This is a genomic window from Nocardia sp. NPDC051756, from assembly GCF_040681495.1.
Classification (GTDB): Bacteria; Actinomycetota; Actinomycetes; order Mycobacteriales; family Mycobacteriaceae; genus Nocardia.
In genome coordinates, this window is the sequence record NZ_JBFAYV010000001.1 from 1 (window position 1) to 56,879 (window position 56,879).

At 67.3% G+C, this 56,879-nt stretch carries 52 protein-coding genes (1 of these 52 running past the window's edge); 19 read left to right on the forward strand and 33 right to left on the reverse strand.

Annotated elements, in window-relative coordinates:
* Positions 1 to 125 precede the first annotated feature (125 nt).
* Positions 126 to 797 carry a class I SAM-dependent methyltransferase gene (locus tag AB0M22_RS00005; RefSeq protein WP_364718932.1) on the reverse strand — a complete coding sequence of 224 codons (672 nt, stop codon included), beginning with the start codon at positions 795 to 797 and terminating at the stop codon, positions 126 to 128.
* A 61-nt stretch (positions 798 to 858) separates the two neighbouring features.
* Positions 859 to 2,610, reverse strand: a complete 1,752-nt coding sequence (gene ctaD, locus AB0M22_RS00010) for a cytochrome c oxidase subunit I (protein WP_364721568.1) — start codon at positions 2,608 to 2,610, stop codon at positions 859 to 861.
* A 347-nt stretch (positions 2,611 to 2,957) separates the two neighbouring features.
* Here ctaD and AB0M22_RS00015 point away from each other — a divergent pair, with 347 nt between their 5' ends.
* Positions 2,958 to 4,256, forward strand: coding sequence for a cytochrome P450 (locus tag AB0M22_RS00015; protein ID WP_364718934.1), 1,299 nt, complete (start codon positions 2,958 to 2,960; stop codon positions 4,254 to 4,256).
* A 6-nt stretch (positions 4,257 to 4,262) separates the two neighbouring features.
* Here the strand turns inward: AB0M22_RS00015 and AB0M22_RS00020 are convergent, their stop codons facing one another.
* Entirely contained in the window at positions 4,263 to 4,496 is a 234-nt protein-coding gene (locus tag AB0M22_RS00020) for a hypothetical protein (protein WP_364718936.1), read from the reverse strand.
* Between the two features lie 187 nt (positions 4,497 to 4,683).
* Between AB0M22_RS00020 and AB0M22_RS00025 the strand changes: the two genes are divergently transcribed.
* Entirely contained in the window at positions 4,684 to 5,514 is an 831-nt protein-coding gene (locus tag AB0M22_RS00025; RefSeq protein WP_364718939.1) for a mycofactocin-coupled SDR family oxidoreductase, read from the forward strand.
* Between the two features lie 124 nt (positions 5,515 to 5,638).
* Positions 5,639 to 7,612, forward strand: coding sequence for a cytochrome c oxidase assembly protein (locus AB0M22_RS00030; RefSeq protein ID WP_364718942.1), 1,974 nt, complete (start codon positions 5,639 to 5,641; stop codon positions 7,610 to 7,612).
* Positions 7,613 to 7,618: 6 nt separating this feature from the next.
* Here AB0M22_RS00030 and AB0M22_RS00035 read toward each other — a convergent pair whose 3' ends face one another.
* A complete protein-coding gene (locus AB0M22_RS00035; protein WP_364718945.1) occupies positions 7,619 to 9,889 on the reverse strand; it encodes a heavy metal translocating P-type ATPase in 2,271 nt (756 codons plus the stop codon).
* A gap of 110 nt (positions 9,890 to 9,999) precedes the next feature.
* On the opposite strand from AB0M22_RS00035, the gene AB0M22_RS00040 reads away from it, so the two are divergent.
* Positions 10,000 to 11,151 (forward strand): transposase, encoded by a 1,152-nt coding sequence (locus tag AB0M22_RS00040; RefSeq protein ID WP_364718947.1) that lies wholly within the window; start codon positions 10,000 to 10,002, stop codon positions 11,149 to 11,151.
* Between the two features lie 34 nt (positions 11,152 to 11,185).
* Here AB0M22_RS00040 and AB0M22_RS00045 read toward each other — a convergent pair whose 3' ends face one another.
* Positions 11,186 to 11,929 (reverse strand): zf-HC2 domain-containing protein, encoded by a 744-nt coding sequence (locus tag AB0M22_RS00045; protein WP_364718949.1) that lies wholly within the window; start codon positions 11,927 to 11,929, stop codon positions 11,186 to 11,188.
* 141 nt (positions 11,930 to 12,070) lie between these two features.
* Between AB0M22_RS00045 and sigC the strand changes: the two genes are divergently transcribed.
* Positions 12,071 to 12,637: an RNA polymerase sigma factor SigC gene (sigC, locus tag AB0M22_RS00050; protein WP_364718951.1), complete on the forward strand. Its 567-nt coding sequence runs from the start codon at positions 12,071 to 12,073 to the stop codon at positions 12,635 to 12,637.
* Between the two features lie 4 nt (positions 12,638 to 12,641).
* On the opposite strand, the gene AB0M22_RS00055 is transcribed toward sigC, so the two are convergent.
* Positions 12,642 to 13,493 (reverse strand): helix-turn-helix transcriptional regulator, encoded by an 852-nt coding sequence (locus AB0M22_RS00055; RefSeq protein WP_364718953.1) that lies wholly within the window; start codon positions 13,491 to 13,493, stop codon positions 12,642 to 12,644.
* 87 nt (positions 13,494 to 13,580) lie between these two features.
* Here AB0M22_RS00055 and AB0M22_RS00060 point away from each other — a divergent pair, with 87 nt between their 5' ends.
* Positions 13,581 to 14,360 carry a glucose 1-dehydrogenase gene (locus AB0M22_RS00060; protein WP_364718955.1) on the forward strand — a complete coding sequence of 260 codons (780 nt, stop codon included), beginning with the start codon at positions 13,581 to 13,583 and terminating at the stop codon, positions 14,358 to 14,360.
* An 8-nt stretch (positions 14,361 to 14,368) separates the two neighbouring features.
* Here the strand turns inward: AB0M22_RS00060 and AB0M22_RS00065 are convergent, their stop codons facing one another.
* Genes AB0M22_RS00065 through AB0M22_RS00100 form a run of 8 tightly spaced genes read right to left on the reverse strand, consistent with a single transcriptional unit; the run spans position 14,369 to position 24,885 of the window.
* The gene (locus tag AB0M22_RS00065; RefSeq protein ID WP_364718957.1) at positions 14,369 to 15,157 is read right to left on the reverse strand and encodes an ABC transporter ATP-binding protein; all 789 of its coding nucleotides are present in this window, start codon (positions 15,155 to 15,157) and stop codon (positions 14,369 to 14,371) included.
* Positions 15,154 to 16,200, reverse strand: coding sequence for an iron ABC transporter permease (locus tag AB0M22_RS00070; RefSeq protein ID WP_364718960.1), 1,047 nt, complete (start codon positions 16,198 to 16,200; stop codon positions 15,154 to 15,156). Before AB0M22_RS00070 ends, AB0M22_RS00065 begins: the two co-directional genes overlap by 4 nt.
* Positions 16,197 to 17,246: an ABC transporter substrate-binding protein gene (locus AB0M22_RS00075; RefSeq protein WP_364718963.1), complete on the reverse strand. Its 1,050-nt coding sequence runs from the start codon at positions 17,244 to 17,246 to the stop codon at positions 16,197 to 16,199. Before AB0M22_RS00075 ends, AB0M22_RS00070 begins: the two co-directional genes overlap by 4 nt.
* Positions 17,240 to 21,733, reverse strand: coding sequence for an amino acid adenylation domain-containing protein (locus AB0M22_RS00080; protein WP_364718966.1), 4,494 nt, complete (start codon positions 21,731 to 21,733; stop codon positions 17,240 to 17,242). Before AB0M22_RS00080 ends, AB0M22_RS00075 begins: the two co-directional genes overlap by 7 nt.
* Positions 21,697 to 21,936: a phosphopantetheine-binding protein gene (locus AB0M22_RS00085; protein WP_364718969.1), complete on the reverse strand. Its 240-nt coding sequence runs from the start codon at positions 21,934 to 21,936 to the stop codon at positions 21,697 to 21,699. Before AB0M22_RS00085 ends, AB0M22_RS00080 begins: the two co-directional genes overlap by 37 nt.
* Positions 21,937 to 21,938: 2 nt before the next feature.
* On the reverse strand, positions 21,939 to 23,477 hold the full coding sequence (locus AB0M22_RS00090; protein ID WP_364718972.1) for a long-chain-fatty-acid--CoA ligase: 1,539 nt from the start codon (positions 23,475 to 23,477) through the stop codon (positions 21,939 to 21,941).
* Positions 23,474 to 24,013, reverse strand: coding sequence for an FcoT family thioesterase (locus tag AB0M22_RS00095; RefSeq protein ID WP_364718974.1), 540 nt, complete (start codon positions 24,011 to 24,013; stop codon positions 23,474 to 23,476). The genes AB0M22_RS00090 and AB0M22_RS00095 overlap by 4 nt, the downstream gene beginning before the upstream one ends.
* On the reverse strand, positions 24,010 to 24,885 hold the full coding sequence (locus AB0M22_RS00100; RefSeq protein WP_364718977.1) for a TauD/TfdA family dioxygenase: 876 nt from the start codon (positions 24,883 to 24,885) through the stop codon (positions 24,010 to 24,012). The genes AB0M22_RS00095 and AB0M22_RS00100 overlap by 4 nt, the downstream gene beginning before the upstream one ends.
* Positions 24,886 to 25,182: 297 nt before the next feature.
* Here AB0M22_RS00100 and AB0M22_RS00105 point away from each other — a divergent pair, with 297 nt between their 5' ends.
* Entirely contained in the window at positions 25,183 to 25,860 is a 678-nt protein-coding gene (locus AB0M22_RS00105) for a hypothetical protein (RefSeq protein WP_364718979.1), read from the forward strand.
* Positions 25,861 to 25,864: 4 nt separating this feature from the next.
* Here the strand turns inward: AB0M22_RS00105 and AB0M22_RS00110 are convergent, their stop codons facing one another.
* Positions 25,865 to 26,455: a helix-turn-helix domain-containing protein gene (locus AB0M22_RS00110; RefSeq protein ID WP_364718982.1), complete on the reverse strand. Its 591-nt coding sequence runs from the start codon at positions 26,453 to 26,455 to the stop codon at positions 25,865 to 25,867.
* Between the two features lie 92 nt (positions 26,456 to 26,547).
* On the opposite strand from AB0M22_RS00110, the gene AB0M22_RS00115 reads away from it, so the two are divergent.
* A complete protein-coding gene (locus tag AB0M22_RS00115; protein ID WP_364718985.1) occupies positions 26,548 to 26,979 on the forward strand; it encodes an STAS domain-containing protein in 432 nt (143 codons plus the stop codon).
* 8 nt (positions 26,980 to 26,987) lie between these two features.
* Here AB0M22_RS00115 and AB0M22_RS00120 read toward each other — a convergent pair whose 3' ends face one another.
* Entirely contained in the window at positions 26,988 to 28,019 is a 1,032-nt protein-coding gene (locus tag AB0M22_RS00120; protein ID WP_364718987.1) for a DoxX family protein, read from the reverse strand.
* Positions 28,020 to 28,222: 203 nt separating this feature from the next.
* Here AB0M22_RS00120 and AB0M22_RS00125 point away from each other — a divergent pair, with 203 nt between their 5' ends.
* A complete protein-coding gene (locus AB0M22_RS00125; RefSeq protein ID WP_364718990.1) occupies positions 28,223 to 28,507 on the forward strand; it encodes a hypothetical protein in 285 nt (94 codons plus the stop codon).
* Positions 28,508 to 28,516: 9 nt separating this feature from the next.
* On the opposite strand, the gene AB0M22_RS00130 is transcribed toward AB0M22_RS00125, so the two are convergent.
* From AB0M22_RS00130 to AB0M22_RS00150, 5 genes are all read right to left on the reverse strand, one after another.
* Positions 28,517 to 29,374, reverse strand: a complete 858-nt coding sequence (locus AB0M22_RS00130) for an alpha/beta fold hydrolase (protein WP_364718992.1) — start codon at positions 29,372 to 29,374, stop codon at positions 28,517 to 28,519.
* Between the two features lie 106 nt (positions 29,375 to 29,480).
* Positions 29,481 to 31,130: a class I adenylate-forming enzyme family protein gene (locus AB0M22_RS00135; RefSeq protein WP_364718995.1), complete on the reverse strand. Its 1,650-nt coding sequence runs from the start codon at positions 31,128 to 31,130 to the stop codon at positions 29,481 to 29,483.
* A 17-nt stretch (positions 31,131 to 31,147) separates the two neighbouring features.
* Complete coding sequence (locus AB0M22_RS00140; RefSeq protein WP_364721570.1) at positions 31,148 to 32,188, reverse strand: NAD(P)-dependent alcohol dehydrogenase; 1,041 nt, start codon at positions 32,186 to 32,188, stop codon at positions 31,148 to 31,150.
* Complete coding sequence (locus tag AB0M22_RS00145; protein ID WP_364721572.1) at positions 32,188 to 33,333, reverse strand: serine hydrolase domain-containing protein; 1,146 nt, start codon at positions 33,331 to 33,333, stop codon at positions 32,188 to 32,190. The genes AB0M22_RS00140 and AB0M22_RS00145 overlap by 1 nt, the downstream gene beginning before the upstream one ends.
* Positions 33,333 to 34,700, reverse strand: coding sequence for an NAD(P)-binding domain-containing protein (locus AB0M22_RS00150; RefSeq protein ID WP_364718998.1), 1,368 nt, complete (start codon positions 34,698 to 34,700; stop codon positions 33,333 to 33,335). Before AB0M22_RS00150 ends, AB0M22_RS00145 begins: the two co-directional genes overlap by 1 nt.
* Positions 34,701 to 34,938: 238 nt before the next feature.
* On the opposite strand from AB0M22_RS00150, the gene AB0M22_RS00155 reads away from it, so the two are divergent.
* A complete protein-coding gene (locus AB0M22_RS00155; RefSeq protein WP_364719001.1) occupies positions 34,939 to 35,568 on the forward strand; it encodes a TetR/AcrR family transcriptional regulator in 630 nt (209 codons plus the stop codon).
* Positions 35,569 to 35,729: 161 nt separating this feature from the next.
* Positions 35,730 to 36,509 (forward strand): DUF6319 family protein, encoded by a 780-nt coding sequence (locus tag AB0M22_RS00160; RefSeq protein WP_364719003.1) that lies wholly within the window; start codon positions 35,730 to 35,732, stop codon positions 36,507 to 36,509.
* A gap of 1 nt (position 36,510) precedes the next feature.
* Here AB0M22_RS00160 and AB0M22_RS00165 read toward each other — a convergent pair whose 3' ends face one another.
* The 3 genes from AB0M22_RS00165 to AB0M22_RS00175 all read right to left on the reverse strand — a co-directional run bounded on the left by AB0M22_RS00165 (position 36,511) and on the right by AB0M22_RS00175 (position 39,337).
* A complete protein-coding gene (locus AB0M22_RS00165; RefSeq protein ID WP_364719006.1) occupies positions 36,511 to 38,001 on the reverse strand; it encodes a GGDEF domain-containing protein in 1,491 nt (496 codons plus the stop codon).
* A gap of 83 nt (positions 38,002 to 38,084) precedes the next feature.
* Positions 38,085 to 38,744: a hypothetical protein gene (locus AB0M22_RS00170; RefSeq protein ID WP_364719009.1), complete on the reverse strand. Its 660-nt coding sequence runs from the start codon at positions 38,742 to 38,744 to the stop codon at positions 38,085 to 38,087.
* Positions 38,741 to 39,337: a pyruvoyl-dependent arginine decarboxylase gene (locus AB0M22_RS00175; RefSeq protein ID WP_364719011.1), complete on the reverse strand. Its 597-nt coding sequence runs from the start codon at positions 39,335 to 39,337 to the stop codon at positions 38,741 to 38,743. Before AB0M22_RS00175 ends, AB0M22_RS00170 begins: the two co-directional genes overlap by 4 nt.
* A 172-nt stretch (positions 39,338 to 39,509) precedes the next feature.
* Between AB0M22_RS00175 and galK the strand changes: the two genes are divergently transcribed.
* From galK to AB0M22_RS00195, 4 genes are all read left to right on the forward strand, one after another.
* Entirely contained in the window at positions 39,510 to 40,637 is a 1,128-nt protein-coding gene (galK, locus tag AB0M22_RS00180; protein WP_364721574.1) for a galactokinase, read from the forward strand.
* 216 nt (positions 40,638 to 40,853) lie between these two features.
* Positions 40,854 to 42,581, forward strand: a complete 1,728-nt coding sequence (locus AB0M22_RS00185) for a sodium:solute symporter family protein (RefSeq protein WP_364721576.1) — start codon at positions 40,854 to 40,856, stop codon at positions 42,579 to 42,581.
* Between the two features lie 9 nt (positions 42,582 to 42,590).
* Entirely contained in the window at positions 42,591 to 42,845 is a 255-nt protein-coding gene (locus AB0M22_RS00190; RefSeq protein WP_364719014.1) for a hypothetical protein, read from the forward strand.
* A gap of 223 nt (positions 42,846 to 43,068) precedes the next feature.
* Positions 43,069 to 43,560 carry an FBP domain-containing protein gene (locus AB0M22_RS00195; RefSeq protein WP_364719016.1) on the forward strand — a complete coding sequence of 164 codons (492 nt, stop codon included), beginning with the start codon at positions 43,069 to 43,071 and terminating at the stop codon, positions 43,558 to 43,560.
* Positions 43,561 to 43,770: 210 nt separating this feature from the next.
* On the opposite strand, the gene AB0M22_RS00200 is transcribed toward AB0M22_RS00195, so the two are convergent.
* The 6 genes from AB0M22_RS00200 to AB0M22_RS00225 all read right to left on the reverse strand — a co-directional run bounded on the left by AB0M22_RS00200 (position 43,771) and on the right by AB0M22_RS00225 (position 51,199).
* Positions 43,771 to 45,246: a PepSY-associated TM helix domain-containing protein gene (locus AB0M22_RS00200; protein ID WP_364719019.1), complete on the reverse strand. Its 1,476-nt coding sequence runs from the start codon at positions 45,244 to 45,246 to the stop codon at positions 43,771 to 43,773.
* Positions 45,247 to 45,475: 229 nt separating this feature from the next.
* Entirely contained in the window at positions 45,476 to 46,039 is a 564-nt protein-coding gene (locus AB0M22_RS00205) for a hypothetical protein (RefSeq protein ID WP_364719021.1), read from the reverse strand.
* A gap of 76 nt (positions 46,040 to 46,115) precedes the next feature.
* Positions 46,116 to 47,774: an acyl-CoA synthetase gene (locus AB0M22_RS00210; protein WP_364719024.1), complete on the reverse strand. Its 1,659-nt coding sequence runs from the start codon at positions 47,772 to 47,774 to the stop codon at positions 46,116 to 46,118.
* Between the two features lie 172 nt (positions 47,775 to 47,946).
* Entirely contained in the window at positions 47,947 to 49,572 is a 1,626-nt protein-coding gene (locus AB0M22_RS00215; RefSeq protein ID WP_364719027.1) for an acyl-CoA synthetase, read from the reverse strand.
* A gap of 384 nt (positions 49,573 to 49,956) precedes the next feature.
* Positions 49,957 to 50,460, reverse strand: coding sequence for a winged helix-turn-helix domain-containing protein (locus AB0M22_RS00220; protein ID WP_364719030.1), 504 nt, complete (start codon positions 50,458 to 50,460; stop codon positions 49,957 to 49,959).
* Between the two features lie 106 nt (positions 50,461 to 50,566).
* Positions 50,567 to 51,199: a hypothetical protein gene (locus AB0M22_RS00225; RefSeq protein ID WP_364719032.1), complete on the reverse strand. Its 633-nt coding sequence runs from the start codon at positions 51,197 to 51,199 to the stop codon at positions 50,567 to 50,569.
* Between the two features lie 638 nt (positions 51,200 to 51,837).
* Between AB0M22_RS00225 and AB0M22_RS00230 the strand changes: the two genes are divergently transcribed.
* Genes AB0M22_RS00230 through AB0M22_RS00240 form a run of 3 tightly spaced genes read left to right on the forward strand, consistent with a single transcriptional unit; the run spans position 51,838 to position 53,222 of the window.
* Positions 51,838 to 52,014 carry a CopG family transcriptional regulator gene (locus AB0M22_RS00230; protein WP_364719036.1) on the forward strand — a complete coding sequence of 59 codons (177 nt, stop codon included), beginning with the start codon at positions 51,838 to 51,840 and terminating at the stop codon, positions 52,012 to 52,014.
* The gene (locus AB0M22_RS00235) at positions 52,014 to 52,352 is read left to right on the forward strand and encodes a VOC family protein (protein ID WP_364719038.1); all 339 of its coding nucleotides are present in this window, start codon (positions 52,014 to 52,016) and stop codon (positions 52,350 to 52,352) included. Before AB0M22_RS00230 ends, AB0M22_RS00235 begins: the two co-directional genes overlap by 1 nt.
* Positions 52,353 to 52,370: 18 nt before the next feature.
* On the forward strand, positions 52,371 to 53,222 hold the full coding sequence (locus AB0M22_RS00240; protein ID WP_364719041.1) for a class I SAM-dependent methyltransferase: 852 nt from the start codon (positions 52,371 to 52,373) through the stop codon (positions 53,220 to 53,222).
* A 13-nt stretch (positions 53,223 to 53,235) separates the two neighbouring features.
* Here the strand turns inward: AB0M22_RS00240 and AB0M22_RS00245 are convergent, their stop codons facing one another.
* Positions 53,236 to 53,577 (reverse strand): DUF5713 family protein, encoded by a 342-nt coding sequence (locus AB0M22_RS00245; RefSeq protein ID WP_364719044.1) that lies wholly within the window; start codon positions 53,575 to 53,577, stop codon positions 53,236 to 53,238.
* 75 nt (positions 53,578 to 53,652) lie between these two features.
* Positions 53,653 to 54,159 carry a MarR family transcriptional regulator gene (locus AB0M22_RS00250; protein WP_364719047.1) on the reverse strand — a complete coding sequence of 169 codons (507 nt, stop codon included), beginning with the start codon at positions 54,157 to 54,159 and terminating at the stop codon, positions 53,653 to 53,655.
* 99 nt (positions 54,160 to 54,258) lie between these two features.
* On the opposite strand from AB0M22_RS00250, the gene AB0M22_RS00255 reads away from it, so the two are divergent.
* Positions 54,259 to 55,890: an MFS transporter gene (locus tag AB0M22_RS00255; RefSeq protein ID WP_364719050.1), complete on the forward strand. Its 1,632-nt coding sequence runs from the start codon at positions 54,259 to 54,261 to the stop codon at positions 55,888 to 55,890.
* A gap of 69 nt (positions 55,891 to 55,959) precedes the next feature.
* Here AB0M22_RS00255 and AB0M22_RS00260 read toward each other — a convergent pair whose 3' ends face one another.
* Positions 55,960 to 56,879, reverse strand: partial view of an acyl-CoA dehydrogenase family protein gene (locus AB0M22_RS00260; protein ID WP_364719052.1) — the 3' portion only. 310 nt of this gene lie beyond the right edge of the window; only the last 920 of its 1,230 coding nucleotides appear in the window; its start codon lies beyond the right edge, outside the window — the gene reads right to left on this strand; its stop codon occupies positions 55,960 to 55,962.

The window sequence follows — 56,879 nt, forward strand, 5'->3', positions numbered from 1 at the left end:
CGATGCCACGCCATCCAGTGTCGCCATCACGGCACCTTCCCCGCTGAACTTCGTTCAGCGAATCAGGCCAGAAACACCGTTAAATCCACAGTCCCTCGACAGTGTCGAGGAGTAGGCGGATCGGTTCAGTGGCGGCGGATGCGGAGGACGTTGTCTCGGCGGACGCCGGGTTGGCCTTCGGGGCCGGTGTGGTCGCGTTCGGCTAGGGCGTCGGTTTCGACGGTCCATTCGGTGGGGGTGAGGTGGAGGCCGGTGAGGACTTCGGCGGTGGTGGGGAAGTGGACATCGTGGGGTGGGGTTTCTACCCAGGAGGGCCATTCGGCGTGGCCGACGATGAGGAGTTGGCCGCCGGGGGCTACGGCTTCGGCGGCGCGGCGCAGGATCGCCTCGCGTTCGTCGATCTCGGCCACGGGGGAGTGCAGGTATTGGGCGGTGACGAGGTCGTACCGGCCGGTGGGGAACGATTCGTAGAGGTTGTGTTGCTGCCAGTCGATGCCGGTGATGCCCTGTTCGGCGGCGCGGGCCCGGGCGCGGGCGAGCGCGGTCTCGGAGACGTCGACCGCGGTGACCTGCCAGCCGCGCTCGGCCAGCCAGATCGCGTCGGCGCCCTCGGCGCACCCTAGGTCGAGCGCGGAACCCGCTGGGGCCGAATCCATTTCACGGACCAGCAGGAAGTTGGGCGAGCCGGACCAGACCTGTTCCCGCTCCTGGTAGAAGTTCTCCCAGAACTCCACCGTGTCGCCGCTACCGGCCTGGGTGTGACTGCCGCCACCGCCGTGGGTATGTGTCTCGGTCATGGACACCACGATGCCCCGGCCGAAGCCATAACGGCAAACTTCTTTGCCGGTTCGGCAACAACTATTCGGGAGTTCCCTCGGTATCGGCGCGTTTCTCCAGCGAAGGCTTGGCCTCCTCGGCCGAAGCCTTGGCCTCCTCGGCGAACGCCCGGTCCTCGATGAGCACGGCCCCCCGATGGCCGGATCCCCAGCCCGCGACCGCCTCGGTCCGCATCCGCTCGACCATGTGCGGATAGTGCAACTCGAATGCCGGCCGCTCGGACCGGATCCGCGGCAACTCGTAGAAGTTGTGCCGCGGCGGCGGGCAGGTGGTCGCCCATTCGAGCGAATTGCCATAACCCCACGGATCGTCCACGGTGACCACTTCCCCGTAGCGATAACTCTTGAACACGTTCCAGATGAACGGCAACATCGAGCCGCCGAGCACGAACGCACCGATGGTGGAGATCGTGTTCAACGTGGTGAAGCCGTCACTCGGCAGGTAGTCCGCGTACCGCCGCGGCATACCTTCGGCCCCGACCCAGTGCTGCACCAGGAACGTGACGTGGAAACCCACGAACGTCGTCCAGAAGTGCCACTTGCCCAGCCGCTCGTCCATCATCCGCCCGGTCATCTTCGGGAACCAGAAGTAGATCCCGGCGAACGTGGCGAACACGATGGTCCCGAACAACACGTAATGGAAGTGCGCCACAACGAAATACGAGTCGGTGACGTGGAAATCCAGCGGCGGGCTGGCCAGGATCACCCCGGACAGTCCGCCGAACAGGAAGGTGGTCAGGAAGCCGAGCGAGAACAGCATCGGCGTCTCGAAGGTCAACTGCCCGCGCCACATGGTGAAGATCCAGTTGAAGAACTTCACCCCGGTCGGCACCGCGATCAGGAACGTCATCAGCGAAAAGAACGGCAGCAGAACCGATCCCGTCGCGTACATGTGATGCGCCCACACTGCGACCGACAGCGCGCCGATCGAGATCGTCGCGTACACCAGCGCGCTGTAGCCGAACAGCGGCTTGCGCGAGAACACCGGGAAGATCTCGGTGACGATGCCGAAGAACGGCAGCGCGACGATGTACACCTCGGGATGCCCGAAGAACCAGAACAGGTGTTGCCACAGCAGTACGCCGCCGTTGGCCGGGTCGTAGATGTGCGCGCCAAGATGCCGGTCGATCGCCAACGCGAACAGCGCCGCGGTCAGGATCGGAAAGGCAAGCAGCACAAGGATGCTGGTGATCAGGATGTTCCAGGTGAAGATCGGCATCCGGAACATGATCATGCCGGGCGCGCGCAGGCAGATGATCGTGGTGATCATGTTGACGCCGCCGAGAATGGTGCCGAGCCCGGACAGCACCAAGCCCATGATCCACAGATCGGCGCCCGCACCCGGGGCGTGTTCGAAGTTGCTCAGCGGCGCGTACCCGGTCCAGCCGAAATCGGCGGCGCCGCCAGGGGTGATGAAGCCCGCGGTCGCGATGGTCGCGCCGAACAGATACAGCCAGTAACTGAACGCGTTGAGCCGCGGGAACGCGACGTCCGGCGCGCCGATCTGCAAGGGCAGCACGGCATTTGCGAAGCCGAACACGATCGGGGTCGCGTAGAACAGCAGCATCAGCGTGCCGTGCATGGTGAACAGCTGATTGAACTGTTCGGTGGACAGGAACTGCATCCCTGGCCTGGCCAGCTCGCCGCGCATCAGCAAGGCCATCAGCCCGCCGATGAAGAAGAACGTCATCGCGGTGACCAGGTACATGATCCCGAGCACCTTCGGATCGGTGGTCGTGATCATCTTCCAGATATAGGAACCCTTCGGCCCCATCCGCCGCGGATACGGTCGAACCGCCTGAAGTTGTTCGGTCTGCGTCACACTCACAGCCGCCGCCACCTTCCGAACCGCCGTCCAGCTGAAGGCCGGCGCGACCGGCCTGACTCAACCAAACCATGTGACAGCAGTCTCACGCCACCCCTAGATCGACTTTGCCAAAGGTTAGCCCTGGCGCGCCGAATATGGTTCTCCAGCTGGGCTTCTGTGATCGGCCGTCCGCCTCGCCGAAGTACTCGATTGATACTCCCTGGATATCAGGCGTGTCTGCGACCACGGACCGATGCGCCGCGCACCCTCGATGCGTAACGTGAAGTACTCGAGACGACAAGGCGGGGGCCGAAATGAAGAGCTGGATTCGCTGGGCGATATTGCACTCCGTGCCGCGCACCTACCTCAGAACGCGTGCGCGCCGCGGTGATCCGTTCGCCGAGATCCTGACCGGCTACCGCGCCGGCGCGAACCCCTACCCGTTCGGTGACCGAATCCGCGAGCAGGGCCCGATCGTCCGAACCCCGCTCAGCTGGGTCTCCGCCGATCACGAGGTCTGCCGAAAGATTCTGCGCGACAAAAATTTCGGCGTCTCCCCGCCGGAGACCCTCGATCTGCCCCGCCCGCTGCGGCGCCTGCTGCGCGCGACCGACCCGAAACTGGCCAGCCCGGTCGAACCGCCGTCGATGCTGATGGTCGACCCGCCGGAACACACCCGATACCGCAAGCTCGTCGCGCAGGAATTCACCCCGCGCGCGGTCGGCCGGCTGCACGACCGCATCGTCGAGGTGACCGACGAACTGCTCGCCGGGCTGGCCGACCGCCCGGACGCCGACCTGATCGAGGACTTCGCCAGCCGCCTACCGGTCGCGATCATCTGCGAAATCCTCGGTGTGCCAACCGAAGACCAGTTCTACATGCTCGAACTGGGGCACGCGGGCGCGCCGCTGCTCGATGTCGGCATCACCTGGCGCGCGTTCCGCCGCGCCACCGCCGCCCTCCAGGCGAGCGAGGACTTCGCCGAAGGACACATCGCCCGGCTGCGCGCCGATCCCGGCGACAACATCCTGAGCAAACTCGCCGCCAGCGACAACCTGAGCATGCCCGAACTCAAGTCGACGGTCGCCCTGGTCGCCGGCGCGGGCTTCGAAACCACCGTCAACCTCATCGGCAACGGCATGATGGCGCTGCATCAGCACCCGGACCAGCTCGACCTGCTGCGCGCCGAGCCGGACCGGTGGCCCGGCGCGATCGAGGAGATCCTGCGCTACGACAGCCCGGTGCAGATGACCGCCCGAACCGCGTTGTGCGACACCGAGATTGCCGGTCAGCCGATCGCCCGCGGCGAAATGGTCTCGCTGCTGCTCGGCGCGGCCAACCGTGACCCGGCCGTCTTCACCGACCCCGGCGCGTTCGACGTCACCAGGACCAACGCCCGCGAGCACCTGTCGTTCAGCAGCGGCGTGCACTCCTGTCTGGGTGCGAGCCTGGCCAGGATGGAGGGCCTGGTCGCGCTGTCCGCGTTGTACGAGCGCTTCCCCGAACTGCGCCTCACCGGCCGCCCCGAGCGCCGCGGGCTGGTCAATCTCCGTGGCTACCAACGGATACCGGCCGCGCCCGGACTGGCCGCGGCGACCAGCCGGACCGCCTGAACCCGGTCAGAAATCGAGCGGATCGCGGATGAGCATGCCCTCGACCGCCCGCAGCCGGTCGCTCATGGTGGACAGTAGGTCGATCGAGTCGTGCGAGAGCCCGACCGCGGTGTACAGCAGCCGGCGCAGTCGCGGGCTGTCGATCGAGCGGGCCACGGTCGCGTCGTAGTCGGTCGGTGTGCTGTCGAAAGGTCGAACGAGCTGGTCGAGATCCACGGCGAAGTACTCACAATCGGTCATCTGGCCCCCTGGGACCATTGTGGGGCGCGCTGGGACGCGCGCCTGCGCACTCCCTTCGTCGCTGGATCGGCCCGGAACGTTTCGTGTGTAGTTCTGGACAATACGAACGTAAACACCGGCTACACGTCATTCCCGCGTGCAAGCATGGGTTCGGCCGAATAAATACCGATCTGGTAAGGGGCCCGATATGGGGAATCTCGACGACAGGGTTGCCGTGATCACCGGCGGCGCCCGAGGTCAGGGGCGTGCGCACGCGGTGGCGCTGGCGGCGGCGGGCGCGGACATCGTGGTGTGCGATCTCGCCGAGCAGGTGGCGAGTGTGCCCTATCCGATGAGTTCGGAATCCGATCTGGCCGAGACGGCGAAGCTGGTCGAGGAGACCGGCCGCCGCTGCGTGCCGCTCAAGGCCGACGTGCGCAGCCAGACCGAGATGAACGCGGTCGCCCAACGCGCCATCGACGACTTCGGCCGGATCGACATCCTGGTCGCCAACGCCGGCATCGCCTCCAACTCGGTGATCGCCGAGATGGACGACGAGGTGTGGCAGGACATGATCGACATCAATCTCACCGGCGTCTTCCACAGCTTCCGCGCCGTGGTGCCGCACATGATCGAACGCCGGTGGGGGCGGATCGTGGCCACCTCGTCCATCGTGGCCCGGATGGGCGTGCGCAACGCCGGCCACTACGCGGCGGCTAAGTGGGGCGTGATCGGGTTGGTCAAGTCGCTGTCGCTGGAGGTGGTCGAATACGGCATCTCGGTCAACGCGGTGCTGCCCGGCGGCGTGGACACCCCCATGATCCAGAATCCGGCGATGTATCGAATGATGCTGCCGGACCTGGAGAATCCCACCAAGGAGGACGTGGCCGCGATGTTCGCGTCCGGTCCGCCGAACTCCGATCTGATTTCGGCGGACGAGATCGCCGACGCGGTGCTGATGCTGGTGTCCGAGCGCGGGCGGCATTTCAACGGCGAGGCACTGACCATTTCCGGCGGGATGAGCGCCAACACCGTCTGATTCCGGACGCCATTCTCGGACGAATGTGACCTGCATCGCAGTGCGCGCGGCCGCGGAACTTTCCCGGCGCCGTATCCGACCGGTCAGCGAGACCTGGTTCAGGTGCAAACTTTCGCTCTCGAGGATGGTGGACGGCAACGTGCAGGTGAAACGCTCGACAGTCCACCTGGTTTGGCTCGTCGCGGCGGCGGTGCTGCTTGCCCTCGTCATCGGGTCGGTGGTCGAAGCGGGCGAGGCCCCGTATCGGGCGGCCGGCACCGCCTATCCCGGTTTCGCCGATGTACTCGCCTACGTGCTGCTGCGCGTCGTCGCCGCGCTGGCCGGCGCGACCGCGCTCGGCGCGCTGGTCTACTCGGTGTGCTGTACCGCCGTCACCGGTCGCGGCCGGCTCGACGTCGACGGCTACTCCGGTGTGCGGCTCGCCGAACGGGCCGGTCTGGTGTGGCTGTTGTCGGCGCTCGCGCTCATCCCGATGACCGCGGCGAACGTCGGCGGCTTGACCTTCTCCGGGCTGTTCCGGATCGGCGCGCTCGGCGCGCTGATCGATGCGAGCGAGAAGCCGAAGGCGTGGATCGTGGTCGCCGTGCTGGCCGCGGTGGTGACGCTGGGCGCGCGAATGCTGTTGTCCTGGACCGGGACAGCGGTGTTGCTGCTGGTGGCCGCCATCGGCGTGCTGCCGCCCGCGATGGTCGGCAACGCGGGCGAGGGGCCGAATCACGATTACGGTACCGGCGCGATGATCATCTTCCAGCTCGCCGTCTCGGTGCTGCCCGGACTGCTGTGGTGCGTCGCGGATCACCTGCGCCGCAACGGGTCACACGCGGCGACCGCGGTCCGCCGCGGCGCGACCATCGCCCTGCTGTGGGTTGCCGCCGCCACCCTCAGCGGGCTCGTGCTGTGGGTGATCCTGCTGCCTTGGTCGGCGGTATTCACCACTGGCTACGGGCGGCTCGCGCTGGTGGTCGTCGCGGTCGGCGTCGACCTCGCGCTGACCATGCGCGCGGTACTGAACCACCGCGAACCCGGTGCCCGCACCGCCTTCCTGATCGCGTGCAGCGGAGCACTTTCCGCGGTAGCGCTCGCCGCGACCGTGGCCATGGCGGTACAGCCCGCCCCGGCCTTCGCCGATCGATCGTTCACCGCGCAGGAGGTGTTCCTCGGCTTCGACCTGTTCGACCGGCCGAACCTGCTGCGGCTGATCACGTTGTGGCGCTTCGACATCGTGCTCGGCACCGCCGCATCGGCCGCGATCGTGCTGTACGTGCTCGGCGTGCTTCGGTTGTGGCGGCGCGGCGACGAATGGTCGCGCTGGCGCACCCTCTCCTGGATCGGCGGCTGTGTCGCATTGCTGATCGCGACCTCGTCCGGCATCGGCACCTACGGGTTCGCGATGTTCAGCATGCACATGATCACGCACATGGCGCTGAACATGTTCGTGCCGGTGCTTCTGGTGCTCGGCGCACCGGTCACCCTGCTGCTGCGCGCCGTTCCGGCGGCCAAGCGCGGCCAGGTGCACGGCGTGCGCGAATGGGTGCTCGCGCTGCTACATTCGCGGCCGACCGCGGTAATCGCGCATCCTGCCACCGCGCTGTCGTTGTTCGTGATCTCGCTCTACGGACTGTATTTCACGCCGCTGTTCGAGAGCCTGATCCGATACCACTGGGGGCACGTGCTGATGAACGTGCACTTCCTGATCGTCGGCTACCTGTACTACTGGGGCATCATCGGCATCGACCCCGGCCCGCGCCGCCTGCCACACCTCGGCCGGCTCGGAGTCCTGTTCGCGGTCATGCCTTTTCACGCCTTCTTCGGCGTCGCGGTGATGTCGATGAACACCGTCATCGGCTCCCGCTTCTACACCAACCTGCAACTGCCCTGGAACATCGACCTGCTCGCCGACCAGCGCGTCGGCGGCGGAATCGCCTGGGTCTCCGGCGAAATCCCGATCCTGCTGGTAGTCGGCGCCCTACTCACCCAGTGGGTGGCCCAGGACCGCCGCACCGCGGTCCGCACCGACCGCAAGGACGAGGACTACGGCGACTCCGACCTCGCCGCCTACAACGCGATGCTGGAGCAACTGGCCCAAACCCGCCGCTGAGTCCCGTCAGCGGTGGAAGCGAACTCGCCGCAGCCGCAGGCTGTTCGAGACCACGAAGAACGACGAGAACGCCATGGCCGCGCCGGCGATCAGCGGGTTCAGGAAGCCCAGGGCGGCGATCGGGATGGCGATCACGTTGTAGCCGAAGGCCCACACCAGGTTTCCCTTGATGGTGCGCAGCGTGGCGTGCGCCAGTTCGATGGCGTCGGCGACCGCACCCAGATCCTCTCGCACCAGGATGACGTCGGCGGCGGCGATGGCCACGTCGGTGCCCGCGCCGATCGCCATGCCGAGGTCCGCGGTGGCCAGCGCGGCTCCGTCGTTGATGCCGTCGCCGACCATCACCACGCGCCGCCCCTGCTCCTGCATGCGGGCGATCAGCTCGACCTTGCCCTCCGGAAGCAGTTCGGCGACAACCTCATCGATGCCGATCTCGTCGGCCACCGACTGTGCCGCGTAGGCGTTGTCACCGGTGAACATCATGACCCGCAGGCCGAGCCGGTGCAGCCGGGCGATCGCGGCGGCCGCGGTCTCCTTGACCGTGTCGGCGACCGCGATCACCGCGACGACCGTGCCGTCGACGGCGACCAGCACCACGGTGCGTCCGGAGCGTTCCTGTTGCCGGACAGCGCGATTCATCTCCTGCGGGATGCCGATGCCCTGATCCTCGAACAGCCGCGCCCGGCCGACCAGCACCCGGCGCCCGTCCACCACACCGCGCGCGCCCAATCCCGGTAGGGCTTCGAAGGATTCGACCGACGGCAGGGCGTCGACGGCCTCGCGCGCGTGCCGGGTGATCGCCGCGGCCACCGCGTGCTCGGACGCCGCCTCCACCGCACCGGCCAGGCGCAGCGCCGCCGCGGCGTCGAACGATTCGTGCTCGATCACCGCGACCACGCTCATCGCGCCGTTGGTGACGGTCCCGGTCTTGTCCAGCACCACGGTGTCCACGTCGCGCGTGGCCTCCAAGGCCTGATGGCCCTTGATGAAGATGCCCAGCTGCGCGCCCCGTCCCGAGGCCACCATCAGCGCGGTGGGAATCGCCAGCCCGAGCGCGCACGGGCACGCCACGACCAGCACCGCCAGCGCGGCGGCCGCCGCCCGCTCCGCACCGGAGTCGGTGATCAACCAGGTCACGAAGGTCAACGCGGTGATCAGGAAGACGAACGGAACGAACACCGCCGACACCCGATCGGCGATCCGCTGCATCCGCGCCTTGCCGGTCTGCGCCTGCTCGACCAGCCGGATCATCCCGGACAGCTTCGTATCCGCGCCTACCGCAGCGGCTTCCACGATCAGCCGCCCGGTGAGCGCGGTGGTGCCGCCGATCACCGCCATGCCCGCGTGCACGTCGACCGGGATCGATTCGCCGGTCATCGCGCTGGCATCGACACTCGATTCCCCCGACACCACAAGGCCATCCGTCGCGATGGTCTCGCCGGGCCGCACCACGAACCGCTGCCCCTCCACGAGTTCGCCGATAGGCACCCGCATTTCGCGATCGTCGCGGGTCAGCACGGTGACCTCGCGGGCGCCGAGCGCGGCGAGCGCCCGCAGCGCGCTGCCCGCCGAACGCTTGGCCTTCGCCTCGAAATACCTTCCGGCCAAGACGAATGCGGTGACGCCCGCCGCCACCTCGAGGTAGATCGCGTCACTGGCCCAGATCGCCGCCCAGACCCCGTCGGGCGCGGGCCCGGAACGGTCGGGGTGCAGGAACATCGTGTCCAGCGACCACAGCGTCGCGGTCAGCACGCCGACCGAGACCAGCGTGTCCATGCTCGCCGCGCCCGCCTTGGCATTGGCAAACGCCTTGCGGTGGAACGGCGCCGCCGACCAGGCCACCACGGGCAACGCGAGCGCGGTGAGCACCAGCTGCCAGCCGGTGAACCGGGTGCTGGGGATGGTGGCGAACATGACCGACAGATCGGCCAGCGGGAAGAACGCCACCAGCGCCACGACCAGCCGGCGCAGCAGGTCGCTGACCGCCGCGTCCTCGGGCGCCGAGCTGATCGGCTCGGTCCGGTCGGTGATCGGCGACGCACCGAACCCGGTCGCGTCGACCTCGGCGCACAGCTGCTCGGCGGTGATCTCGCCGACCGCATCGATCGTCGCGATCCCGGTGGCGTAGTTCACCGACGCGGTAATCCCGTCGATCTTGTTCAGCTTGCGTTCCACCCGGGTCGAACAGGCCGCGCAGCTCATCCCGGTAACGGCCAGCGAGATGCGGTTCGGTTCGGTGGAGTCGGTTCGAACGATCGGTTCGAGCTCGATGGTCATCGGGTGTTCGGCGCGAGTACTCCCTCGGTTATCGGGGAGAGGAAGCGCCATCCTCCTTTTCGGAATTGGGTCACGGGGGTTTGTCGGTGGTGTCGGCTAGATTGCCGGGCGTGGAGGAAGTGGTGCGGTACGCCTTCCGGCTGCGCCCGGGTGTGCAGGCGGAGCGGGCGCTGCTCGGGGAGTGGGGTCGATGCCGGTTTTTGTGGAATGAGGCTGTGCATCAACAGAAGTCGGGTGCGCGCCCGACCTATTTCAAACTCGGAAAGATGCTCACCGAAGTGCGTGCCCGGAACGGGTGGTTGCGTGAAGGGTCCCAAGTCGCACAGCAGCAGGCGCTGCGCACTTATGCGCAAGCCCACGATCTGTCGTTCAAGGTCAAAGGACGCGGGCGACCGGTGTTCAAATCCCGGAAGAGGGCGCTGCCGTCGCTGGAGTACACGGTGCGCGGATTCAGGATCCGCGACGGCAGGTTGCTTCTCCCGAAAGGGGTTTCTATCCCGGTCGTGTGGTCCCGCGAACTGCCCTCTGAACCTACGACTGTGCGTGTCACTCGGGACAGCGTGGGGCATTGGTATGCCTCGTTCGTTGTTCGCCGTGAGGCGGAAACTGTGTCGATAGCTGCTGGTGGTATCGGTGTCGACTGGGGGGTGAGCACGACTGCCACAACCACTGACACTGCGTTCGACCTGCCCTTCCTGGGGCATCGGAAACGGTGCGCTGCGGAACTCGCGAAAGCGCAGCGGCGCATGGCGCGACGACGCCGTGGCAAGCACGGCCCGCAGTCGCGCGGCTACCGGTGGGCGGTCCGGCAGGTGGCGAAGTTGCACAAGAAAGCGGCCCGGCAAACGCAACATGATTCGCGGGTATGGGCGAAACGTGTTGTCGCCGAGCACGGTCTGCTCGCGGTGGAGGATTTCAAGCCGAAGTTCTTGGCGAAGTCCACGATGGCGCGCAAGGCTGCGGACGCGGCGATCGGTGCGGCGAAGCGGGAGTTGATCGAGCGTGGTGTGCGGGCTGGCCGGAGGGTGGTGTTGGTTCGGCCCGAATTTACGTCGATGACGTGCAGTGATTGTTTCGCGAGAGCCAAGCGACTCGACCTGTGCGAGAGAGTTTTCCGGTGCCCCGAGTGTGGTTATACCGCTGATCGGGATCGGAACGCTGCCAGAGTGATTCTGGTTGTGGCAGAACGTGGCCACAGCAGTGTTGAGGATGTGAGACAAGCGGGTCATCTCCCTCGGGCGAGTGGTTCGGTTGCGATCTGAGCTGTGAATCTCCTGCCTTCAGGCAGGCGAAGCGTTAAGCGGCGGGATCTTGGGTCGAGCGGAGGTGGCGGGTGCGGCGGCCGAGCTGAGCGCCCGGGGGCAGCACCAGGTCGACGGGGACGCGGTCGCTGGTCGGCGGTGAGGTCTCCGGGCGTCGGGTCCGGTGCACGACCACGACCAGGGCCAGGGCGACGACCAGTAGCCCGTGCGACAGCACCCGGGAGATCGGCACCACGCCGGAGTACAGATCGGACACGACGAACGCGCTCAACGCGGCGACCAGCACACCGAGCACGGGCAGCACCCCGGCCGCCGCGTGCGGCCGCAGCGCGCAGTAGACGAAGCCGACGCCGATCGCCAGACTCCACGCGGTGCTCTCGTTGAGCAGGTGCCGGGTCATCTCGGCGCCGTGGTGATGGCTCATGCCGAAGTCGAGCCCGGCCAGCTGAGCCAGCGCCAACGCGCATTGCAGGACACCGAGCAGGCCGAGCAGCACGCGGGACAACGCGATTCGCGAGGTCGGCACGGCGGCCCGCAGTCGGGCCAGCGGCGACGGCTGCGGCCGCTCCAATTCGGCGGCGGCGAAGATCGCGTCGGTCAGGTCCGGCGCGTAGGACGAGGCCCCGCGCAACTGCTTCGAGGTCTCCACCGCGGCGACGTACCAGGAGCAGCAGTCGGCGCACCGCTCCAGATGCTCGTCCACCCGGGCGGCGGGAACGGTTTCGCGCTCGCCGTCGATCCGGGCCGACAGCGCCGTCCGGCACACTTTGCACTCCACGTCCAGATTGTCGTCTATCCGGACCTCGAAGTTCCCGGCGGTTATCGATCGTGGCGCCGCTCACTGCGACCCCGTGGTGACCTGCGTTACCTCCGCCGGGCCGGTCCGTCGCGGCGGTGACCGAGGGTTATTGTCGACACCATGCCGACGCCCGCCGAGGATGACGAGACCACCCGCCTGGCTCTGGCGGCGGCGCGCGGCGACCGGCGGGCACTCGAGGGTTTCATCCGGGCCACGCAGAAGGACGTGTGGCGCTTGCTCGCCCATCTGACCGAGGTCGGCCGGGCCGACGACCTGACCCAGGAGACCTACCTGCGGGCGCTCGGCAGCATCAAACGTTTCGAGGGCCGTGCCAGCGCGCGCACCTGGCTGCTGTCCATCGCCCGCCGGGTTGTCGTGGACCAGGTGCGGATGGCGGTGGCCCGGCCGAAGATCGCGCACGGCGTCGACTGGGTCGCGGCCGCCGACCGGCAGGTGCCGCGCCGCGACGGGTTGACCGAGATCGTCGAACTCAACCTGCTGCTCGACGATCTCGCGCCGGAGCGGCGGGAGGCGCTGGTGCTCACCCAGGTGCTGGGGCTGTCCTACGCCGAGGCCGCGGCGGTCTGCGGTTGCCCGGTGGGCACCGTCCGTTCCCGAGTGGCCCGCGGCCGCGAAGATCTGGTTGCCGCAACCAGATTCGGCGCCAGGCGCAGCGCCAACGGCTGAGTGTTCAGGGCGTGGCGTCCATCCGCTGCGTGCCGATGACCGACAGCAGCTGTAGTGCTTGCTCGGCCGGTGAGCCAGGCGTGGCGGTGTAGATCACCACGCGCTGATCCCGGTCGGCGATGTCGAGGACATCGCAGTTGACGGCGATCGGGCCGACCAGCGGATGCTCGAAGATCTTGCACAGGGTCGGTTCCGCCCGGATGTCGTGCGAGGCCCACAGTTCGGCGAATTCCGGGCTGCCGGCGAGGAGCTCGGCGACCAGCTCGGTCACCTCGGGATCGCCGGGGTAGCGGGCGGCGGTGGCGCGCAGTTCCTGGGCCGCGCTGCGGGCGAACGCGTCCGCGTCCGACACCCCGTACAACCGCCGCCCCTCCGGGCTCGGCCCGAGGAAAGCTCGCCGCACCAGGTTCCGGTCGCGCCGGGACAGAGCGGAGAAGTCCTCCATCAACGCGGCCGCCAGGTCGTTCCAGGCGATCACCTCGTACGTCGCGGACAGCACGACCGCCGCGGCCTGCGGCAGCCGGCGGAGCAGGTCGAGGATGCTCTGCCGGACCTCGCGCGACGGTCCGGCCTGCGGGCCCGGCGGCGTTCCGGCGAGGTGGTGCAGGTGGTCGCGTTCGGCGTTCGACAGGCGCAGTGCGCGGGCCAGTCCGCTCAGCACCTCGCGGGACGGGCGCGGGCCGCGGGCCTGCTCCAGCCGCGTGTAGTACTCGGTCGAGATGAAAGCCAGCTGGGCCACTTCCTCCCGGCGCAGGCCCGGGGTGCGGCGGCGTGGACCGGCGGGCAGACCCACGTCGGCCGGGATGATCCGCTCGCGCCTGCTGCGCAGGAAGTCCGCTAGTTCTCGTCTGTCCACCGCTTCAGTGTGCTCGAACGACGCGCAGCCGAGCCAGGTACAGCCGGTACCTGGCTCGGCTGCGCGACCGGGCCGAGGCTCGACGCCATGGACAACACAATCGATACGGCCGGTCTCCTGGCCGGCAAGGTCGCCTTCGTCACCGGTGCCGGACGCGGCATCGGCGCCGCCGCGGCGCGGCTGTTCGCCAGGGAGGGTGCCCGGGTAGTGCTCGCGGCCCGGACGGAGGCACAACTGAAGGCGGTGACCGAGGAGATCGAGGCCGCGGGCGGTACCGCGGATTATGTGGTGTGCGACCTGGCCGACCCAGCCGGCGTGCGCGCCGCCGTCGACCACACCGTGGACCGGTACGGGCGGCTCGACGTCGCCTTCAACAACGGCGCGGCGGGGGTGCCGCCCGGCCCGATGGACCAGGTGCAGGAAGCCGACTTCGACTACGTCTACGCCGTGAACCTCAAAGGCCCGTGGCTGGCCATGGTCGCCGAGATCGCCGCCATCCGGGCGACCGCGGGCACCGGCGCCATCGTCAACACCTCCAGTGTCGGCAGTCTGATGGGCAATCCGGAACTGCCCGCGTACGGTGCGATGAAGCGGGCGGTCAACAGCCTCACCGAATCGGCGGCGGTCACGTATGGCCCGGAAGGCATTCGAGTCAATGCGATCGCGCCCGGCACCACGTTGACCGAGATGATCATGGACTGGGAGGCGGGGTCACCCGGTGTCATCGAGCGGCTCAACGCGGTCACGCCACTGCGGCGCGCGGCGGATCCGGATGAAATCGCGCAGGCGGCGGCGTGGTTGCTCAGCGACCGTTCGTCCTATGTGACCGGCACCGTGCTACGTGTCGATGGCGGAATGCGCGCCTGAATCTCGACTCAAGCGTCCGCCAAAGGGTTTGCGGCGTAGTGCAATCGGACGATTCCGTCGTCGTGCCGTGCGGCGGTGGCGTGCACGCCGAAGACCTTTCGGAGTAGTTCGGGCGTCATCACCTCCAGGACCTCGCCCGCGGCGACGACGCTGCCGTGATCGAGCACGACCAGGCGGTCGCAGCAGCGCACGGCGAGGTCGAGTTCGTGCAGCACCGCGAGGGTGGTGATGGCGGTCGAGCGGATCAGGTCGAGGAGTTCGAAGCGGGCGCGGACGTCGAGGTGGTTGGTCAGTTCGTCGAGCACCAGCAGGCGCGGTTGTTGGGCGAGCGCGCGGGCGAGCAGGACGCGTTGGCGTTCGCCGCCGGACAGCGAGCCGATGGTGCGGTCGGCGTAGGCGGTGACGCCGGTCCTGGCCATGGCGTCGGTGACGGCGTCGTGGTCGGTCGCGGTGTCCCGGCTGAACAGGCCGTGATGTGGATTGCGGCCGAGGCCGACCACCTCGGTGACGGTGAGTTCGGTTGAGCCGGAACCATTCTGGAGCACAGCCGCCGTGGTACGGGCCGCGGTGCGGATCGACATCCCGGAGATGTCGGTACCATCGATCGTGACGATCCCGGTGGCGGGTTGCAGTGATCGATAGATGGTGCGCAGCAGTGTGGTCTTGCCGCTGCCGTTGGGGCCGACGATGCCGACGACTGTGCCCGGCGGCGCGTGCAGGGTCACCTTGTCGAGCACGGGGGCGTCGCCGAACGTGATACTCACTCCGGCAACGGACAATTCGGCCGAGGAACTCATGTCAGACCGCCGTTGCGGCGCAGCAGCCAGAGGAAGAACGGGGCGCCGAACGCGGCGGTGAAGATGCCGAGCGGTAACTCGTTGGGCGCGTCGACGGTCCGCGAAAGCAGGTCCACCGCAACCAGATACGCGGCGCCGATCAGCGCGGACAGCGGTAGCACCCGCCGATGATCCTGCCCGAAGGCCAGCCGGACCACATGCGGAATCATCAAGCCGACGAAGCCGATTCCGCCGGCCACCGCGATCAGCACGCCGGTCAGCAGCGAGGCCAGCACCAGCAGGATTATCCGCAGCGTGCGCACGTCGACGCCGAGCGCGGTGGCCTGCTCGTCGCCGGTGCCGAGCACGTTGAGCCTGCGGCCGAAGGCGAGCACCACCGCGACGGTCACCAGCACCACCACGGTGACCGGCCCGAGTCGATCCCAGCTCGCCCCGGCGACGCTGCCCATCGTCCAGAACATCACCGCGCGTAGCTCATTCGGCGTGGCCCGCAGCTGGAGATAGTTCGTGGCGGCCAGGAGTAGATAGCCGACCGCGACACCGGCCAGGACCAGCCGGATCGGCACCAGCCTGCCGCGTTGCTGCCCGAGCAGGAACACCACCGCGATGGTCGCGATCGCTCCGCAGAAGGCGGCGGCGGACACCCCGATGCCGCCCAGCGCGCCGCCCGCCGTGACGACCACGGTCACCGCGCCGAGCGACGCACCGGAGGACAGCCCGAGCACGTACGGGTCGGCCAGCGGATTGTTCACCAGTGCTTGCAGAATCACGCCGGCCACCGCAAGGCCGCAGCCGCACAGCGCGGCCAGGATCACCCGGGGCAGCCGGTAGTTCCAGACGATCTGGTCGACGGTGAAGCCGACATCCGCTGGCTTGCCGGACATATGGGCGAGAATCACCCGGCCGGTGTCGGCGGCGGACACGGTGACCGAGCCCGCCGCGATCGACAGCAGCATCACGGCGATCAATACCGCCGCCGACACGGCGAGCGCGATCGGCAGCGGCGTCGCCGCCAGCGGCGGGCGGGTGGTTACGCGGGTCATCGGAACTGCTCGGGGTGCACCAGTTTCGCGATGCGCCGCACGGCGAGGTCGTTGCTCGGGCCGAGGTAGATCGAATCCGACAGCACCGCATAGTTATTGGTCTTGGTGGCGTTCCACTGGGGGAACTGGGCGAGGATCCGTTCGGCGACCGCGTCGATGTCGGGGCTGCGGTAGTTGATCACGACGAGCCCGTCGATCGGGGTCACCGCGAGTTGTTCCTTGCTGATCGTCACGAAGGTGGTGCCGTCGTCGCGGTTGAACGGGTTCACCCCGCCGGCCTTGTCGATCACGTCGTTCCAGATGCCGCCCGCCGCGATCGCGGAGAAGTCCGAGTCGCCGCCCATGCCCATGCCGGGGAAGACGAGCAGCACGTTCTTCTTCGGTTGCCCGGCGACCCGGGTCACCGTCTCCGCGACGGCCTGCTGCGCATCGGCGATGAGGCGCTCGGCCCGGCCCGGCACGTCGAACATGGTGCCTAGATCGCGCAGCAGCGCGTAGCTGTCCTCGATCGTCGGCGTACCGGTGACCGCCCCGGTCACGCCGCAGTTCGCCCGGGGCACATAGGTATTGGCGCCCGCGGCGGCCAGTTCGTCGCGGGTCGCGAAGCCCTGGTCGGCGGCGAAACCGCCACCGCCGGTGGAGATCACCAGGTCGGGGTGCTGGTTCAGCATCGCCTCGCGGGGGATGTCCTGGAGGCTGTTCGGGGTGATGTTGCCGGTCGGGAGGGCATCGATGGCGGCGGCGCGGTCCGGGACGTCGGAGGTGCCGTAGGACTGTGCGTTGGCGACGATGCGGTCGGCGACGCCGAGTGCGAGGAGCGAGGAGACCTCGCCGACGGAACCGCCGTTCATCACGACGACTCGCTTCGGCGCCTCGGTGAACGTGTAGGTCTTGCCGCAATTCTCCAGGGATACCGGGTATTTGGTGACGCCCTCGGTAGCGGAGGCGGGTTTGTTGTCTGTCGCTTCGGGCACCGAGGTGGTGCACCCGGTGACGGCGAGGGTGGTTGCCGCGAGTGCCAGGAGCAGCGCGCGTTTCATCAGCATGGGTGCCTTTTCGATCGGTGCGCCAGGGCAGGCGGCGGTGGGAGGAAGCGGGTTTCGATCAGATAGTCGATCCCGGCGGTGAGTGCGGTGGCGGAATCCGGTTGGGGGACAGCCGAATCGATGAGGTTGTCGCGGCCGCAGGTGATGGCGTCGCCGGCGGGTGCCAGGTGGGCCGCGTGGGCGCGGGCGATGGTCAAGGAGTGGTCGTCCTGTGCCGACGCGCGATCCGCCATGGCGGTCAGGCGGGCGTGCCAGATCGTCGCGGGGATGGCCTCGACCGGGTAGCCGCGGTCGCGTAGTGCGTCGACGATGGTGGCGAACGTCAGCGGGCGTTGGCTGGTCAGGTGGAAGGTCCGGGCCGTAGGCCGGTGGGCGACAAGGTGCGTGATGGTGGCGGCGACCCAGTCCACCGGCACCAGGTCGATGGTGCCCGTGTTGTAGATCTCCGCCGGGACGGCCTCGAGGACGACCATCGCGCGGATCAGGCTCCAGAACGCGTCATCGGGGCCGGAAGCGCCGGTCAGAGAGTGGCCGCCGATGCGGCCGGGGCGGTACACCGTGACCGGTATGCCGCGATCGGCGGCGGCATACATCAGGCCCTCGGCTACCCATTTGCTTGCCACGTAGCCGTTGTGCGGCAACGAAGTCGCCGCCACTCGGCGGTCCTCGGTGAGGATCGGCGGGTTGCCGTCGACGGCGAAGGCGGTGTCGATAGAGGAGACGAAGTGGACCGGTTTCGGTGCGCCGGTGGTCGCGAGACGCAGGATGCGTTCGGTGCCTTCGACATTCGCCGGGCGCAAGCGGGAGTACGGCTCGAAGTGATGGACTCGGGCACCGTTGTGGACGATGGCGTCGCCGGTGTCGGCCAGGTCCTGGTAGCACTCGGGTGTCAGGCCGAGCTGGGGGAGAGCGAGGTCGCCCGCTATCGCGGTAACTCGGGCGCCGTCTGTCCGTGTGTTATCGAGACCATAACGGGCGAAAGCGGATTCGATTCGATCCAGTGCGGCACGATCATCGCTCGCCCGCACCAGGCAGTAGACGTGTAATTCGGTACGTTCGAGCAAAGCAGCGAGCAGGAACGCTCCGAGGAACCCGGTCGCCCCGGTGAGCAACACCGTACGCAGCGTCGCCGGTGTTTCGGCCATCGCTCGGATGGTGCTGTCCAACTGGGTGTCTGCTTCGAGATCGGCCACGGTCCAAGCCATTTCGTCACTGTCCCGGCCCGAATCGAGGCGTTCGGCCAGCCCGGCGACGGTAGGGGTGTCGAACATGGCGCGCAGATCCCATCGGATCCCGAAGGCCTCCCTGATTCCGTTCAGCACCCGCGCGGCGCGCAGCGAATGCCCACCGCGGGCGAAGAAGTCGTCATCGATGCCGACCGACTCGACCTCCAGTGCCTCGGCGAAGAGCCGGGCAAGGGCGCGTTCGGTGGGAGTCCTTGCGGGTCGTTCGGTGAACTCGGCATCCGGCGGTGTCGGGAGCGCCGTGCGGTCCAGCTTTCCGTTCGCGGTGTGCGGCAGGCGATCCAGCGTGACGTACACCGACGGCACCATGTAGTCCGGCAGTCGTTCGGCCATGTGCATCCGCAGGGACTGCGTTTCGGGTTCGCCTGCACCGGGGGTAGGAACAACATAGGCCACGAGGACTTCCGCATGAATGCGCACGGCGGCGGCGTCGACCTGCGCGTGGGCGGCAAGGGCCGCCTCCACTTCGCCGACCTCGATCCGGTAGCCGCGCAACGACATCTGGCTGTCGCCGCGGCCCAAGTACTCGAGGTGGCCGTCCGTGTGCCACCGCACGAGATCGCCGGTGCGGTAGAGGCGGCTGCCGTTCGAGTCGAACGGATCTGCCACGAATCGCGTCGCTGTCGCTGCCGACTGGCCGAGATACCGCTGCCCGACCGGTATTCCGCCGACATACAGTTCGCCGACGACCCCAGGCGGCACCAGTTGGAGGGCTCGATCGAGTACGTAGCAGCGGCCATTGGTGACGGGAACCCCGATGGACGGCTGGGGACACCCTTTGATGCTCGTCCAGGTCGCATCGACCGTGCATTCGGTTGGGCCGTACAGGTTGTAGACCGAGAGTCCCGGTTCGGCTCGCAGCGCGGCCCACAGCGCAGGATCGGCCGCCTCGCCGCCGAGCGCGATCACCGTCGGACGGTGGGCGCCGGTGCGGAGTCCGGCGTTCAGTAGTTCTCGTGCGAAAGTCGGTGTGACATCGAGGAAATCGATGCGCTGGTCCCGGATGTAGCGCACCAGACCGTCAGGGTCGCGGCGCAAGTCGTCATCGATGAAATGCAGCTCGTGTCCCGCGAGCAGCCAGAGTAACCCTTCCCACGCCGTATCGAACGTCATCGAAGCGGTGAGTGCCGCCCGCATCCGCCGCCCACCACCTGCCGCTACCGCGGGCTCGATCAGGTTCTCGCGATGGTGGTGGTACAGATTCACCACCGATCGATGCGAAATCACCACGGCTTTGGGAACTCCGGTGGTGCCCGAGGTGTGGATGACCCACGCCGGATGCTCGGGGTGCAACCGAACTGGAGGGTGTGCACGCAGGGGCGCGGTGGCGTTCGTTGGCCCGACCGGGATTCCACCGAGGTCTTGGCCGGGTCGCACCGCGATTTCACCGTCAAGCGGCGATCCTTCGTTGGTAACCAGTGTCATTGCGGCGGGCGGGAATTCGTTGATGACGACGATGCGGTCGTGCAGCGCGTCGGGGATCAGAGCAGCAAGTGCGGTCGTAGTGATGATCGCGCCGAGTTCGGCCCCATCGCCGCTGCCGTCCAGTCCGTCGAGGAGCAGTGCCAAGCGCGGTGCCGGCTGTCCGGGGTCCAGCGGAACATATGTTGCACCACAGGCGAGTACAGCGAACAACGCGGCGATCGCGTCGCTGGTGCGCGGAAGCAAGACCGCTACAGTGTCACCGCAGCGAGCCCCCGCTGTTGTGAGCGCAGTACTCAATTCTCGCGTCCGGGTAGCCAGTTCGGCATACGTGAGCGCGCGAGTCGCGCCATCGGTCTCGGTGGCAACGAGCGCGGTCGCCGTCGAGGTGCGAGCCACTTGCGCGGCAAGCAGGTCGTGCACGGTGCTGTCGGGCCGAGGCCGATCAACACCACAGCCGTTGGCAAGCAACCACTCTCGTTCGTCAGGCAGAAACAGATCTGCGGCATCGAGCGGCCGAGCCGGCTGGTCCAGCACTCGGCGGAGAAATGTCGTGAAGCGCCGCAGATGGGTCGCCAACTCGACCGCCGTATACGCACCCGGGTGCCCGTCGAGGTACAGCGTGGGTCCGGTGCCATCGATCCGGTCGTAGAGGTTGAACACCAGATCGTCGATCATGCCCGCGGTGACGTTGTGCACCGCGCTCGCGCACTCACCGAAGCGCAGGTCGTAGTCGAACAGCATGATGTTGACCGACGGCCCGTACATGCTGCGATCGCTGCCGACCAAACCCAGGTCGCGGCGCACCTGCTCGCTGCGGTAGCGCTGATGGCGTCGACTGCGCACCAGGTGACGAGCGACCTGTCCGGTCAGCTCGATCAGCGTCGGATCGTCCGCGAAGTCGGCCCACAGAGCCACCCCGTTGAGCGTCATGCACGGCACCCGCAGCGCCGGCGTGCCGGTCCGCAGCATGACCGGCAGCGCGAGACACACCTCGCCGGCCCCGGTCATCCGGTGCACGTATGCGGCGATCGCGGCGGTGAGTACCTCGGTCCAGTTGGCGCGCGAGGTCTCCGCGACGCCGCGCAGCAGCGCGACCGTCTCGGCTTCGAGAGTGGTGAACGCCCTAAGCGTCCGGCCCGCCACCGCTGTCGAGCGCGGGGCCGCACCGGACAAGGTCACCGGTGCCGGACGATCACGGAGATAGTCGAGCCAGAACGTGCGATCACGATCTGGATCCGCGGAATCGGCATAGGCGGAATCGGCGGCCAAGACGGCATCCCAGGACCCGAATGCATAAGCGGGCGGCGCGGTTCCAGCGAGGGAAGCCGAGTACAGCTCGGCGACACGACGCGCGATGAGTGCCATGCCGTAACCGTCGAGCAGGATGTGATGCACCCGGTGATACCAGAGCGTCCGCCGCGCATCGAGCCGAAACACGATGTGCGCGAACAGAATGTCATCGGTCAGGGACACCGGCTTCGAGACGTCCTGATCCATCAGTTCCAACGCGGCGCGCAGCGGATCCGACTCATTCGAGACATCCACCACCTGGACTTCCCAGATGGGTGACTCCACAACCTGCCGCGGCCCGTCCTCGAGGAACCGAACATGCAGCGCCGCAGCCTCATCGATTGCCGAACGGATAGCGCTCACCAAGAGATCCACCGCCAGCGGCCCAGAAATCTCCACGTACTCGGCGATATTGAAGACCGCAGCGGTCGGGTCGAGCTGCTGCCCGAGCCAGACACCCAGCTGCGCGGAGGTCAACGGCCGGGCCGAACTCACGGCGCGGACCGCGGCGCGAGCAGTGCCCACCACCCGGCGAGCGTCGGATTCTCCGCCAGATCCACGAAAGCCGGTGCGGCGCCGCGCGATTTCCAGCGCTCGATCAATCCGATCAACCGCACCGAATCCAACCCCGCGGCGAACAGATCGTCGGTGTCGTCCAGCTCGTCCGGCTCCAGATACAGCAGTTCGGCGATGTCCGCCCGGACGGTGTCGTAGGTGAGTGGTTCCAGCACGCTCAGTTGACCTGTCTCTCCCGCTCGGCCCAGAACCGGTCGCGCAGTTGCCAGCGCAGGATCTTGCCGCTCGGATTGCGCGGAATGCGGTCGACGAACTCGAAGCGCACCGGAATCTTGAACCACGCCAGGTGTTCTCGGCAGAACGTCATCAGCTCGCGCACCCGGACCTGCTCGCCCGGCCGGCACGCGACGAACGCGTGCACCGATTCGCCGAGCACGTCGTCCGGTACGCCGATCACCGCCGTGTCCGCCACGGCCGGGTGCCGGGCGAGGGCGTTCTCGATCTCGGCGGGATAGATGTTCTCGCCGCCGACAATGATCATGTCCTTCAACCGGTCTCGGATGTACAGGTAGCCGTCGGCGTCGGCGTATCCGGCGTCCCCGGTGTGAATCCAGCCGTCGATCAGGGTTTCGGCCGTCGCCTCCGGCAGGTTCCAGTACCCGAGCATGGCGGCCGGCGAGTGCAGGCAGATCTCCCCGACCTCCCCGGTCGGCCGCTCCGCACCGGACGCATCGATGATCCGCGCGGACACACCGGGATACGGCCGGCCCGCGGCGGCCAACCGCGGATTGCCCGCGACGTGGTCCCTGGGCGGCAGGCAGATCGCGGTGTTCCCGGTCTCGGTCAGCCCGTAGATCTGCGCGAACTCGGCGCCGAAGAGCTCCAACGCTTCCCGCAGCAGCGTTTCCGAAATGGGTGATCCGCCATAGACGACCTTGCGCACCGACCCGACCGCCTCCGGCGTCACCCGCGGCTCGCCGAGGATCAGCCGCAGCATCGACGGGACGACGCACATCGTGGTGATCCGGGCCTCCTCGATGATCGCCACCGCGGTGCCGCTGTCGAACCTCGGCATCGCCACATTGGTGATCCCCGCCGCGAAACCCTGCATGGCCCACCAGATTCCACCGACGTGGAAGCCCGGTATGCCGATGAGGTTGCGGTCCCCGTCGCGGAAATCGAGCCAGTCCAGCTCGGCCGCATCGAGCGCCTCCGCGATGGCGAAGAAGCTGCGCTGGGCCAGCACAACGCCTTTGGGCAGTCCGGTGGTCCCGCTGGTGTAGAGCTGGATCACCGCGTCGTCGCGGCCCGATGGTCGTTCGTCGAGATCCGGGTCGGCGATGCCGGCCAGCCAGTCGGCGAACTCGTCGCCATCCAACTGGACCGCGGGTACGTGCGGTGCGGCGGAGCGGGCGATGTCGGCGGTATCGGCGTCGACCAGTACCAGCGCGCTGCCCGAATCGCGCATGATGTGCTCGACCTCGGGCGCGGTCAGCCGGAAGTTGATCGGTACCAGCACCGCGCCGAGTCGCGCGCAGGCGAAGAACAGCGCGTAGTAGTAGACGGATTCCTTACCGAGATACGCCACTCGACTGCTCTTGCCGATACCGAGAGCTCGGAGTGCGCGGGACAGCCGGATGCTGTCGGCACGCAGCCGCGCGTAGTCGAGACCCACTCCGGCGCACGCGATGGCCAGCGTGTCCGGCCGATTGCGCGCGTGCTCGGCCAGGATCGAGGTCACGGTGGGTGCGCTCACAGCGCCGCGCCCAGCGGTCGCTCGGCGTTCACGATGGCCAATCGGACGGTGCCCGCGCACTGCCCGCCGTTGTCGTCCCAGCACCGGAACGACGTGTCCAGCGAGGTGAACGGTTCGCCGTCGCTCGCGCGCGTGCGTTCCTGGCTCCCGACAAGGACGAACTCGCCGGAGAACCGCCGCGGATCGATCGGCCGTCGATACTCGCTGTCGAGCCGGGTGATCAGGATGTCGGGCAGCTGACGCCGCCAGTAGTCGTCCATGGTCCAGCCGCCGAACAGCGGGCCGACGCCGTGCCGCACCAGCACCGCGATGGTCTGATAGAGCATCTGGTTGTAGCAGATGTTCACCTCGACCGAATTGAGATGCCCGGTCGCATCGATGTAGCAGGACTCGGGGATCTCGAATGTCCCAGTGGCAGTGGCCTGTTCGCCTTGCGCCCGGACCGTCAGCTCGCGCAGATACCGGCAGTGCGGCTTGTAACAGCGCAGCACCTCCGACAGCAGCGACGGATCGTTGGGGAACACCTCGCCGGTCATGCCGGGATGCCCTCGTCGTCGTACACGGTCACCCGATGCGACACCGCGGGCTCACAGGTGGAGTTGTGCAGCGCCCGGTGCACCAGGCTGCGGTTGTCCCAGATGAGCAGGTCGCCCCGCTCGAAGGTCTGCAACCGGATCGCCGGATGTTCGAAGGTATCATCGAGTTGACCTGTGGCAGTGAGTAGTTCGTGCAGCAGGTCGGGTCGGTCGGCGCCGTCTGTCGCGGTGATCGACTCGGTGAGACCCTCGCTGACGTACACGATCGGCTCACCGGTATGCGGATGCGGGTGCACCGTCGGCAGCGTTACCGGCGGCGTCTTGCGGTCGATCTCGGCGAGCAGCTCCGAAATGGGCCGATAGACATCGCTGGGCCGGATCTTGAAGTAGCGACGGACACTGTGCGTCGCCGTCGTGCCGGCGACCGCGTCCCGCAATGCAGGGCTGAGCTGCTGATACGCGCGGGCCAGGTCGATGAAAAAGGTGCCGCGGCTGTGCGTCGGCACCACCTGGGTGTGGGTGAAGGTCAGGTCGAACGGGCGCGCCATGAACTGGTAGTCCGAATGCCAGAACTTCCCGGTCTTCGGCACCCCGACCCGCTGCTTGCCGGTCTCCACGTTGGACGAGACGAACACCTCGGGCACGTCCGGGTGGTGATAGATCGGCTCGTAGTACCGGATCGGCTCGCCGAAACCGCCTGCCAGCGCGACGAATTGGTGCGGATCGAGCTCGATGCCCTTGATCACCGCGATCCGCTCGCGGTAGACGGCACGCTTGACCGCACGGATGTCCTCGTGCGATGTGGGGTCGAAGTCCTCGACCACCACACCGAAGTCTCCCTGCGGGCTGATCCGCATGGCTGTTCGCTGCATAGCCACTTAGTCGGCCCACTACGTCCTGTAGTTCCCGGCAATTTCGGGTGATCTGCCCACACCGCGGCGGACGATGTGAGCTGGGTGACACTCGGCGAACAGTGGTTGCACTGCGAACCCGACTGGGGCTAGCGTCCTTCCGCGGTAGCGACCACCGCTGCGCACGGCGACCCGACCAGTCTCGCTGAATCGCCAATAGTGCTTCTCTGCAACAACTTTCGTACTCAACAGTGCGCCGTCGGCGTACTGGTGACCGCGCGCCCGGATTGTGCCGAGGCGAGAAGATGAGGGATCCCCATGGGCAGAACAACATTCGTGACCCTGGCCGCGTGCACGGTTGCCGCACTGGTCGGTTCGGCGGGTACATCGCATGCCGAACCGGGAGTACCCGAAATTCACTACACCGCAGGCGTGGTCGACAAATCGGTGGTGCTGAGCACCGACGCGGGCGCGCTGGCCGCGGCCGACGGGCAATTCCGGCTCAGCGATCGGGCCGGACGCCTGCTCGTTTCGATGCCGCTCAGCTATCAGCGCGACGGCAAAGTGTGGCCGATCACAGCGAAGATCGAGGGCAACACCGCCACCCTCACCCCGAACACCGACCCGGCCGCGGCCGACCTCGCGCCGGCCGCGCTGCGCGACATCGCCATCGACCCGCAATCCACCGACTTCAACACCGCGGTGATGAACTTCGCCACGGTCGCCGGCCTCGGCGTCGCGCTCGGCACGCTGATCGGCACCGCGATCGGCGCGGGTGTCGGCTGTATCGCGGGCGGCGCCCTGGTCGGCGCGGCGGCGGCGGTCCCGACGATCGGCGTGCTGGCCGTCCCCGGCTTCCTCGGCGGCTGCCTGGTCACCGGGGCCGCCGCGGCCCCGATCGGCGCGATCATCGGCACCATCGCGCTCGGCGTGCCCGCCGCGGTCATCGGCGGGCTGCTGTTCGCGGGTGCGCTGGGCAAACAGGCGACGAGCTGAGCGCTCAGGCCGCAGGCTGGGTGCGGTGGCTGTCGATGAGCGCCCGGCCCATCGATTGGGCCCGCCGCGCCGCCTGCCGGTCGCCCTCGGTGGCGGAGACGATCGAGCCCTTCATCAGAATGTGCCAGGACCTGGCGAAGTCGTCCGGATCGCGCAGGCCCGCCTCCTCGGCGCGCGCCCGGACGACGCCGCGAATCGTGCCGAGGTGATCGATGCTGGCCCGCCCGGCCGGATGATCCGCGCCCATCTCCAGCAGCACATTGACGAAGGTGCACGACTCGAATCCCTCGGTGCCGAACCAGTCGTCGAACACGTCGAAGATGGCGAGCAGTCGCTCCTCGGCGGTATTGCCACGCCGGCTGGACTGCTGTTCGACCATGCCGAAGGTCCACACGAGCTCGCGCCGGGCCAGGACCGCGAGGATCAACTCGTCCTTGGTGCGAAAGTGCCGATACAGCGTCGCTTTCGCGATGCCGGCCCTGGCGATCACCTCATCGATGCCGACAGCCCGGATGCTGCGGCGAGTGAACAAGTCGTAGGCAGTGGACAAGATCCGTTCGCGGGCACCGACAATCGTGTCGTCGCTTGCCGTCACCCTCTTACCATAACGCTGTACAGAGCCGACCTGCCATGCTTCACTAGGTAGACAGGTCTGTCCCGTGCGGTGACAGGCCGAGGAGTCGGCATATGTCCCTCAACGACGACGACCGGTTCGCTGCCCCACCCCCGGACCGGTCGGTACTGGAAGCCACTGACGTTCTTCGCTTTTCGGTGTGCTGCCCGCGCCGCGACATCGCCATGATGCTGGTGGACGGCGAGATCGATCTACGGACCGCGCCGAGCTTCCGTGATCAACTCCGCCGGTTGTTCGGCGCCGGACCCGTCATGGTCGTGCTCGACCTGTCCCCGGTCACCTTCATGGGCGCCGCGGGGCTCCGGGTGCTCGTGGATGCCCAGACGCAGGCCGAAAAGACCAGGCGCCGAATGGTGTTGATCACCTCGGCGCGTTGTGTCGATCGCGCGCTGGAGGTGACCGGCCTGGCGCCCAGCTTCCACAGGGTGCGGTCGCTGGACGCCGTGCTGGCCGACCACGCCGTCGGATACGAAGAGACGGCGTAGCTTTCGGCTCAGTTCAGCCTTTTCTCCACCCGGTGCCGCGCGGTGTCGGCGAACTTGCCGCCGCGCTTGCGCGCCGTGTCGGCGAGTTCCGGACCACGCTCGCGCGCGGTGTCCGCCAACTCGACACTGCGTTCCTTGGCGACCTCGGCGAACTCCGCGCCGCGCTCCTTGGCGAGTTCGGCCCATTCTGCGCCGCGGTGCTTGGCCACGTCGGCCAGTTCCGCGCCGCGTTCCCGGGCCAGCTCCGCCAGCTCGGCGCCGCGCTCGCGGGCCAGCTCGGCCCACTTCGGTCCGCGCTCGCGCGCGAGTTCGGCCCATTCGGCGCCGCGGTGCTTGGCGACATCGGCCAGTTCCGCGCCGCGCTCCTTGGCCACATCGGCCAGCGGGGCGGCGTGTTCCTTTGCCGCAGCGGCCCATTCGGGGCTGTGCTGCTGCACGGTCTCGGCCAGCTCGGAGCCCTTGGCCGCCGCGGCGCTGCCGAAACTGCCTGCCGCCGAGGCGACTTCGTGCGCCCGGCGTTTCAGCACCTCACCGGTCGCGCCGTCCGAGGAGCCGGTGAACGGCAGCGCGGCGGTGACCGTCGCGGCGGCGTCCCTGGCGGCCCGCTTACCGCGCCAGCCCAGCGACGGCTTGCCCTCGGTGTCGGCTGCGGCGATCATCAACCCGCCGAGCAGGCCGAGATCCTTGAGGAACGCGTTTCGCTTGACCGCCTTCTGCGCCGGGTCCGGTTCGTTCCAGAAGTCCTGTTCGGTGACCGTGGCCGGGATGACGGTCGCGGCCAAGACCAGCGCGGCCAGGCGTGGCGCCTTGCCGAGGGCAAGCAGCACACCACCAGCTACCTGGGCACCCGCATTGATCCGGACAACGGTCCCCGGATCGTTCGGCAACTTCGCGGCATATTCCTCCGGAAGCTGACGCTGGCCTCGCTGCACCAGCTCGGTCGCCGCCTTCACGCGTGATTCCGGGTGCCGCAACGTATCGACACCCTCCACGACGAAGACAGTGGCCAAAAGCGGGCGGGCAAGTCGGCGTAACAACATGACGGATCCCTTTCCTCGACGGCTCTATTCGACCGGGTTCCCGGAAGGTGTCGCATCAAACCCGGTGGGCGGGGAGTTACGGGCGTATCGGACACAGAATCTACACCCGGTAACGGCAAATATTGAGCGAACGATCACCAGGTTGTGGATCCGAGCTGATCCGCCGGTCCTCGACCGTGATGCCCCGCCGGAAGGTACCGCCGATGAACTCCACCACGGCCGCAACGACTTTCGAGTCGATCGTCGCCCCGCTCCCGGCCGCGCCGGGCTGCACCTTCCGCTTCGATACCGTGCCCTGCCGACATCGCGCCGAATGGTTCATCCGCAAGCGTCCGTGCTGTCACGCCGAGGGCGTCGACTTCATGTGCGACACGTGTCACACCCGGATCCACTGGTTGCTGACCATCGGCGTCGAATTCGAGTGCGCCGGTTGCGGTGTCCGGTCGGACAGCTTCACCGAGCTCTATCCGACCGCGGCGCCGCTGTGAGCCGAGCGGTCAGGGACCCCCGACCGCCTTCGGGACGCTGGACCGGCTCGCGGTCGCCAGGAACTCGGTGATGATCGCGGTGACCTGGTCCGGGTCCTCCACCATGGGCAGGTGGCCGCAGTCCGGCAGCTCGACCCCGGGCTGGGCGCGCAGGGCGCGGTTGAGGCGGGCGCCCGCGCGGGCCGAGAGGATGCGGTTCTGCTTGCCCCAGATCGTGCAGATCGGCGGGAAGCCCGCCGGTGGGTCGAACTGATCCAGCGCGGCGTAGGTGGGGAAGTCCTGGACCAGCTCGTGCAGGGCGTGCAGGCGGCCGCGATCGGACCAGTGGGCGCGCAGGCGTGGGGAGTGTTGCAGGCCCTGGCGCTTGCCGCGTGCGCCGAGCTGATTGCCGACGATCAGCGAGACCGCGCGACCGGGCAGCGCCAGCCTGCGGGCCAGCGGTCCGAGCGGCAGCCGGGCATCCGCCCAGGCCATCGCCGCCGACTGCCCGGAGCTGACGGTGTCCCAGGTCAGCGGGTTGATCAAGACGAGGGCCCGCACCCGGTCCGGATGGCTCATCGTGTAGCTCAGCGAGGTGGCGCTGCCGAGACAGTTGCCGACCAGGACCACGTCGGTGAGCTGGTAGGCGTCGAGGAAGGCGCCGAGCATCCGCACGTAGTCGGCCAGCCGGTAGCCGTCGGCGGGCTGGTCGGATTCGCCGTAACCGGGCAGGTCGAGGGCGAACACCTCGTGGTCGCGGCGCAGCGTCGCCACCTGGTCGTCCCAGATGTGGCGTTGGGTGCCCGCGTTGTGCAGGAAGACCACCGGCGTGCCGCTACCGGAACGCTCGAAGGCCACAGCCCTGCCCTGATGCTCGAAAATGTCCACACTGACTCCTTGCGAGCGGCCGGGCGAACACGTCGCCCGATCCGCTGCAATTTTACGTTGTTGTCAAGCAGCGAGCTGGGACTTCGGCGGTTCTCGTCGGCGGCGATTACACCTCGATGCCGGTGCGCACCACCTTGCCGGTCGCGTTGCGGGACAGCGCGGTGGTGGTGAGCCGCCAGCGGGCCGGCACCTTGTAGTAGGCGATCCGTTCCGCGGCGAACGCGCGCAGCTCTGCTTCCGTTGTCGCCGAGAGGTTTTCGACCACCACCAGCGCGGCGACCTGCTGCCCGAGGTCGGCGTCCGGTACGCCGACGACCGCGCATTCGCGGACCGCCGGATGTTCCTCCAGGCACTGTTCGATCTCGGTGGGGTAGACGTTCTCGCCGCCGCGCAGGATGAGATCCGAACGGCGACCGGACAATCGGAGCCTGCCGTCGGTGAGCACGCCGATGTCGCCGGTGCGCAGCCAGCGGTCCGCGGTGATCGCGGCGGCGGTCGCCGCCTCGTCGTTCCAATAGCCGAGCATCACATACTGACTGCGCACGCAGATCTCGCCCTCGGTCCCGTCGGGCACGGGATTGCCCGCGCCGTCACGGACCTGCACGGCGGCCCCGATGACCGGGCGGCCCACGGTATCCGGGAACGCGGCGAGTTCGGCGGGACTGGCCAGGGTGGCCGCGGTGCTGCACTCGGTCAGGCCGTAGCTGGTCACCAGCGCGGTCTTGGCCACCGGAAGTTGTTCGCGCACTTGATGTTGCAGCGCGGCCGAGGACGGCGCGGAGTTGAGCGAGAACGACGCCAGCGAGGACAGGTCGTAGCGGGACAGATCCTGTTCGAGCATGCGGGTGGCCATGGTCGGCATGGCGCCCCAGTTGCTGATGCGTTCGCGTTCGATCAGGCGCAGCACCCGGTCCGCCTCGAACGAACCCTGATAGAGCACCGAGGTATCGCCGGTCACCAGCCGCGGCACCACCAGGTTGTGCAGGCTGGCGATGTGGAACAGCGGGGAGGTGAGCAGGAACCTGCGGCCGCTCGGCGGCTCGGTCGCGCCGCTGAACTCGGCGGCCAGCGCGTCGTTGAACCGGTGATATCCGATGACCGCCAGCACGTTTCGATGGCTGTGCACCGCGCCCTTCGGCCGTCCGCTGGTGCCGCTGGTGTACAGGACGACCGCCGGATCGTCCTCGTCCACCTCGGCGAGCGGGGTTGTGCCGCCGTCGAATTCGCCGATCAGCGCGGGCAGGTCGTGCTCCATGGTGAGCACGGGCACGCGAATATCCAGCTCCGCCAGCAGGGCCGCGCGTTTCGCGTCGACAACCAGCACGGCCGGGGTGGTGTGCTCGACGCCGTAGGCGATTTCGCGCGGCGTCCACCACGCGTTGTAGCCCACCGCGATCGCGCCGAGGCACTGCGCCGCCCAGAACGTCATCACCCATTCGGGCGTGTTCGCCGCCAGAATGCCGATCCGGTCACCCTTTTCGATGCCGTATCGGTCACGCAGTGCCGTGGCCAGCGCGCCGACCGCCGCCGCATGCCAGGCGAAGGACAGCCGGCTGTCCTCGGTGACGAGATAGTCGCGCTCGCCCCAACTCGCCGACGCGGCCACCAACTCACCGAGCGACCTACCCCGGTCGCGCAGCACCGGCAGCGGCGCACCGAGCACGTCCTCGACCACCATCTCGAACGGCCCACCGGGGCCGGTCAGCCGAGCCACAGCTGCCGCCGCGAATGCCTGCGCGTCGAAAGGCTTCGTCATCTAGCGCACCTCATCTTCTACGGAACCAATACCGCGCGGCCGGTCACCAGGCCACGTTCCAGCCGGTCGAGCGCGTCGCGACCTGCCGCCAGGTCGTAGCGCTCGACCTCCACCGTGAGCTTGCCCGAGCGGGCCAGCGCGACGGACTCGATCAAGTCGGATTTGGTGCCGCCGTACGACTTTCGTACGGAGGCTCCCCACGGCCAGCCGGGTCCGCCGGCTGGACCGGCGGTGATCTCCGGGGCGCCGCCGCCGAGGCCGATCATCCGGTAGGCGCCGTTGGGCGCCACCGATTCCACCGCGAGGCTGGCGGTCTGGTCGATGCCGACGAAGTCGAAGACCGCGTCGGCGCCGCGACCGCCGGTGCGGTCGAGGATCGCGCGCGCGGTGTCCGGTCCGGCCAGCAGGCCCTCGGCCGCGCCGCAGCGGGCGGCCAGTTCGAGCTTGTCCGCGCCGATGTCGACGGCGATCACCCGGGTAGCGCTGGTCGCGGCGAGGATCTGCACCGCGACATGGCCGAGCCCGCCGATGCCGATCACCACCGCGACCGAGTCGGGCCGAAGGTGTTCGCGGGCACCGCGAATCGCGTGGTAACTCGACAGCGCGGCGTCGGCCAGCGGGGCCGCTTGCGCGAAGTCGAGGTCACCGATCGGCACGAAAGAGCTGGCCGGGATGCGGATGTACTCGGCCATGCCGCCGTCCGGGCCGAGTCCCGGACACGGCGGCATCGCGGTGCGACCCGCGGCCAGACAGACATTCTCATTGCCGCGCACGCATTCTCGGCATATGCCGCACGACCAGCACAGGTAGACGATGCCGCGTTCGCCGGCGACCCGGCCGTCGACCGCGGCGCCGACGGCCTCGATGGTGCCCGCGACCTCGTGTCCGAGGGTGAGCGGCTCGTCGCGCATGCGGAACGGAATATGCAGCACGTGCAGGTCGGAATGGCAGATCCCGGCCGCGCCGACGCGCAGCAGCAGGTCGGTCGGGCCGATCTCGGGGATCGGCACCTTGCGCAGTTCCAGCACGCCCGGTTCGGTGAGTTGCAGCGCGCGCATCATGCGTGGACTCCTACCGCGGTGTAGACCGCGCGCAAGTAGGAGTCGGCGCGTGGGGAGCCGATCAGTCCCGGCTCCATCTTGTTCATGGTGTAGGCGAAGGTGATTCGGTGATCCAGGTCGTTGACGACGATCGCGCCGCCCAGCCCCGCCCACCAGCAGACCTTGCCGTCGGGCACCGCCGGCGCGGTGTGCGCCTGGGGTAGTCCGTAGCCGATGCCGAAGCGCAGCGGCAGCAGCAATGCCAGATCAGGACCGTCCGACTGTTGTTCGAAGATCAGGTCGATCGTCTTCTCCGACAACATCCTTCGTCCGTCCAGCACGCCACCGCAGGCGACCAAGGACTGGATCCGCGCCACCGAGCGGGCGTTCCCGTGCCCGTTCACCGCGCCGATCTCGGCCTGCCGCCACGCGGCGCTGTTGGCCTCGCGCAGATCGAGCAGGGGACTGGTGAGCGTCTTGACCAGAATGCTCTCCTGATCGAGCGAGGCCATATCGAACTTCAGCTCCGGCGGCGGCACCAACGCCGCGATCCGGTGGTGCAGTTCGGGTCCGGTGCCGATATGGAAGTCCGCGTCGAGCGGACCGGCGAGTTCATCGGCGAAGAACTGCCCGAGGCCGCGGCCGGTGATCCGGCGGATCACCTCGCCGATGAGGTGCCCGTAATTCAGCGCGTGATAACCCGACGCGGTGCCCGGCGTCCACCACGGCGGCTGCGCCGCGAGCCGCGCGGCCGCCGCCTCGGTGTCGTAGATGTCGGCCAGTTCGATCGGCCGCTCCCAGCCGGAGACACCGGAGGTGTGCCCGAGGAGGTGCCGAATCTCGATGTCGCCCTTGCCGTTCGCCGCGAACTCCGGCCAGTAGTGGGCGACCCGCTGCCGCACGTCCAACCCGCCGCGATCGACCAGCAGCAGGGCACACAGCGCGGTCATCGTCTTGCTGATCGAGAAGACGTTGACCAGGGTGTCCGCGGTCCACGGCACGGTGCGGCCGAGATCACGGTGCCCGCCCCAGAGGTCGACGACGGGTTCGCCGTCGACGGTCACGCAGACCGCCGCGCCGAGTTCCTCGCCCGAGGCGAGCCGGTTCGCCAATTCCGCGCGCACACCGGCGAATTGGTCGGTACAGAAGCCGGAGGTGGTCATCACGCGCGCTCGAGGGTTCTGGCCGGCACCGGCAGCGCGTAGCCATTGGCGGCGGCTCGCTTTGCGCCCCTCGCCATTTCCTTGTTCAGGTCGCGCACATACGGCTCGAACTCGATCTGGATCGTGTGCCGCGGCGAGTCGTAGTAGCGCCCGCTCCGGCGTTCCTCCGCCGCGCGGATGGTCTCGTGCATCTCCGGTTCCGGCGGTGGCAGGTACTTGCCGGTGAGATAGGCGGCGACCAGCTTGCTTTGCTGCTCGGCGAAATTCACCAGCGTCGGCAGCGGTTGCGCCAGGCCCATGAAGAACAGGTTGTCCACGCCCGGCTTCATCATCTGCTTGAACAGTGGGATGCGGTTCTGCTCGTCCGGCACCAGGTCCGGATCGGTGAAGAACGGGAAGCTGATGTGATAGCCGGTGGCGCAGACGATCACGTCCACCTCCTCGGTGCTGCCGTCGGCGAACCGGACTCGCGGCCCCTCCAGCGCCGTGATGGCCGGCTTGAACGCGATGTCGCCGCAGCCCGCGCGATGCAGGAACTCCTCGCTGGCCGACGGATGCGCCTCGAACGGCAGGTGATCGGGCTTGGGCAGCCCGTAGAACTCCATCTCGCCGCGGAACTTGCGCACGAAGCGCTGCTTGAGCTTCATGCTCACCTTGCGCGGAATCCACGGCGGCACACTCTGTTTGTCCCCGACCTTGCCGTTCACGTATTTCGGCAACACCCACACCCCGCGCCGCGCGGACACCGTGAGTTTCTCGGCGACGAAGCGCTGCGACAGTTCCGAGGCGATGTCCAGCCCGGAATTGCCCATGCCGACCACCACGACCTTCTTGCCGCGCATATCGACCGGGTCGAACGGATCGTTGTAGGCGTGGCTGTGGATCAGCACGCCGTCGAATTCGCCGGGGTAGTCGGGGGTGTTCGGATCCCAGTGGTGGCCGTTGCAGACGATCAATACGTCGTAGTCGCGGGTGCGGCCGTCGCTCGCGGTGACCAGCCAGCGACCGTCGGTCTGCCGTTCGGCCGCGGTGACTTTGGTGCCGAACAGGATCTTGTCCCGGAAACCGAAATGGTCGACGTAATCCTTGAAGTACTGGAACAGCTGGGAATGGTGCGGAAAGTCCGGCCAATCCGCGGGCGCCGGATAGTCCTCGAAGACAAGCCGGAACTTGCTGGTATCGATGTGCAGCGACTGGTAGCACGCCGACATCCCGTTGGGATTCTTGAAATACCAGTTGCCGCCGACCTCGTCGGACGCCTCGAACAGGTCGAACGGAATATCGAAGTCCTGCAGCCGTTTCGCGGTGGTGATCCCGGAGGGGCCCGCGCCGATGAGGCAGACCCTGGGCAGAGTGGGTTGAGTCAATTCACTTGTCCTCGTGCTGGGAGGGCGGTCACCTGCCTGCGGCGGCGCGCCCGGCGCCGAAACCGTCCGGAGCCGTGCGGCTTCCGGAGTGACGTAGGCAACAAGGTAACACTGGCTAGACAGCGTGTCTAGTGAATGACGTATTGTCTAGTGAAGGCGGTGCGGATCGCCGGCCGCAGTACACTTGCTCACCGAAAGTCGCACGTCAGCAGAACTTTCGACCGACACGAGGTAACCGTTGCGTACGAACCCGAATCCGGCGGGCGGCAGCCTGCGGGACGAGCAGAAACAGCAGACCAGGTCCCGGCTGATGGCCGGCGCCAAGGAGCTGTTCAGCACCCGCGGCTACGCGGCGGTGCGGGTCGACGACATCGCCGCCGCCGTCGGCTGCAGCCGGGCCACCTTCTATCTGCACTTCACCAGCAAGCTCGAGGTGCTGCGCGCGATCGCCGAGCAGAGCACCGCCCCGAGCGCGCTGCATTTCTACGAGGATCTGGATCGGGTGCTGGACACCGGCTCCCGGGCCGAGTTGGTGGCCTGGATGGGCCGGGCCATCGAGTGGTTCCACGAATACCGCGAGCTGCTGCCCGCCTGGGACGAGGCGACCGCGCTGGAGCCGGAGTTCCGCGAGATCGCCCGCAACGGCATCCTCGCGCTGCCCAACGCGATGACGTCCTATCTCGCCCGCTGGCCCGCCGAGCGCGCCGACGAGGCGCGGCTGCGCGTGGAACTGCTTGTCGCCCAACTCGAGCGGTTTTTCACCCGCTGGGCGGTGCAGGGCACCATCAATGTGTCCGCCGAGCGGGCCGCCGAGGTGCTCACCGATATTTGGTTCCCCGCGCTACAGGCGCCCGCCGAACCGGGTTGATCGGTGCCGCGATTCGTGGGTCCACCGGGCGTAGCTCGATATTCGCTGGCCGCGCGGGAATCGTGTTCTGGGACTCGATTTCGTAGCGGCCTGCAAATCTGTCGGTGCGGTGCGGCATCATCTGTGCACGCAGCCATCCACGAATATTGCTCGGAGTCACCATGCCGTCGCCTAAAACCAAGCCCAAGCCATTGTCGGACAGCGAGATTCAGCGGATCGCCACGGATATCGCCGGTGGCCGCCCGCCCATGGTGTGGTTCACCGCCGCCGCGGTGGGCGTGCCGGAAGGACGGTCGGGAAAGGTGATCTCCCTCGGCGATCCGGCCGACGGAGACTTCCTGCAGGTCCGGCCCACCGGATCGAAGGATGTACTGTCCTTTTCTCCGACAGAAGTGACGTTGACCAAGCCGCCACGAGGGGCGGCGACCGTTTCCACTGCCCAGCCGAAGTCGACAACCAGGAAGGAATCACCCGTGACCCAGCCGTCGACCTTGACGAGCACTGCGACACCGACCACCCCCAGTTCTGTCACGCCGCCACCGGTCGTCCCGAAACCCGTTGCGAGCACCCCGGAATCGGACGAACAAGACGGCGGCGCGAGCAAGCCCGCGGCCAAGCCCGCCCCGGCGGCATCGCCGGCCAAGGCGGCCAAGGCTCCGGCCCGGCCGAAGGCGAAGACGCCCGAGGTCACCGTCACGCTGACCGGCACCGCCGACGGCGAATGGTCCGTCGACGTGGTCAGCGGCAAGAAGCGCGCCGTGCGCGGTCTCGCGGTGCCGAGTTCCGCGGTGGCGCAGGCCGCCAAGATTCTGCACCCCGAGGTGGCCGATGTGGTGGCGGGCATCCTCGACGCGGCCAGGGAAGCCCAGGAGGCCAAGGTACAGGCCCTGCAGGCCGAGCTGGAGGCCGCGCGGCGGCTGCTCGACGAGCTGGTCGACTAGGTCAGACCGCGGTGCTGGTGGATCTGGGGCTCGCGCGCCAGATCCGCCGGCCCGACTCGTTCGGGCCGTGCCGCGCCGGGTCGTTGGCCATGTGCCGCACGGAATCGGGCGCGTGCCGCGCGTCGTCGTGGAACGCGTAGCCGAGCGAGTATTCCTTCGCGTGGTACATCGCCGAGTCCGCATCGCGGATGAGGTCATAGACGGTCGACTCGGTGCTGCGCGGTGACCCGCAGGCGATCCCGATGCTCGCGGTGATCGGGATCTCGCCCGCGCTCAATTCGAACGGCCGGACAAACGCGCCGAGCAGCCGCTCGGCCAGCGTCGCGGCCGCTTGACGATCGAGGGGGGACAGCACCACGAATTCGTCACCGCCATACCGCGCAACCACGTCATCCCGCAGCACCACCCGCCGAATCCGCGAGGCCGCGTTGGCGATCAACTCGTCACCCACCGCATGCCCATAGCTGTCATTGACCATCTTGAACCCGTCGAGGTCGATGAACAGCAAACACAACGGCTGCTCCGCCCACCGCTCACTGTTCAGATTCAGCGCACGCAACAAGGCAGATCGATTCAACAACCCGGTAAGCATGTCGTGATCGGCCTGATACTGCGCCCGCCGCTCACTACGCGAACTACGCACGATCGCGCGCTCGCTGCGCACGAGCACGCCGATGAGCAGGAGTGCGAACAGTGACGAGACCACTACGCGGTCAACGGTGCCCAGCGATGAACCGACCACCGGCACCAGCGAGGCGACGATCAGCGCGACCGCGATGAAGCTGGCGCGCTGCCGCGATTGATGCGGATGGATCCGCCGCGGTGCGCCGAGCCCGCTCATGGTCGGGTGCAGTGCCGAGACGCCGACGATCGCGTAGGCCGCGAGCAGCGGAACCATCATCACCTCGCGGCCGATCGTCGCGGCGCCGGCGGTGTTGAGGCTGTACCCGAGGTCTCCGAGCAGCGCCGCGATCAGCCCGACGTGCACGAACCGCAGCGAGGATTCCGAGCGGGTCGAGGTGGCCACCGAATGCGCGATGAGCGTCAACAGCAGCGCGTCCAACACTGGATATGTGGCCGCCACAATCGTGTTCACGGTGGTGTCGTGGTTGTGCAGGATCGGTGAGATCAGAAAAGTCCAGGACGCGAGCAAGGCGCCGAGGCCGATCAATCCGGAGTCGAGCAGCAGGTCGTAGTTCGAGCGAACCTGGCGCGGGCGCAACCAGATCAGGGCGGCGAGGCCGACCGCGAAATAGGCGAGCAGCGTGCACACGTCGTCCAGCGGATGCAGTCCGCGCTCGGAGGCATTGCGCAGACCGGCTCCCGCGCCGGACAGCACGGCCGAAGCGCACAGCAGATACCAGGGCAGGGGCCGGGCCGGGCGATACGCGCGCAGGCCGACGCCGATCATCGCGACCGTGCCGACGAGGATGGTCGCGAGCGTCAGGAACGACAACAGCTTGGAATCGACCGTGGCATGCACCGCGATCACGACCGCGCTTCCCCCCAGAAGCAGTGTGTACCACCATGTTCGGAACGGATGGTGGTGTTTCCGCTGCTCTCCGCTGACTGTCATCAGCCCCCCTCGGTCGCTCCATCCCCGGTGAATCGAGCCGCGTAGTAGGTTTGTGAGTCCGCCACCACGACCTCGACGTTCGCCTGTTCCTCGAGCATCACTTGAACGCTGTCGGCGAACGAGTACCGAGTGTTGTTGTACGAGCAAATGTCCCAACCGACCGCAGCACGGTTGGCAACCAGAACCTGGACAATTGATTTGATCATGGCATGAAATGCCGGTCCGTGTCGGGCACTTGGCGCAACCAGCGTGAAACCTGCGTAATAAATCGCACCGCGGGCCGCGTGTTCCGGATATCGGGCGGCGAAGTAGTCCGGGCTGATCCACGGGACCGTGTCGAGATGCTTGGTCACCGTGGTCACCCCGACAGGTTCGCCGGAGTCGAGGCGCGCCACATGCTTGTCCACCCGGGGATCGGTCATCACCGCGTGGAATTCGTCCGGGTGTAAAACCTGTCTGGCAATGGCCTTGGCGCGCAGTGGACCGAACGCCTCCTCATAGAGTTGGTGGAACTGGTCAATCCGGTTGTCCGGGATCTTGCCCTCTATGGTGACGTGCAATCCCGGGTGTGTCTCCCCGCCGGACGCTGATCCCCCCGTGCGGGGGGTGTCGAAACGGACGGTTCCGGGCAGGCGGGCGCCGGTCGAATCAAGGCTCATCGTTGTCGCCCCCACGGGGTAGTGCGGTACGCGGCCAGCACGAGCGCGCAGGCGGGACCACCGTCGGAGCGAGTTTCGGTGGTGCGCAGGTGGACAGGTCCGAAGCTCCCCGGTCGATTGCGGGTCATATCGTTCAGGCTGGATCGAATCAGGGCGGACACCTCGTCGGCGGTTTCGGCCTCGTGCTCGACGAAAAGACCTGCACCGGAACCGTCGTCACGCAGGACCCAGCCGATGCCGGCTGCGGCCGTCTGACCTGGTTCGTTCGCGTGCTGCACCGCGTACACGCAATAGAGACGGTCGCCCCACAGGATCGGCTTGCGGACCCGCTCGGTGTGTTCCAGGGTGGAGCGTGGCGGGATGACCGACGACAGTCGAATCAAGTTGGCATCACCCACTCCAAGTTCACGCAGTGCCGCATCGAAGGCCGACATGGCCGTCGGCCCGACTCCCGTTGCGGCGCCTATCTCTATTGTCAGCGGTGACCCGTAGATCTGCCTGCCCGCGGGAGGGCGTAGCCGATCTATCCACGGCAGCCCGAGCAGGCGTCCGCGTGGCCCCACTAGACCGCTGCGCGGGGTGGTGTGAATCATAGTGCCTCCCAGAACACCCGGCCTCATTTTGCAGGCCGGTAATACATCAAAATCGACTGTGCGGCACGAACGCGAATCGCGCACCTCCGCCAGCTGAAAGCAGTGTTCCCGTGGCGTGTCTCGTAACGTGTGGCAGGGCCAGTGGACACGACAGACCAGGAGAACAGTGCGGATGTGGGTTGCGCCGGGACGGGTCAACATCATCGGTGAGCACACCGACTACAACGACGGCTACGTCCTGCCCATCGCACTGCCGCTGGTGGTCGAATGCCAGGCCGGGGTGCGTACGGACGGGCAGGTCCGGGTGGTCTCCCGGCAGCGGCCGGACGAGGTCGTGCTGGTGTCGGTGGCCGATCTCGCGGCCCAACGGGATCGGGTGCCGGGGTGGTCGCGGTATCCGCTCGGCGTGGTCGCGGAATTCGTGCGGCGGGGGCATGACGTCGGTGGGGTCGAGCTCGAGCTGGATGGGGCGGTGCCGATCGGGGCGGGGCTTTCGTCGTCGGCGGCGTTGTCGTGCGCGGTGGCGATCGCGCTGCGGGATCTGTTCGCGCCCAGCGTGACCGATCGGGAGTTGATCGAGTTCGCACGGGCCGCGGAGAACGATTATGTGGGGGCGCCGACCGGTTTGCTGGATCAGTCGGCCTCGATCCTGTGTACGGCGGGGCACGCGCTGTTTCTCGATGTGCGGCGGTTTGTCGAAGACGGTGTCGGTGTGAGTTCGAATTCTGTTGCATACGAACAGATTCCGTTCGATTTGGCCCGATTCGGGCTGGAGCTGTTGGTGATCGACACCGGGCAGCCGCATGAGCATGTGGACGGCGGGTATGCCGAGCGGCGCGCTCAATGTGAGGCTGCCGCCGCAGAACTCGGCGTGACCGCGCTGCGCGACATCGACTCGGTGGCCGCGCTCGACCGGCTCTCCGACGCGGTGTTGCTGCGCCGGGCTCGGCATGTGGTGACCGAGAACGCCCGGGTGTTGACTGTTGCCCAAAGATTGCGAGACGGTGCGGATCCGCGCGCGATCGGGCCGATCCTCACCGCGGGCCACGCCTCGCTGCGCGACGATTTCGAGGTGTCGACGCCCGCGCTGGACGCCGCCGTCGACGCGGCACTCGCGGCGGGAGCGCACGGCGCGCGGATGGTCGGCGGCGGATTCGGCGGCAGCGTCATCGCGCTCGTCGATCGCGCGCAGACCGACGCCGTGGTGGCGGCCGTGCGGAATCGGTTCGCCGACGCGGGCTTTGCCGAGCCGCGCACCTTCGTCGTCGGCCCGGCGGCCGGCGCGCACCGCCGCGACTGAGCGACCGCCCAGGTTTTTGTCCACGATTGTGGCCCGCGAGTGAGGCACAATCACGCAGAGTAGGTGTCGGCCGACACCCACTCGGCCGGCGACGAGTGAGTCGCGCGCCATGCAGTACCCGTAGACGCACGATCTCGCACCCCGGAAGATCTCGCTCGACGCCTGTTTCACGCCAGGAGGGACGCTGTGCCGCTTGCCGATTCACCTGTTCTGACCCTGCTCGCCGCCGAACCACGGTCGGCCTCGACCTATTTCGACGCCTCATCGACGCTCCGACTGGACGCGGCGCCGGTCGACTTCGCCCTGGTCGCCCTGTATTTCGTGTTCGTCCTCGGCATCGGCCTGCTGGCCAGACAGCGCGTCTCGTCCAGCATCGACTTCTTCCTGTCCGGCCGGTCGCTGCCGGCCTGGGTGACCGGCCTCGCGTTCATCTCCGCGAACCTCGGCGCGGTCGAGATCATGGGCATGTCGGCCAACGGCGCCCAGTTCGGCTTCCCGACCTTCCACTACTTCTGGATCGGCGCGATCCCGGCCATGCTGTTCCTCGGCGTGGTGATGATGCCGTTCTACTACGGCTCCAAGGTGCGTAGCGTGCCCGAGTTCATGCGCAGGCGCTTCGGCACCGGCGCGCACCTGGTGAACGCGCTGAGCTTCGCGGTCGCCCAGGTGCTGATCGCGGGCGTCAACCTGTACCTGCTCGGCACCATCCTGAACGTGCTGCTCGGCTGGCCGCTGTGGCTGTCGGTGGTCGTCGCTGCGGTGATCGTGCTGTCCTACATCACCCTCGGCGGGCTGTCGGCCGCGATCTACAACGAGGTGCTGCAGTTCTTCGTCATCGTGGCCGCGCTGCTGCCGCTCACCCTGGTCGGCCTGCACAAGGTCGGCGGCTGGGATGGGCTGCGGGACAAGGTGACCGCGTCGCCGGGCGGCAGTGCGCAACTGCAATCGTGGCCCGGTAACGAGCTGAGCGGATTCAGCAACAACATCCTGTCGGTGATCGGCATCGTGTTCGGGCTCGGGTTCGTGCTCTCGTTCGGCTACTGGACCACCAACTTCGTCGAGGTGCAGCGCGCGCTGGCCACGCACTCCATCTCGGCGGCTCGCCGTACCCCGATCCTCGGCGCCTATCCGAAGATGTTCATCCCGCTGATCGTGATCATCCCCGGCATGATCAGCGCGGTGCTGGTGCCGCAGATGAGCGAGTACAAGGCGGCGAAGGTGGCGGATCCGGACTTCACCGGCGACACCACCTACAACCAGGCGCTGCTGTATCTGATGAAGGACGTGCTGCCGAACGGCCTGCTCGGCGTCGGCATCGCCGGTCTGCTCGCGGCGTTCATGGCCGGCATGGCGGCGAACATCTCCGCGTTCAACACGGTGTTCAGCTATGACCTGTGGCAGCAGTACGTGCGCAAGGAGCGTCCGGACGGGTACTACCTGACCGTCGGCCGGCTGGCCACGGTCGGTGCGACGGTGACGGCGATCTTCACCGCCTTCATCGCGTCGAGCTTCAGCAACATGATGGACTACCTGCAAACCCTGTTCAGCTTCTTCAACGCGCCGCTGTTCGCGACGTTCATCCTCGGCATGTTCTGGAAACGGATGACGCCGACCGCGGGCTGGATGGGTCTGGTCTGCGGAACCAGTTCGGCCGTGGTGATTTTCATCCTGCATCAGACCAAGGTGTTCCACCTGTCCGGGCAGGGTTCGAGTTTCGTGGCCGCGGGCACCGCGTTCGTGGTCGACATCGTGGTCAGCGTGCTCGTCACCCAGGTGACCACGCCGAAACCCGTCGCCGAACTGGTCGGGCTGGTCTATTCGGAAACCCCGAAGGCGGTACGCACGGATCCGGATCAGGACTCCCTGCCCTGGTATCAGCGCCCGGTGCTGCTCGCGGGCATCGCACTGGTGCTGGTCATCGCCCTCAACATCATCGTCGGATAAGGAGCCGCAATGCTTTTCGACATCCGCACCATCGTCGGCGCCCTACTCGGTTGCTACGGGGTGGTCCTGGTCATCACCGGCCTGGTCAGCAATACTGCCGCTGATCAGGCCAAAACCGGCAATATCAACATCAACCTCTGGGCGGGGGCGGGGATGTGTGTGGTCTCCCTGCTGTTCATCGCCTGGGTCGTCCTGCGTCCGATCGCGCTGCCGGAGAAGTCCCCGGCCGCGGAGATCGAGGAAGATCCGTTGGCCAAGCCCTAGTGTGAGCGTGCAAAGCCCCCGTCTGGTCCGCCGGACGGGGGCTTTTCGCTGTTCGGTGTGCGGCGTTCAGCTGTTCAGTACAGACCAGTCGGTCTGGTGATCCTCTTCACAAGGTGCTGACCAGCAGGTATTCCTGGAGGAAATGCGTTTGTTCGATGCCCTCCGCGCCCCGTAACGTCAATCCGGTTTGCTCGGCTAACAATTAGGAATGGAGTGCAACGCAATGAAACCAGTGACCGAACGCGACATCAGGTCGTCGTTCATCAACTGTTCCAAGACCGAGGCCAAGAAGCTGCCGGTGCCACAGAATCTCGACGACCGTCCCTGGGACGATCTCGACTTCCTCGGCTGGAGCGACCCGTCGCTGCCCGGCCGCGCGTACCTGGTCATTCCGAACGACAACGATGAACTGATCGGCGTCGCGCTGCGATACGAGACCGGCGGGCCGGGCCGGGCCCAGATGTGCTCGATCTGCCTGACCACGCACACCGGTTCCGGCGTGTCCCTGCTGACGGCGGCCAAGGCGGGCCCGTCCGGACGCAAGGGCAACACGGTCGGCACCTACATGTGCACCGATCTCGCCTGTCCGCTGTACGCGCGGGGCAAGAAGACACCGGCACTGGGAAATCGGTACCGGGAGAATCTGAATCCGGAGCAGAAGGTCGAGCGGATGCTCGCCAATATGCAGGCGTTCATCGCCAGGCTCTACAGCTGATCACCAACTGAACCAGGAACCACCATCCGAAATGGAGGTAGATGCCATGCGCCGACACCTGACACTCCGCTCGCCGAACCCGCACCCCGAGTTCCGCGATCGCGCAAGCACACTCGGGGTGCGCGAGGTTCCGCTCCGGTCGAGACGGCCTGGCTGCCGCTGCACGCAGCCGTCACCAGACCGCCTCATCCGGAGCGGAACCGCCACCGATTACGCGGTGCGCAGCCTCGCGCTGAGACCGATCAACACGTCGACGGCGAGGAATGCGAGCAGGCTCAACCCGACCAGCGGGACGAACCAGCCGACCACCAGCGCAGCGGCCAGCACCGGCACCGCCAGCCACGGCGAGGTCCGGCGCAGCGCACCCCGCTTCGGCACCCGGCCCAGCGCGGGCCGTCCGGTCCGGCGGGTCGGCCGCCTGCGCCACCACATCAGATAGCCGCGCACCAGCACCGTGATCAGCCCGATCATGACGGCGAGCAACAGCAACTGGTTGAGCAGACCGAACAGCAGACCCATGTGGAATTGGATTCCCCAGTTGGTGAGTTTGGCCATCAGCGGCCAGTCGGCGTAGGCCAGCCGGTCGGTGACCGCACCGGTGGTGCCGTCGACCGCGACCGCGTCGACCGTGTAGGTGCCGGGCATCCGGCGCTCCTTCACCGTGACCGCCTGATTCAGTTCGGCCGGGATGGTGATCTCGGCGCCCTGGGTCACCCCGGTGGCCCTGGCGGCCGCGAATACCCGGTCGATCTGGGCGATTCGGATGCTCGGGTCCGCCGACGTGGCGGGTGCCATCTCGTGACCGGCATGCTCGCCGCCCGAAACATGTTCGGGCGCGGCAATTCCCGGCAGCGCCGAGGTGACCGACGGTGTGGTCCAGCTCAATTGCTGACGCAGCTCGGTAATATTCGCGCCCGCGTAGGTCGACCAGGTCATGCCGGTCGCGGACAGCAGCAGGATGATCGGCAGCACCCACATGCCGACGGAGCCGTGCCAGTTCACCGTGCGACCGCGGCCGTTCTGCGAGCGATCCGGGGCGAACAGCCAGCCCGCGGAGTTGCGGTTACGCCGGGTGCGCACGCGGCGGATCCAGACGATCAGGCCGGCCAGCGCGATCACCCACAGCCAGGACGCGGCCAGCTCGCTGTAGAGGCGGCCGGGTTCGCCCAGGTGCAGGTCGCGATGCAGGCGATCGATCCAGGTGCGCAGCGGAAGCGCGCCGGAGCTGCCGTAGACGACGGAGTCGCCGACCGGCTGGGCCGTGTACGGGTTGACGAAGACCGCGCGGCGTTCGGATTCGCCCAGCGACGGGTCGTTGAACAGAACGCGGGTGGTGTCCTCGGCGCCCGCAGCGGGGGCGACGGCGGCCAATGCCAGCTTCGGCTGGGTGGCGACCGCGGCGCTGACCTGCTCGGACAAGGGTTTCGGTGCGTCACCTGCCGCGACCGTCAGCAGATCGCGCGAGACGATCGATTCGAGGGTGGGGGAGATGGCGTAGAGAGCGCCGGTGACGGCGGCGATCAGAATGAACGGGGCGACGAATATGCCCGCGTAGAAATGCAGGCGCATGGCCAACGCGTACAACCCGTTTCGTGCTGTCGGTTTGGTGCGGGTCGGCTGCGGCGTCGGTTCCGGTGCCGACGGCGGTAATTCGGCGTCGGGGGTGATGATTTCTGTTGTGCTCACGGTCATTTCGTTTCTGCGGCTCGGGAGGGCGTGGTTCCCGAATAAGCGGTCGGGATCTGTGCTTCGGGCGCGGCGCGCGGCAGCGGCATCGATGGGTCGGCAACACAGGTCGAGGGATTGCGTACGGCGACAACGAGGTCGACGAGACGGCGAGGTCGACGCGTCGGCTACGCCGGTGGCGCAATGCGCACACCGGAACACGCGCTATTTGTTCAGCGCTGAAGCGAAGTCAGTTGGCGACGGCGAATGGCGGACCGCGCGTCCGCAATGATTCCGCGGCGAAAACACGCAGAATTACGCGGTCGCGGTAAGCGGTCCGCAGCGAGGCCGGATCGGTGAGAACAGGCACGGGCCGGTGCGCCCGCAATACCCGGAAGAGCACCGCGGTGCCGGTCCGATAAGCGGCTTCGGTTCCGCGGATGACAATGGCGGCGACCACGGCCGCGAGGATGTGCGCGCTGAGCATCGCCGGCGTCAGTTGCGCATCGCCGTGATGCATATGCCCGGAACTGAATCCCATGGTCAGATGCCCGAGCAGCTGCCCGGCGACGAGCGCGGTGATCAGTCCGACGGACGTGTCCCGCAACGGCGCGAGCCCGGCCACCAGCGCGCCGACCACCGAGGCGGCGGCCACCAGCAGCGCGAGCGTCGTGCTGTCCAGCGACATCCCCCCGGACGCCCAGCCGTGTGCGGCAACGGAAATGGCCCCCGAGATCGCCCCGGCCGAACCGCCGCGCACCCGCGCGACAGCGCCGCGGTGCCCCGCGACCGACCGGCCGAACTCGATACTCACGCGCTGATAGTAGCCGACCAATTGCGCGCAATTTCCCCAGTGAAGAACGTCCGGAGAACGGCAGAAATCACAGCCGTCAGCTTGCTTCGATGTCCATCTCGATCAACGGCTTGCGCAGCAGCTTGCCGGTGGCGTTGCGCGGGAGTTCGTCGAGGAAGATCACCTCGCGCGGCACCTTGTAGCGGGCCAGGTTCGCCTTGACGTAGTCCTTGATCTCCTGCGGGTCGCGCCGGGAATCCGGGCCGGGCACCACGAACGCGCGCAGCCGCTTGCCGAATTCGCGATCGTCGACGCCGACCACGGCGGCCTCGAAGATGTCCTCGCGGCCGGCGATCAGGTTCTCCACCTCGAGCGGGAAGACGTTCTCGCCGCCGGAGACGATCATGTCGTCGTCGCGGCCGTCGATGAACAGCAGACCGTCGGCGTCGAAGTGCCCGACGTCGCCGCTGTTCATCATGCCGTCCACGATCTCCTTGGTGCGGCCGTCGGTGTAGCCGCTGAAGGCGAAGCCGTTGTCCACGAAGATCGTCCCGGTGACCCCGGGGCGGGTGATCGCCTTGCGGTTCTCGTCGAGCAGCACGATCCGGATCCCGACCGGGGCCTTGCCCGCGGTGGTCGGCGCCTTGCGCAGGTCCGCGGGGGTGGCGACGGTCATGACCGCGCACTCGGTGGAGCCGTACAGGTTGTAGAGGCTGTCGCCGAAGTAGTCGAGGGTGCGGGTGACCACGTCGGGCGCGATGGCCGAGCCAGCCGCGAAGATCACCTTGATGGTGCTCGGGTCGTACTTGGCCAGCACCTCGTCGTCCAGGTCGAGGATGCGCTGGAGCATGGTCGGCACGACCACCAGCGAATCGGCCCGGTACTTCACGATGTTCGCGAGGGTCTTCTCCGGGTCGAAGCGGCGCTGCTGGAAGATGACCCGGTTGCCGAGGGCCACGCCGATGGTGAACTGGGAAAGGCCGGTGCCATGGAAGATCGGCGCCGCCATCACCATGGTGCCGTTGTGCGGCAACGGCACCCGGTCGACGAACTGGGCCGAGGCGAACGGGCTCACCTTGTCCCGCGGCGCGCCCTTGGGCGTTCCGGTGGTGCCGCTGGTCAGGATGATCATGCCGCCGGCCTTCGCCGGGGCGGGCAGCGGAGCGGTGGACTGGCCCGCGGACAGCGACTCGATGGTCGCGGTCGACGGATCGACATTGTCCTTCTCGTCGACCCAGGTGAGCACCCGCGGAATCTCGGCGGGAATGGCGCTCATCAGGTCGATGAACTCGCTGTCGTGCAGCACCGCCTTCACCTTCTCGCGCGCGGCGACGTCGGCGAACTGCGGCTTGGCGAACCCGGTGTTCATCAGCACCGCCCGCACGCCGAGCTTGCCCGCCGCGAGCAGGCTCAGCACCATGCCGCGGTGGTCGCGGGCCAGTACCGCCACCACGTCACCGGGCTTGATGCCGTGTGCCGCGAGGCCACGGGCAAAGGCGTTCGACTGGTCGTTGAGCTCGCCGAAGGTCAGCTCGCCACGCTCGTCGACGATGGCGCCCGCCTGGGGCCTGGTCTGGGCGGCGTGCATGGCGACACCCGCGAACGGGCCGAACTTGACCACGTTGAACGCCGAACGCGCGGCGTGGTCGAGACGGAGCGGATTGAACAGCCGCCGCTTGACCATGACGTTCACGCCGAGGGCGAGATCGCCGGCCTTACGGGCAGTGCCACTCAACGCGGGGAAGGAGACAACCATTCGACAACAACCTTCCGGCGGTCCCACCCGATGCGAGCCTGTGGGTGGTGCGGACCGCAGCTTCGGGATCCAGTGCTATCGCTAACAATAGCAACCATCTGTAACCCGGTGTGTCACGTATCTCAACAGCAGCTACCAATGGGTAACCAGCTGGGGTTGCCTCCCTCGCCGATCAGGCCGGAACGTCGTATTCCACCAGCACCCGGCGCAGCAACTTGCCGGTCGGGTTGCGCGGCAGATCGTCGAGGAAGACCACCTCACGCGGCACCTTGTAGCGGGCCAGGTTGTTCTTGACGTAGGCCTTGATCTCGTCGCCGTCCGGCGAATGCCCCGGCTCGGGCACCACGAACGCGCGCAACCGCTTGCCGAACTCGGCGTCGTCCACCCCGACGACCGCAGCGTCGAAGATGTCCGGGCGTTCCAGCAGCAGGTTCTCCACCTCCTGCGGGAAGACGTTCTCGCCGCCGGAGACGATCATGTCGTCGTCGCGGCCGTCGACCATCAGCAGGCCGTGCTCGTCGAAATGGCCGACGTCGCCGCTGGACATGTAGCCGTCGATGATCTGCTTGTGCCTGCCGTCGGTGTAGCCCTCGAACGGCGTGCCGCTGCGGATGAAGATGCGCGCGGTCGTGTTGATCGCGGTGACCTGCTTGTCGTTGTCGTCGTAGAGCCGCACCTCGCAGGTGATCGGCGCGCGCCCGACGGTGCCGGGGGCCAGCGCGAGCTCCTCCGGGTTGGCGATCGAGGCGACCGAGCACTCGGTGGAGCCGTACAGGTTGTACAGCACCGGGCCGAACACCCGGGTGGCCTTGATGGTGAGCTCCGGCGACAGGGCCGAACCCGCGAGCAGGATGACCTTCAGCGACGAGGTGTCGTACTTGGCCCGGATCTCCGGATCCAGCTCGGTCATCCGGTGCAGCATGGTCGGCACCGCGACCAGCAGCTCCGCCTTGTGATCTGCGACCAGCTTCAGCGTGTCCTCGGCGTCGAATCGCCTGCGCACCACCACTTTATTGCTCATGGCCATGCCGACCAGCCAGGAACCGAACCCGGTGCTGTGGAAGATCGGCGACACGATCACCTGAGCGCCCTTGAACGGGAACGGAACTCGGTCGAGGAACTGCGCGGTGGCCAGCGGCGACACCTTGACCCTGGTCGCGCCCTTCGGCAGGCCGGTGGTGCCGCTGGTGAGGATGATGAAGCCGCCCGGCTTGCTCGGCTTCGGCAGCTCGTCGGTCGGGTTGGCTGCCGCCAGATCGTCGAGAGTCGTTGCGCCCGCAGGCAATTCGGTGCCCTCGTCGACCCAGGTGAGGAAGCGCGGGAGGTCGGCGGGCAGCGCGTCGAGCAGGCCGAGGAACTCGCTGTCGTGCAGCATCGCCTTGACCTTCTCGCGCTCGCAGACCTCGGCGAACTGCGGCTTGGCGAAGCCGGTGTTCATCAGCGCGACCCGCACGCCGAGCTTGCTCGCGGCGACCATGGACAGGATCAGGCCGCGGTGATCGCGGGCCAGCACGCCCACGACGGTGCCCTCGGTGATCCCCGCCGCCTGCAAACCCCGGGCGATCGCGGTCGACTGCTTGTCGATCTCGGCGTAGGTCAGCTCGCCGCGCTCGTCGGCCAGGCCGGGGGAGTCGGGCGCGATCCGCGCGTTGTGCCGGATCAGGGTGGCCTGCGGGCCGAATATCTGTGACTCCTTCAGTGTCCGAAGGGTTTCCAGTGGTCTGCGCGGATCCGAAACCCCGCGAGCCCTGAGCACCCCGAGCGCCTTGAGGTTCTCCAGCGCGTGCGCCACCTTCATGTCGAACACCTCCACCAAGTTCGCGTCGGTACTCGACCTAGCGATATCGAACGGCGTAACTGAGGTCACCACCGTAGCAGCGGGGTGTCGGTCATCACATCACAGTGCTCGTCTCGAGGCCCTGTTGTGCCGTGAACAGCGGTGCACGCAGGTCTCGGCGTTTCACCCCGGCCGCACCGGCAGCTATTTGACAGCGCCGCGCGAGCGGCGTTCGATACCGGTAGGGGGTAGTCGAACAGAGAATGGAGCTGAATCAACGATGATCATCACGCTTGTTCGATCGACTTCGGTACCGGCGGACTGCGGGTGCGGCCCGTCCTGCCAATGTGGCTGCCAGTCCGGCGGCACGTGCGGCTGCGGCAGCGATAGCTGCTGAGCCCGCGGTCAGCGCCGTGCGCTGGCCAATGCGATGAGTAGCGGCACCACCCGGCCCGCGGGCACCTCGAACCGCCCGCGGCCGGCGGTGTGCAGCCAGCCGACCGCCGCGAGCTGGCGTAGATGGTGATAGACCTGCCCGGAGGTGCCGACCCCCTCCAGCCCGACGAGTTCGGCTGCGGTCCGGCGGCCGCCCATGATCTCCCTCAGCAGTCGTAGTCGCACCGGATTGCCTAGTGCGGCAAGGCATTCCGCCGTCTCGGCCCAGTCGTCCTCGATCAGGTCGCCGGTGGTGAAGGTTGCCTGCCAGCCGTAGTGCTCGCCGGCCGGTAGCCGGACCGAACCGGCGAACAGGACGCCGCCGTTCGGCTCGTCGTCCGCGACGAACTCCTCGTGCAGGCGGACCGCCGCCCACCGGTCGTCGGTGTTCGCCGCCACGTTGTCGTGCGCGCGCTCATCGGCCCATTCGTCGAGCCGCCGTTCGAGTTCCGCCACCCGCTCTTCCAGACTCACGCCACCGAAACTACGGAATTACGTAATTCCAGACAAGAGGACGATTCGGGATGGTCCGGAGACAGTTCGGGCCCCACAGCGCATGCTGCGGGGCCCGAAGCGTCGATCAGTTGTAGACGGCGCCGAACGAGGGCACCGAGATCGTGCCGAGCTGGTACTGGTAGCCATCCGGGTTGGCATCGCTCACCGGCACCGACCAGCGGTGCCACAGGCTGCCGTACACCGCGGCCACGATCATGCCGCCGCCGGTGTCGAGCGGCCGGGTGCGGATCGTGGTGTCCACCGGGACATCCTGGTGTTCGTAGAGCACCTCGGTCCCGCTGCGCCCGCTGGACAGGTTGATCCACAGCACTTCCAGCTTCGCGCCACCCTGATTCGGCGCGATCGTGCCCGGACCGCCGAAGAAGCCGAACCGGAATCCGTCGAGGCCCAGTGCGATACCGGAGCCGTACACGCCCGGTCCGTCACCACGCCCGATATCCGACTGCGCCGGAATCTGGAACGGCTGCGCGGGCAACGCCACCTTCCCGGCCTTGATCACCTGTCCGGAGGCCATCAGCCGATCCACCGCCTGCTCGGCCGCCGGATTCCCGGCCGCCGCCGCCCGCAGTTTCTGCGCGGCCCCGGCCCAATCCACGCTCGCCGGTTCCGCACCGGCATTACCCGCAAAAACACTCGCTACCACCGCGGTCGCGGCGAAAACGGTAGCAAGGCGACGCGTCACGCTCAGTCGTTCCATATCCAGTTGCTCCTCGAGGGTCTCTGGTACAGCTCGAAAGAAATTCCGCAGGCCGTTACGTTGCCAGCGATTTCCTGCCCGGTCCACTATCCGCCTGAACGTGTCCCGTTCGGGCTAAGGGGATCTCGGAGCGGTGCGTGTCTTGGGAAGGTCGGCAGTGACGTAACGGCTGACTATTGATCGGCGCGCGAGGGGTCGAAATGTGAAACAGAGGCGTTCGCACTGGTTTGCGAATCGGGCCGAAAGTTGTTGGTGGGCCCAGGTATTGTGATCTCACTTCCTTCCGAGGGGCGATGGACATGGTCCAGACATCGCGCCCAGGAAGGAGGTGGTGGGGGATGGCGAAACATCGCCGGGCAAAGAGCAAGGCCCCGGTCGACTACGGCATCACGCTTGGAGCTGCTGTCGTAATCGCCGGGGCGCTCATCCTGGTCCGCCGAGTTTGGCTGGCTAGATAACCCACCAGGTAGGGCCGCTGTTAGCGCAGCGGTCCTACCGCTCGGCATCACTCTCGTGATGACCCGATCTTATCAAGCCTCCCCGCCTGTGTGCAGTTAGTTCGAGGCGTCCTGCGGCGGTGTCTTGCTCGGCGAAAACGAGTCCTAGCTCTTAGCTTTCTAGGATGCTAGCATTCTAGCGTGGGCGATGAGGAGATCAAGCAGTTCAACGTGTACCTGCCGATCGGGCTGATCAAGCAGGTCAAGCACCACTCCATCGAGTCGGGGCTCTCGCTGTCGGCGCTGGTTGCCGCCGCACTGCGGGCCTACCTCGACGACGCCGACGGGCAACCGAACTCGACAGACAAGGAATCCTGATGACGACCAATGGCATTGAGGCCGTGTTCCTGGAGACGCACAACTGGGGCAAGGCGGCGAAGTTCTTCCAGGCTCTCGGCTACGAACTGGAATTCGAGACCGGCCACAGCTCCGGTCAGCTCCGAAACGGCGACGGCCCTTACGTTTTCATCGCCGAGGTCCCGGAGGCCAAGGAGCCCGGGATGCAACTCGTGCTGAAAGCGACCGATGCGGACAAGCTCGCCGCCGATTCGGCCGTCGAGGTGGTCACGTCGCTGGCGGAAACCCATTACGGGACAAGGGAAATGACCGTCCGCGATCCGGACGGACGGCTCTGGAGCGTACAGGCCGAGAAGTGATCGTAAGGAGCACACCTCATGGCAGATGAGCAGGTACCGGACAACACCGCGGTGCGAGTCGCCCTGTGGCGGGCGATGCATGTCCAGGTCGACCCGCCACCACACGTTCTCGTGGACGAAATCGGCTTGCGACTCGTCGCTCCCAACGATGACTGGCGCAGCCGACCGGACATGGATCCCGTTGGCACCAGCAGGTTTCGGGCATCAATGGTCTCGCGCGCCCGTTTCGTCGAGGACCTGGTTGTCGAGCGGGCAGGTGAAGGCATTGCCCAATATGTCATTCTGGGCGCAGGTTTGGACACCTTCGCCCAGCGCAGACCCGAAATCGCCTCGCGCTTAACAATATTTGAGATAGAGCAGCCCGCCACTCAGGCCTGGAAGCGGCAACGCCTGATCGGACTCGGCTACGGCATTCCCGACTGGTTACGTTTGGTACCAGTCGATTTCGAGGCGAACGAATCCTGGTGGGACCAGCTGATCGCGGCCGGTTTCGATCCCACCCGCCCCGCGGTTGTAGCCTCCACCGGCGTAACCATGTACCTCACCAAGGAAACCAACGCCTCCACCCTGCGCCAACTCGCCCAGCTCACCCCCGGTTCAACGCTGGCGATGACCTTCCTGCTCCCGCCCGACCACTTGGCCGCCGCGGACCGCGCCGGACTCCAAGCGTCCGAAAAAGGCGCCCGCGCGGCCGGAACGCCCTTCATCAGCTTCTACACCCCACAAGAAATGCTGGTCGCAGCCAAGGAAGCCGGTTTCCCTGACGCGCAACATATTTCAGGCGCCGACCTGGCCGATCGCTACTTCGCGAACAGAACCGACGGCCTCCACCCTTCGAGCGGCGAAGACTTCCTGGTCGCCACCACGTAACCGAAGCCGGCCGTTACCACTCGCGAGTAGCGGTCAATTCTTCTCGATCCGCATCCGCGAAGCCGTACGCGTCGGCCACGAAGTAGAACTCCTCGCAGATCACTTCGCGCGCTACGGTCTCGATTTCACTGCCCGCGGCATCGAACTCCGCTTCCAGCGCGTTGAACTCCTCCGTAGCGCGCCGCGTGAGTTCGTACAGTGTGGTCAGATCGGCAGGCGGTGCTACTTCGACCCGCTCACACAGTCGCAGCAGGATCTCGGTGCCCTTGTCCAAGACATGATCCGGAAAATACGAGTCCGCGTACAGCGGCTTCAGGAACGCATGGTCGTTCACCTGCTGATTCGTGATCGACACCGACACTTTTCCTCTCGCCGAACTGACCTTGCGTCACTGTAGCGGAGGCTGTTGCGCTGCGTCGGGGCGGTGACGTCAGTCGTTCTGTGGATTCCGTTGTGGCAGTGGAGTTTCGGCGGGCTGAGCGAGCTGACGGTTCATCGCGGCCGTCAGCTCGGTCAGGAACGTGTCGAATTGCTGTAGCTGCTCGGGGGAGAACTGGGCCATGACGGCGGCGACCTGCTCGCCGAGCGGACGGAAGAACTCGTCGGCGAGTTGTTGTACTTCGGCGCTGCTACGCAGGGTGACGACGCGGCGGTCGCTGTTGTCCCGCGTGCGCAGCACGTAGCCGACCTGTTCCAGCCGGTTCAGCAGCGCGGTGGTCGCGGGCTGGGACAGTGCGATTCGTTCGCTGAGGCGCGCGGGCGACAACGCCGCGCCGCGTTCTTCGGCGGCCAGAATTTCGAGGAGGGCCTCGGCGTCGGTGGAATGCAGGCCCAGCCAGGCCGCGAACCGGCGGCTGAACTCCCGAAAGTTCGCGCCGTAGGCATGCAGTCCTTCGATCACCTGCTCCTGCTGCGCCCGGGCAACCGGGTGGTTCATCTTGCGCTGCCTGCCTTCCTTACGCCGGAGCGAGTCCCCGCGACACCGTTTGACAACCTACTCCGATCGTAGTTACTTTCACCGTGGAATAATTCCATCATGGAAGTAGGAGCAATGGACGAGACGACACCCTCCCGCAGATGGCTCGGCCTGATCGCCATCGCCCTGGGTGTGGCCCTGATCGTGGTCGACACCACGATCGTGAACGTGATCATCCCGTCGATCATCGAGGGCTTGCAGACGGGTTCGACTGAGGCGCAATGGATTCAGGAGTCCTACGCGATCGTGTTCGCGGCGCTGCTGCTGGTGGTCGGGCGGATCGCCGACATCATGGGTGCTCGGCGAGTATTCGTCGCCGGCGTCGTCGTATTCGGCGCGACCAGCATTCTGGCGGGGCTCGCACCCGGCGGCGGGCTGCTCGTCGTCGCCCGATTCCTGCAGGGCGCCGGGGCCGCCATGATCTTGCCGACCTCGCTCGCCCTGCTCAATGCCAACTTCACCGGCAAGGCTCGCGGTCAGGCCTTCGCGATCTGGGGCTCGACCATCGGCGCCGCCGCCGCGCTCGGCCCGCTGCTGGGCGGCTGGCTGGCCGAACAGGTCTCGTGGCGTTGGGCTTTCGGCATCAACGTGCCACTGGCGGTGCTGATCGTGATCGGCGTGCTGACCTGCGTCGCGCCCTCATCCCGGGTGCCCGGACGACTGGATGTGCTCGGATCGCTCCTGTCCGTGCTCGGCTTGGGCCTGCTGGCCTTCGGGTTGGTCGAGGGACGCACCTACGGTTGGCTCACCACCACCCATCCGCTGAATATCGGCGGATTCACCTGGGGCAGTGGGCTTTCGCCGATCCTGGTCGCGCTCGTGCTGAGCGCCGCCGCACTGACCGGGTTCCTCTGGCGGCAGGCGCAGTTGCGCCGGACCGGCAACTCGGACAAGGCACTGATGGATCTGGGCTTGTTCTCGCTGGCCTCGTTCCGCAACGGCAATATCGCCACCCTGATCATCGGCCTCGGCGAGTTCGGCATCGTCGCCGTGCTGCCGCTCTGGTTGCAGTTCACCCTCGGCTACAGTGCCGTGCAATCCGGTCTGGCGCTGGTGCCCATCGCTATCGGCAGCTTCATCGCCAGTGGCGCCAGCTTCGGTATGGCAGGCAAGGCGTCGCCGCTGAACCTGGTCCGGTTGGGCCTGGCCCTCGAAGTCGTCGGCCTGGCCGCGCTCGGTCTGTTCGCCTCGACCGACAGCTCCTGGTGGTCGCTCGCCCTGGTCCTGTGCCTGTACGGGGTGGGCGTCGGTTTCGCGACCGCCCAGGTGACCAATGTCGTGCTCGCCGATATCCCGGAAAGCGACAACGGCCAGGCCTCGGGTATCCAGAGTGCGTTCCGCCAGCTCGGTTCCGCGCTCGGGATCGCCATCCTGACCACGGTCTTCTTCACCACGCTCGGTTCGCGGGTCACCGACCATCTGACCGCGGACGGCCTGTCCTCGGTCCAGGCAGAGCAGTACGCCCACGCCATCACCGACAGCGCGGGCGCGGCGATCGAAGGGTTCGCGGCTCAGCCGCCGACGCAGCCGATCGCCGAGGCCGGACGCACCGCCATGACCGACGGCATCCACCTGGGCGGCTACCTCGCGGCGGGATTCGTCCTGCTGGGTCTGCTCGCCACCGCCCTGATTCCGAAATCTACTGCGCGCGAGGACGAACCGAGCCAGACAGCCCCACCCGCGCACGTCTGACCGCAACGGCAAACAAAAACCGGTGCGAGTCACGAACCAGACTCGCACCGGATTTTGTTGTCTACCAGACTACTTCAGCTCGGCACTGGTCTTGCCGAGCACCCGGCGAGCGACGATGAGCTGCTGGATCTGCTGGGTGCCTTCGAAGATGTCGAGGATCTTCGAATCGCGGCCCCACTTCTCCAGCAGGGTGCGCTGCGAGTAGCCGATGGCGCCGGCGAGTTCGACGGCCTTGAGCGAGACGTCGGTGCCGGTGCGGCCGGCCTTGGCCTTGGACATCGAGGCCTCGAGCGAGTTCGGCTTCTTGTTGTCGGCCATCCACGCGGCGCGCAGCGACAGCAGGTAGGCGGCCTCGTAATCGGCTTCCATGCGCAGGAATTCGGCGGCCGCGGCGTGCTGGTTGTTCGGCGGGGTGTCGTAGGAGATCTCGACACCGGCGTCGGTCAGGATGGCGCGCAGCTCCTCGAGGGCGGCGCGGGCCACGCCGACCGCCATCGCGGCAACCAGCGGACGGGTGTTGTCGAAGGTCTGCATGACCCCGGCAAAACCCTTCTCCACGTTGACCTCCGGGCTGCCGAGGATGTTGTCCTTCGGAATCCGGCAGTCCTGCAACAGGAGTACGGCGGTGTCGGAGGCCTTGATGCCGAGCTTGTGCTCGAGCCGGGCCACCGAGAGACCCGGAGCATCGCGCGGCACGACGAACGACTTGATCGCCGCGCGGCCCAGGCTCTTGTCCACCGACGCCCACACCACGATGTGGGTGGACCGCTGACCGGCGGTGACGAAGATCTTCTCGCCGTTGAGCACCCACTCGTCGCCGTCCAGCACGGCGGTGGTGGTGACGGCGGCGGAGTCGGAACCGAAGGACGGCTCGGTGATCGCCATCGAGGCCCACACCTTGCCGAACCGCTTGAGCTGCTCGTCGGTGGCGACGGCCGCGATGGCCGCGTTGCCCAGACCCTGGTAGGGGATGGACAGCATCAGGCCGA

What these genes read in the sequence shown, in the direction of transcription:
- AB0M22_RS00170 (WP_364719009.1), bottom strand. Translation starts at nt 38,744, where the DNA reads ATGAGCCTTGATTCGACCGGCGCCCGCCTGCCCGGAACCGTCCGTTTC.
- AB0M22_RS00070 (WP_364718960.1), bottom strand. Translation starts at nt 16,200, where the DNA reads ATGACCCGCGTAACCACCCGCCCGCCGCTGGCGGCGACGCCGCTGCCG.
- AB0M22_RS00255 (WP_364719050.1), top strand. Translation starts at nt 54,259, where the DNA reads ATGGAAGTAGGAGCAATGGACGAGACGACACCCTCCCGCAGATGGCTC.
- AB0M22_RS00065 (WP_364718957.1), bottom strand. Translation starts at nt 15,157, where the DNA reads ATGAGTTCCTCGGCCGAATTGTCCGTTGCCGGAGTGAGTATCACGTTC.
- AB0M22_RS00015 (WP_364718934.1), top strand. Translation starts at nt 2,958, where the DNA reads ATGAAGAGCTGGATTCGCTGGGCGATATTGCACTCCGTGCCGCGCACC.
- AB0M22_RS00160 (WP_364719003.1), top strand. Translation starts at nt 35,730, where the DNA reads ATGCCGTCGCCTAAAACCAAGCCCAAGCCATTGTCGGACAGCGAGATT.
- AB0M22_RS00075 (WP_364718963.1), bottom strand. Translation starts at nt 17,246, where the DNA reads ATGCTGATGAAACGCGCGCTGCTCCTGGCACTCGCGGCAACCACCCTC.
- AB0M22_RS00105 (WP_364718979.1), top strand. Translation starts at nt 25,183, where the DNA reads ATGGGCAGAACAACATTCGTGACCCTGGCCGCGTGCACGGTTGCCGCA.
- AB0M22_RS00100 (WP_364718977.1), bottom strand. Translation starts at nt 24,885, where the DNA reads ATGCAGCGAACAGCCATGCGGATCAGCCCGCAGGGAGACTTCGGTGTG.
- AB0M22_RS00120 (WP_364718987.1), bottom strand. Translation starts at nt 28,019, where the DNA reads ATGTTGTTACGCCGACTTGCCCGCCCGCTTTTGGCCACTGTCTTCGTC.
- AB0M22_RS00030 (WP_364718942.1), top strand. Translation starts at nt 5,639, where the DNA reads ATGGTGGACGGCAACGTGCAGGTGAAACGCTCGACAGTCCACCTGGTT.
- AB0M22_RS00135 (WP_364718995.1), bottom strand. Translation starts at nt 31,130, where the DNA reads ATGACGAAGCCTTTCGACGCGCAGGCATTCGCGGCGGCAGCTGTGGCT.
- AB0M22_RS00225 (WP_364719032.1), bottom strand. Translation starts at nt 51,199, where the DNA reads ATGGAACGACTGAGCGTGACGCGTCGCCTTGCTACCGTTTTCGCCGCG.
- AB0M22_RS00215 (WP_364719027.1), bottom strand. Translation starts at nt 49,572, where the DNA reads ATGAAGGTGGCGCACGCGCTGGAGAACCTCAAGGCGCTCGGGGTGCTC.
- AB0M22_RS00190 (WP_364719014.1), top strand. Translation starts at nt 42,591, where the DNA reads ATGCTTTTCGACATCCGCACCATCGTCGGCGCCCTACTCGGTTGCTAC.
- AB0M22_RS00060 (WP_364718955.1), top strand. Translation starts at nt 13,581, where the DNA reads ATGGACAACACAATCGATACGGCCGGTCTCCTGGCCGGCAAGGTCGCC.
- galK (WP_364721574.1), top strand. Translation starts at nt 39,510, where the DNA reads ATGTGGGTTGCGCCGGGACGGGTCAACATCATCGGTGAGCACACCGAC.
- AB0M22_RS00035 (WP_364718945.1), bottom strand. Translation starts at nt 9,889, where the DNA reads ATGACCATCGAGCTCGAACCGATCGTTCGAACCGACTCCACCGAACCG.
- AB0M22_RS00095 (WP_364718974.1), bottom strand. Translation starts at nt 24,013, where the DNA reads ATGACCGGCGAGGTGTTCCCCAACGATCCGTCGCTGCTGTCGGAGGTG.
- AB0M22_RS00240 (WP_364719041.1), top strand. Translation starts at nt 52,371, where the DNA reads ATGGCAGATGAGCAGGTACCGGACAACACCGCGGTGCGAGTCGCCCTG.
- ctaD (WP_364721568.1), bottom strand. Translation starts at nt 2,610, where the DNA reads ATGGGGCCGAAGGGTTCCTATATCTGGAAGATGATCACGACCACCGAT.
- AB0M22_RS00195 (WP_364719016.1), top strand. Translation starts at nt 43,069, where the DNA reads ATGAAACCAGTGACCGAACGCGACATCAGGTCGTCGTTCATCAACTGT.
- AB0M22_RS00250 (WP_364719047.1), bottom strand. Translation starts at nt 54,159, where the DNA reads ATGAACCACCCGGTTGCCCGGGCGCAGCAGGAGCAGGTGATCGAAGGA.
- sigC (WP_364718951.1), top strand. Translation starts at nt 12,071, where the DNA reads ATGCCGACGCCCGCCGAGGATGACGAGACCACCCGCCTGGCTCTGGCG.
- AB0M22_RS00235 (WP_364719038.1), top strand. Translation starts at nt 52,014, where the DNA reads ATGACGACCAATGGCATTGAGGCCGTGTTCCTGGAGACGCACAACTGG.
- AB0M22_RS00125 (WP_364718990.1), top strand. Translation starts at nt 28,223, where the DNA reads ATGAACTCCACCACGGCCGCAACGACTTTCGAGTCGATCGTCGCCCCG.
- AB0M22_RS00140 (WP_364721570.1), bottom strand. Translation starts at nt 32,188, where the DNA reads ATGCGCGCGCTGCAACTCACCGAACCGGGCGTGCTGGAACTGCGCAAG.
- AB0M22_RS00020 (WP_364718936.1), bottom strand. Translation starts at nt 4,496, where the DNA reads ATGACCGATTGTGAGTACTTCGCCGTGGATCTCGACCAGCTCGTTCGA.
- AB0M22_RS00025 (WP_364718939.1), top strand. Translation starts at nt 4,684, where the DNA reads ATGGGGAATCTCGACGACAGGGTTGCCGTGATCACCGGCGGCGCCCGA.
- AB0M22_RS00175 (WP_364719011.1), bottom strand. Translation starts at nt 39,337, where the DNA reads ATGATTCACACCACCCCGCGCAGCGGTCTAGTGGGGCCACGCGGACGC.
- AB0M22_RS00145 (WP_364721572.1), bottom strand. Translation starts at nt 33,333, where the DNA reads ATGACCACCTCCGGCTTCTGTACCGACCAATTCGCCGGTGTGCGCGCG.
- AB0M22_RS00210 (WP_364719024.1), bottom strand. Translation starts at nt 47,774, where the DNA reads ATGGTTGTCTCCTTCCCCGCGTTGAGTGGCACTGCCCGTAAGGCCGGC.
- AB0M22_RS00115 (WP_364718985.1), top strand. Translation starts at nt 26,548, where the DNA reads ATGTCCCTCAACGACGACGACCGGTTCGCTGCCCCACCCCCGGACCGG.
- AB0M22_RS00005 (WP_364718932.1), bottom strand. Translation starts at nt 797, where the DNA reads ATGACCGAGACACATACCCACGGCGGTGGCGGCAGTCACACCCAGGCC.